We start from the raw sequence: 55,901 nt of genomic DNA on the forward strand, positions 1-55,901 counted from the left end.
GGGTTCGGGACAATAATGATCGTGGCGTCGATGACCTGATGGAAGAAATCGATCACCTGTTCGTTCATTCAACAGCTGACGCTAACGTGCAAAGCTGAGTAACAAAGTAGTATTGTAATCTGGTTATGGATATGAGCTGCGCTAATTGTGACACCGAGATCAAGGCGTACACGCTTCGGGTACACCCTGAGGGGTCCGACTCGACCGTCGACATCTCGTTCTGCTCGACCGACTGTCTCGAAACCTGGGTGTAAGCCGCTCCCCGCTTCCGGACCCCCATTTGCTCTGGTGGACAGACGAGATATGGCCTCAGGGATCTGGCAGATACATCCTCTGAGTCTTGCAAGTCGAGACTTGAAGCTCCAGTGAACTACCCTACTCGCTCACGGCTAACACCGTTCGCTCCTTGAGGGTAGGGCTTCCTGCTTCCACGACGCGCTTTGCAGACACAGGTGTATCCACAGGGAGCGCAGTCTCCACAGGCGTTGATTCGGAGTGTCCCACTCCTACATCGGTGAGGCCGCGAGAAAGGATATTCCATGCCGCGTTCGCGTCCCTGTCCGCCGTGAATCCACAGGCCGGACAGGAGTGTTCACGGACCCAGAGCGGTTTGTCTGTCGAGACACCGCAGGACGCACACTCTTTGGTCGTCCCTCGCGGGTTGACCGCCACGAAGTGCGTCCCCTCGCGTTTGCACTTGTATTCGAGCAACGAGAGGAACGTTCGCCACGCCGCCGACGCCGTGTTGCGGCTGTTCGATGGCGACTCCATCATCCCCTTCACGTTCAGGTCTTCGACCGCCACAAGGTCGTACTCCCGAGCGTAGTAGTTCGAGAGTTTGTGTAGGAAGTCCCGGCGCTTCCGTCGGAGGTCCGCGTGACACTCCGCAACGCGCCGTCGTTGCTTCTCGTAGTTGTTCGACCCGTGTTGCTTCCGCGAGAGCTTCCGTTGCTCGCGCTCCAAGCGTTCGCGCTCGTCGGACAGGTCGAGCGACCCGACCGCCGTGCCGTCGGTGTCGTGGGCGTACTTGAGAATCCCCACGTCGATGCCGACATACTTCTCGGGATTCTCAGGCGGCTCGGGCGGTTCACGGTCCATTTCGACGCCGAACGTGGCGAACCACTCGCCCGTCGGTTCTCGTTTTACCGTGACCTGTTTGAGGGTCGCGTCGTCGGGGATGGCACGGTGGAGCCGAATCGGTATGTCCGCGAGCTTCGAGAGTGACAGGACAGTCTGACCGCCCTTCTTGTCGAGCTTGAAGCCAGACTGACTGTACGTGAAACTGCGGAACTGCCGTGGCGGCTTCCACTTGAGTTGGCCGACGCCGTAGCCGTTCTCTTTGAGTTTGGAGAGGCCTTTGAGGTTGTCGAACAGCCGTTCCACGACGGTTTGGAGAACCTTCGAGTACACGTCGGAGAGGTCGTCCCACCACTCCTTGAGGTCAGGGAGTTCCGACCGCAGGGTGGTCATGGACGGCAGTTCGCCGTGTTCATCTTGGTACTCGTTGAGGCGGTAGAGCGTGTGGTTATACAGTTGCCGACAAATATCGCGGTGGTGGTCCAACTCCTCACGGTGAGCGTCGGACGGCTTGAGACGATACTTGTAGGCGTAGTACATGGCTCTCTACTCGCGTTGGTCCTCTACGTACTGTTTCAACACATCCAGCGACACCTGCCCCGTCGAGATGAGGCAGTACGAATCGTTCCAGAACGAGTCGCCCCACAGTTCGGTCTTGAGTTCGTCCGCGTATTCGTTGCGGATACGGCGGGCGGTCGCGCCCTTGACCGTGTTGATGAACTTCGCGAGGTCTGTGGTTGGTTTCGCTCGGAACAGGATGTGTACGTGGTCGTCCTCGCCGTCGAGATTCGTCAGTTCGACACCGTAGTTGTCCGTGAACCCGCTGATGACCCCGCGAATGAATTGGGTTCGCTCCTCGGTTAGCACTCCGCGCCGATACTTCGTGGTGAGTATCAGGTGGTAATGCAGGGAATACGTCGAGTGCGCTCCCGAGTCGAGGTCATACTCCATTGGGGTCACCTTATATTATAGTAACCCAATGTAAAAACGTTGCGACTACGTGGGCCTGTAGGCCAGTAACCGTATCGCTGTAAGAGCAGATGATGACGGCGCTGTATTCCCACCCTACTGCGTTCCTTGTCCGCTAACGCGGACTGCGGTACTCGTTGAGGGTGGGGGCTTAGCGCCTATATCAAGCTAAGCGTCGAGGGCGACCGACACGCCGGCGGCTTCCAGCTCGGATTCGAACGCCTCTGGATCGGTCTCAAGCGCCCCGAAGGTGTTGTAGTGGATCGGAACGACCAGCTCCGGATCCATCTCGATTGCAAGCGCGGCAGCCTCCGAGCGGTCCATCGTGAACGCCCCGCCGATCGGCGGGAGGAACACGTCGACGTCGAGGGCAGCGTGACCGTCGAGCACGTCTGTGTCACCGGGCCAGCAGACGCGGGTACCGTCGATCGACAGCAGATAGCCACAGCCGCGCCCCTCCGGATGGAACGGTGAGCCGTCGGGTCGGGTGTGCGGGCCGTTCGGTTCGTTGTAGGCCGGGAGCGTCCAGACCGGGACGCCCGCGACGACGAGGTCGGACTCGTCGTCGACGGTTCGCACGTCGTAGTCGAGATCGACCAGCCGCGGGAGGTCCCGACCCGAACCGCGCAGGTCCATCCCCTCGAAGGCGACGACCGTGGCGTCCTCATCCGCGACCCGGTCGATCCCGTCCGGATCGTAGTGATGGGCGTGGGTGACACAGACGACGTCGCCGTCTTCGGACCGGTAGTCACGGCTCGGCGGGTGGGCTACTCCCGGGGTGTCCGGTTCCCACTCGCCCGTGAGCACGCCGTAGCGACCGGGGTCGAGGTAGACGACCGTGCCGTCGGCCGCTTCGAGTCGTACCGTCGCGTATCCGAGCCACTCGATCGTAAGCCCGTCGTAGGTGACTGTCATGTGCGTTAGTCGGTCTCTCTCCGGGAAAAACCTCGCGTCGTGGTCCTCGGCCAGTCGATTTCCGGGCTACTGCTCGGCAGCCAGTCGCTCGACGCGTTCGAGCGTGTCGGCGTCGTCGGGACCTTTGTCCTCGCGCACGCCGAGAAACCGGGGGAACCGGAGCGCGTAGCCCGACTCGTAGGTGCTGGAAGTCTGAAGTTCCTCGTAACCGACCTCGAAGACGACCGCGGGTTCGAGATCGACTGCGACGCCGTCCTCGCTCCGCACGTGTGGTTCGAGGCGCTCGGTCAGGGATTCGAGCTGTTCGTCGGTGATGCCCGTCGCGACGTTGCCGACCGGCGCGTACCCGTCCGGCGTGCGGACCGAGACCTCGAACGTGCCGAGCAGCTCCGCGCGGCGGCCCTCGCCCCATTCTGCCCCGGTGACGACCAGGTCGAGCGTCTCCACGTCGGGCTTGCGCTTGCGCCAGTGTTTGCCCCGTCGACCCGGCGAGTACGTCGACTCGGGGTCCTTGAGCATGATCCCCTCGTGGCCCGACTGCAGCGCCTCGGCCTCGATGGCCTCGATCTCCTCGGCGTCCTCGGCGAGCCACCACTCCGAGACGCCCGCATCGAGCAGCGTTTCGAGGCGTTGCCGACGCTCCCGGAGCGGTGCGTCGAGCAGGTCTTCGACGGACTCCGCGTCGGATCCGGGTACGCCGGCGTGCAGGCAGTCGAACGCCTGCAGGCGCACCTCGACGTCCTCGCGGGCCTTCGCGACGTCGTGTTTCCGGCGGAACCGCCGTAGCACCTCCTGGAAGGGAAGGGGCTCGCCGTCCTCGTCGACAGCGACGACTTCGCCGTCGAGAATCGCCGGCACGTCCAGTTCGCGCTCGACGAAGGTGACGACCTCCGGAAGCGGCTCCGTCACCTCCTCCATGTTCCGCGAGAACAGCCGTACGTCGTCGCCGTCGTAATGCACCTGCACGCGAGCCCCGTCGTACTTGATTTCGACCGCGGCCGTCTCCCAGTCTTCCAGCGCGCCGGTGACCGTCCCGGTCTGGGCGAGCATCGCCTGGACCGGCCGGCCGATCTCCAGGCGCAACTCTCCGAGCCCGTCGGTGCCGTCCTCGCGTGCGACCTCGGCGACGAGCCCGTAGTCGTTGGTGACCTGTAGCGCTCGCTCGACCGCATCGACCGGCACGTCGAAGGCCTCGGAGACGGCGTCCCGGACCGTCCCGCCGCCGACGCCGATCCGCATCTCCCCGAGAACGAGCCGGGCGAGATACCGCGCTTCCGCCGGGCTCGACCGGTTGAACAGCCCGAACAGGAGGTCGCGCTTGGTGTCCTGGCTGCCGTCGCCTTCGGCCGCGGCCACGTCCCGGAGGGTGCTGTCCACCTCGGCGACGGTCAACCCGCCGTCGTCACCACCGGTGAACGCGCCGAGACCCTGCTGTCCACCGAACTCGTAGCTGGCGGCGACGGCCCCGATCTCGCCGCGATCGGCGAGCCTCGATTCGACGTCCTCGGCGGTGACGTTCTGCCCGGCTGCACGGGCGATCGCCTCGTAACACAGCGCGGGGCCGATATCGAGCGTCCGGGAGTCGTGTGCCGGGAACACCCGTCCCTGCAGAAAACGGACAACCGTCGGCAACTCCGACCCGGCGTCGGCCAGCAGCACGCTCACGCGCTCGGTAACTGCAGTGTCGGCGCTTTCGGCGTCGATCTCACCGGCCCGGTCGGCGAACGCAGCGAAGTCCATCGCCCGCGAGTTTCCCGCTCGCACACCTAATACTTCGGGATTCCTGCTGCCACGCCGCCCATCGCGAGGGATTGCGTGCTGCTGTCGCCGGACGCGCTCTGATTGTAGGTGAGCGTCGCCTCGACGGACACCTGGTAGCTGCCTGCGGGGTACGGACGATCGGTCTCGTTGCCGTCGTAGTCGAACCGCCGGTTGTCGTTCGTGTCCAGATGGGGGATCGCGACGACCTCGAGCTTCGCCCGGTCGGGCGGGCTGTCCACCGGAATGACGACGTTCCGGTGGGTCCCCGGCGGGAGGTATTCCGTCCGACCGAGCACGTCCCTGTCTCTCGTGTCCATGGAGACGACAACGAACCCACCGTCGGACATCGAGACGGATTCGATCGTGATCTGTTCGCCGTCCGTCGCCGGCTGGGCCCCGAAGTTGATCGACGCGACCGGCGACGACAGAAGCAGGAGGGCCACGTAGGCGATCGCGAGCATCACGGCCGCGTGTTTCGCCCCGTCTTTGAGCGTCCCCTCGCCGAGCTGGCCGGCGATGAATCCCGAGAACACTGCCTGGACCAGTGCTGTGTGGAAGAAGACCAGCGCGTAGGCGGCCTTGTCGACCTCGCCGAGCCGGGCGAACTGCTGGGCGTTGACGCCCAGGCGGTTCGGCCCCTCCGGCGTCTGGATCGATTCCGGCAGTGCCGGGATCAGCACTTCCTGGACGGCGATGATGATCACGAGAAAGACGAAAAACGAGATGTAGATGACGACCAGATAGGTGAACATCTGCTGGCGTCGCTGCCGTCGCATCCGGAGGTCCGAGCGGGCCTGCGTGGCGGCGATCCGCAGGACGGGACCGATCCTGCCGCTGGCGTGCATCGCGTTGGTCAGCAGTGTCACGATCCGTGCGATCGAGGTCGTCCGGACGCGCCGCCCGAACCGGACCAGTGCCGCCTGCACGTTGGCTCCCATCTCGACGTCGCTCCAGATCCGATCGACTTCGTCGCCGAGCGCATCCAGGTCGCTGTCCCGAACCCGGTCGAGGCTCTCGACGACGGACATCCCGGCCTCGTTGAGGCTCGCGAGCCGTTCGAGCAATTCGGGCGTCGCGGCTTCGATCCGGTCGATCCGTCGTTTGTACACTTCCCGGACGATGGCGAACGTCCCGAGCACGAACAGCCCGGCCTGGATGAGGATGTCATCGAGGACACGGACGCTGAGCCCTTCCGCGGCCAGCGCCTCGGGCATCCGGATCCCGATCCACAGAAGCGCCAGTGGGACAGTCACGTACAGCAAGCGCGTCGGATGCCACATGATCGTCTGTAGCGGCGTCCCGAGCACTCGCTTGAGGCGGCTCGCGCGATCGTAGTGCCGCAGTTGTGCCAGGTTCGACTGGACGACACCGCTCGTCCCACCGTCGGTACTCGTCGTCGGCGTCTCGGGAGCAGTCTTGCTCCGGGATTCGCCTGCCGTGCTCGTCTCGGGTGCGGTCGTACTCGTGTCGTCGGCTTCGAGCTTCGAGACGCCGCTCTCTCGGGCGATCCCGAGTTGCTCGAGCTTCTGCATCAGAAAGAGCATGAATCCGAGGTTAGCCAGCGGAATGATCAGGTACCCGATCATCCGGATGAACGGCAGCGTGTCGGTCGTCGTCAGCCCGAACACGAGCAGGATCGTCACCAGAAAGAGCATCCCCGCGACCAGCACCGTCACGTACGCCTCGGCGATCGTCGCCAGCAACTCGAGGACTTCCTTCTGGCGCTCTTCGGCCTCTTCCTGGTAGCGCTCGTACTGCGACTGGAGGAATCGCGGCAGGCTCTGGCCGCTCTGGAGGACGCTGGCGAGGTTCTCGGAGAAGGTCTTCCACTTCTCGCTCGGGGTCCGGTAGGCGACCCGTCTGATCGCCGAGATCACGTCCACGCTGAACAGGTCCATCTGCCGGACGCCGACTTTCACCTCGGCGGCCGCGTCGCCGTAGATCTCCTGATTGTTCCCCAGCGTCCGCATCACTGTCGGGAATGTCGTCCCGCCGCGGGAGAGCGCGTACATGAACGCGACCGTCCGCGGGAGTGCCTCGTTGATCCCGCGTCGGCGGACCTCGGCGTTGCTCTGGGGGATCTGCCAGCGGAGGACGTAGGTCAGCGTCGCCGCGAGCGAACCGACGGCGACGCCGCCGCCGACGGACAGCAGGTCCCGCTCCAGCGGCGAGAGCACGATCACCAGGTTCGGATCGCCGAGCGCCTCGCCCATCACGGAGGGGAGTTGCGCCAGCGTGGCCGCCACCGCAGGCAACACCGAGAGCGTCCCGGCGATGAGATAGACGCCGAGCGTCCCGCCGGCCACTCCGGCGACGAGCGTGTAGAGATACGTCCGTGAGGCGTAGATCCGGTAGGTCTGATCGACGTGTGCGGCTTCCAGCGACCGTTTTCGCGCCGGCGAGTCGACGACGAACCTGTCGAATCCCAGCCGCGACATCCGGGAGAGAAACCCGCTCCACCCGGTGCTGACGAACACGAACGAGCACAGCCCGACCAGGGCCGCGGCGAGCCCGAGTGGCAAAAGCTGGATCGGTTCCATATCACTCTCTCGTCGTGACGGCGTCGCTCGCGTGCACTTCGTCCATGACCACGTCCTTGTCGGCGTAATACCGGTTGACCCACGCGGTGAAGCGCCGGTAGTCGGTCACGCCTTCCTCCCAGAGATACGAGAGGACTGCCCGCCTGTCGTCGAGTTCGCTCAGGAGTTCCGAGCGGGACCAGCCGCGGTCGGCCTGGATCTCATCGAGCAGGTCGGAGTTGCGCTGTCGGAAGGAGTCCTCGGTTGCGTCCCAGGAGAACGTGTTGGAGTAGTCCAGTTCGCCGGTCCGCTGGTCGATCCCCTCGATTTCCGCGAGCGTCTTGATCCGGCGCACGCGCTGGCCGTCGTGGCGAGTCAGCACCTGTACACAGAGCAGGTCGAGACTGGCGACCATCGGCCGCGGGACGTTGATCGGCTCGTTTTCCAGGCGATTGATCACCGTCTGGACCGAATCGGCGTGCATCGTCGAGTAGGTCGTGTGTCCGGTGTTCATCGCCTGAAAGAGCGTGACGGCCTCCTGGCCACGGACCTCGCCGACGATGATGTACTCCGGCCGGTGGCGCAGCGCCGACCGCAGCAGGTCGTACATCGTGATGTCGTCCTCGTCGAACCGTTCGCGCGTCACCGAGGAGAGCCAGTTGTCGTGATACAGCGACAGCTCGCGCGTGTCCTCGATCGTCAGCACTTTCGATCGCGGCGGGACGAACATCGACATCGCGTTCATGCTCGTGGTCTTGCCCGCTGCAGTCCCACCCGCGAAAATCAGCGACTTGTTGGACTCGATGGCCAGCCACAGGAACGCGAGCATGTCCAGATCGACCGTCCCGAACTCCAGCAGATCGACCGGTGTGAACGGGTCTTCGGCGTACTTCCGGATGGTGAAAGCCGATCCGCGCGGCGTGACTTCCTCGCCCAGCGCGAGTTCGATCCGCGACCCGTCTGGCAGGGTCGTCGAGACGACCGGATCCGACACGGAGATGTGCCGCCCGGAGCGCTGGGCGAGCTGAATGACGAAGTTCCGGAGCTCCTGCTCGCCGAAGGTGACGTTGGTCTCGATGTCCGTGTACTCCTCGTGATACGCGAATATCGGCAGGTCGACCCCGTCACAGGAGATGTCCTCGATGGCTGGATCGCGCATCAGCGGGTCGATCTTGCCGTATCCCTGGAACTGCCGATAGAGGTAATAGAACAGCCGATAAAACGTCTCGGGCTCGATCACGACGCCGTACGCTTCGAGACGCGCTTCCAGCTCCTCCATCAGCGCCGTTTCGGGGTCTTCCTCGATGTCCTCGCGATACAGAAGCGGCGTCCGGATGTCTTCGAACAGCCGTTTGAGCAGGTCCCGCTCGAGTTCGTCCAGCGTCGGCTCGACGACGTGATAGCGGTGCTCGTTCTCCTCGGGGTCGTAGTTGATCGAGACGAACGCGTAGGGGGCGTTGAGCCAGTAGCGTTCGATTTCGTCCATGCCGGCCAGCCCGTCGAAGGTCGCGAGCGGATCGTGCTCGGTGGGATCGTAATCCTCGACGTCGATCGACGAGCCCGTGACGATCCGCACCGAGCGGGCCAGTCGTTCTTTCGCACCGCTCAGCAGTCCGCTCGATCCCCCGTTCTGTTCGCGTTCGGAGTCTGCCATGACTCGGGAGCGCCGCCCTCGTAGCGACTCTTGCCGGGGATTTAGCCCCCATACACTTAAATTCGATACCCCGAGTATCGCTCCTCGAAACGCGCGACGCTGGCAAGGGGTACCGTCACCGTCGCTCCGCACGAAGCACTGCGACCGCCAGCGCTCCCATGATGGCGGTGCCGATCGGGATCGGCACGCCGGCGAGGCCTCGATCGAGGAAGTACAGTACCGACGCGGACGCCGTCGCGACGGTCGCGGCCGCCAGCAGCCAGCCGATCACCCGAACTGGATCGACAGGACTGCGCTCGATCACCGTCTCTTCCCGCAGGTAGAACGCGAGACTGAACGCGAACGAACCCAGCAACGCGACCGCCCCGAGCGCCCACGCGAGACTGCCCAGTTGCATGTAACCGTCGTAGTGTCCGATCGCTCCGACGGGTGAGGCGACGAACAGGCCAGACGCGAACTGTGTGCCGGGATACTGGGCCGCCAGTGCGTTGGTGGCAGAGACGAGCTGGTCGCCGACCGCCAGCACGACCGGAAACCGGATCTGCAACTCGACGATCGAGAACCGAACGAACACGACGGTACTGTCCAGTGGGGCGTTCGGGTGATAGACCACGTTCCAGGGCAATACCATCGCGATCCACGCCGAGAGGACGGCGAACTCGCCGGCGTACTCCGAGCGGACCCAGGCCATTGTCAGAGTTGCCACGGGCCGGGGGCCTAATACTTCGGGATTAGCGTAGCTGATCGGAGTAACTCTCATTCCGATCGGGTGACCGGATCATCGCTCCCGGGCGAAATCTATGGATTTCTACGCTACTCCCTAACTGTGCGTTCGTGGCTGTTTTCGACACTCCGGGTGCCGAATTCCTCCCGAAACGTTACGATCGACAGTATACCGATGTCGCTCGCCGGTTGCGTTACGTTCTTCTGGCGCCGTACCGTAGATTCAGGCGAGTCAATGCGGCGGGAAGAGTTCACGACCCACGTCGACGCTGACGAACGAGTGCCCCGGCTGACCGTGCGCTTCGAGGGGGCCCCGGCGGTCCTTCGGGACCGACTAGCCGAGGATGGACAGGTCCCGGAGGCCTCCGACCTCGACGTCTCCTATCGACGGACACCGGCGGACGATCCCGGAGTCCTCGGCGTGTCCCACCGGCTTACCGGTGAGTTCGCCTTCGAGGCCCCGCTGGAGTCGTCGGACCTGCACTCGCTCGTCGCCGCCACGAGCCGCCGCGCGGAGGGCGATCGACACTACCGGCTCCGGATCGAACCCGGCGACGGCGACCCCGTCGTCTTCGAGAAAGACACGCTGCTGGTCTACGACGGCGACGGCAATCTCGACCGCGAGCACAGCCTCATTCCCGGCGGCGTCGAACTGTGAACCCGTCTTCTCTTTTGAGACTCATTCGACTGCCTCGACCAGCGCCGGCAACGCCGCTGTCACGTCTTCCCGGAGATCGTATTCTGCCCGGTCGCTGACCGGTGTCTCCTCCAGGTTGACGATCGCGAGCGTCGCTCCCGACCGCTGGGCGCGCGCAGGTAACCCGGCCGCCGGCTGGACCTGCAGCGACGAGCCGATCGCCAGGAAGAGATCGCTCTGCCCGGCCAGTTCGTGGGCCCGTATCGTCGGCTCGTCCGGCATCGACTCCCCGAAGAGGACGACCGCCGGCTTCAGGACGCCGCCGCAAGCTTCACACCGGGGCGGTAGTTCACCGTCTTCGGCTCGCTCGAACGCCGTCTCGGCCGGGATCCGACGGCCACACTCGACGCACTCGGCCTCGCGGTTCGTCCCGTGGAGTTCGATCACCGTCTCGGAGCCGGCGACTCCGTGCAGACCGTCGACGTTCTGGGTGACGGCGGCGTCGAGGTACCCCATTCCTTCCAGATCTGCGAGTGCCTCGTGGGCAGCGTTCGGTTCGATCTCACCGTCCCCGTAGAAGGTCTCCCGGAGGTCGATCCGGTCGCGCCAGAATCCCGCTGGATCGGCGTCGAACCGCCGGTAGTGGAAATCGCGCTGGTCGAACTGCTCCCAGATGCCGCCCTCGCCCCGAAACGAGGGGATGCCCGACGCGGTCGAGACGCCCGCGCCGGTCAGTGCGACGACCCGCTCCGCGTCGGCGACCTCGGCCGCCAGCGACTCGATCCGATCGTTCATGTCCAGACCTACGGTGTCGGATGAGTTGGCTCCTGCGGATCCGGAAGCGTCGATGTCGAGCTGGAACGGCAAACATGTCGGCCACACCTGCAGCAGGGCCGGGATTTAAGCGCGCGCCACTCCCCTGTGAGAGTGACATGCGATTGCACGAATACCAGGCCAAGGAGGTCTTCGCGGCGGCCGGGATCCCGACGCCGGACTCGCAACTGGCCGGGACCGTCGAGGCGGCCGTCGAGGCGGCCGAGTCGATCGGCTACCCGGTCGCGATCAAGGCACAGGTACACGTCGGCGGACGCGGCAAGGCCGGCGGGATCAAACTCGCCGATTCGAAAGCCGAAGCACGCGAGGCCGCCGACGCGATCCTCGGGATGGATCTGAAGGGGTATCGCGTCGAGCGCGTTCTCGTCGAGGAGGCGGTCGATTTCGTCGACGAGTTGTACGTCGGCGTGACGATGGACCGCGGGCGGGGCCGCCCCGTCGCGATGGTCTCGACACGTGGCGGCGTCAACATCGAGGACGTCGCCGCGGAGGAGCCCGACGCCATCGCCCGCGAGCACGTCGACCCGGCCTTCGGGATGCACCCCTTCCAGGCACGCAAGGCAGTCTACGAGGCCGGCGTCGATCGCGACGTGGCGGGCGAGGTCGCCTCGATCCTGCGGACGCTGTATCAGCTCTGGGACGAGCGGGACGGCAGCGACGTCGAGATCAACCCGCTGATGGTGACGAGCGCGGAGTCAGGGGACGGCGAGCGCGGGGTGATCGCCGCCGACGCCGTATTCAACGTCGACGAGGACGCCCTCTTTCGTCAGCCGGAACTCGCCGAGATGGAAGAGGAGGCCGGTAGCGGCGACGAACTCGAAGCCAAAGCCGACGAGTACGGTTTCGATTACGTCCGCCTGTCGGGCAACGTCGGCATCATCGGCAACGGCGCGGGGCTGGTGATGACGACGCTCGATCTCGTCGACTACTACGGTGGCGAACCGGCCAACTTCCTCGACGTGGGCGGCGGTGCCAAGGCCCAGCGGATCGCCAACGCGCTCGATATGGTCTTCTCCGACGACAACGTCGATTCGGTGGTGTTCAACATCTTCGGCGGGATCACCCGCGGCGACGAAGTCGCCAGTGGCATCAACCAGGCTCTCGAGGAGTTCGACGAGATCCCCAAGGAAGTAGTCGTCCGGCTGGCGGGCACGAACGCCGAGGAGGGCATGGAGATCCTCAACGAGGAGCTGGTCACCGTCGAGTACACGCTTGAGGACGCCGTCAAACGTGCCGTCGAATACGCACAGGAGGTGCAAGCACAATGAGTGTTCTCGTCGACGAAGACACGCGCGTCGTGGTACAGGGAATCACCGGCGGAGAGGGCCGGTTCCACACCGAGCAGATGCTCGAATACGGAACGAACGTCGTCGCCGGCGCGGTGCCGGGCAAAGGCGGCCAGGAGGTCGCCGGCGTCCCGGTCTACGACACCGTTCAGGGGGCCGTCCGCGAGGAGGACGCCGACGCCTCGGTCGTGTTCGTCCCGCCCGCGTTCGCGGCGGACGCGGCCTTCGAGGCGCTCGACGCCGACGGGCTGGACCTGGTCGTAACTATCACCGAGGGGATCCCGACCCAGGACATGAGCCGTGTCTATCGCAAACTCGAAGAGACCGACACGCACCTCGTCGGCCCGAACTGTCCGGGCATCATCACGCCGGGCGAGGCAAAGCTCGGGATCCTGCCCGGGAACATCTTCGCGTCGGGTAATGTCGGCGTTGTCTCCCGGTCCGGCACGCTCACCTACCAGGTCGTCGACAATCTCACCCAGCGCGGAATCGGCCAGACGACCGCGATCGGTATCGGCGGCGACCCGATCATCGGGACGGACTTCATCGACGCTCTTGAGTTGTTCGAGGCCGACCCAGAAACCCACGCCGTCGTCATGTGCGGCGAGATCGGGGGCGAAGACGAGGAGGAGGCCGCCCGCTACATCGGCGAGCACATGGACACGCCCGTCGCCGGCTTCATCGCCGGCCGCACGGCGCCGCCGGGCAAGCGGATGGGCCACGCCGGCGCGATCGTCTCCGGAAGTGGTACCGGCACTGCCGAATCGAAGATCACCGCGCTCGAAAACAACGGCGTCCCCGTCGGCGACACGCCGGAAGCCGTCGCCGACCACATCGAAGACCTGCTGTAGGGCGCAAGCCCCTGTCTCCGCCCGTTCGAGCAACCCGGCCTGATACGAACTTTGATACTAGCGAGCACACAACACGGACACGATGACTGATCCCGAGCCGATACGCGTGTTGCACGTCGACAGCGACGCCGACCTGCTGGAGGTGGTGGCCGAGCACCTCGAATCCGAAGCCCCGGCGCTGCGTGTCGAGGGCGCGACGACTCCGGAGGCAGCACTGGACCGACTCGGGCGGGACTCGATCGATTGTGTCGTCAGCGACCATCGCCCGGCCGGGATCGACGGGCTGGCACTGCTCGAGCGCGTCCGCGAGCGCGATCCGGAGATGCCCTTCGTTCTCTACACGAGCCACGGGAGCGAGGAGATCGCCAGCGAGGCCATCTCGGCGGGGGTCACCGAATACATGCAAAAGGAGACCGGCACCGATCAGTACGCCGTCCTCGCGAACACGATCGTCAATGCGGTCGAGCACGCCCGCGCGGAAGCCGCGCTCGGAGAGAGCGAACAGCGCTACCGGACGCTCGTCGAGCAGAGCCACGACGGGATCTTCATCTACCAGGACGGCGTCTTCGAGTTCGTCAACGAGCGCCTCTGTGCGATCACGGGCTACGAGGAGTCCGAGCTACTCGGCATGGGCGCGTTCGAACTCATCCATCCCGAGGATCGCGACCGCGTGCGGGAGATCGTCCGACGTCGACAGGCCGGCGAGAACGGGTCGAGCCGATACGAGGCGCGAATCGTCACTGCCGACGGAGAGACCCGGGAGTTGTCGCTCAACGTCCGGTCGATCACTTACGACGGCGAACCCGCGCAGATGGGGTCGGCCCGGGACGTCACCGACCGCTACCGCAGCGACGAACGCCTCGACGAGTTCGCCAGTGTCGTCGCACACGACCTCCGAAACCCGCTGAACGTGCTGGCCGGTCGACTGAATCTCGCCCGCGAGACTGGCGACGACGTCCACTTCGACGCGCTCGAACGGTCGATCGACACGATGGAGACGCTGCTCGAAGACATGCGCGAACTCGCCCGCGCCGGGCTGCCGGTCCGCGATCCCGTCGTCGTCGACGTCGCCGACGCGGCCCGCGCGGCACGGGAGGGTCTCGACGCCGAACTCGACCTGACGCTCGCCGACGACCTCCCGACGATCGAGGCCGACCGCGACCGCCTCGAAGACGCCTTCGCCGAGTGTTTCGAGAACGTCGCCGTCCACGCCGAGGACCGATCGGTCCGCGTCGAACCGGTAGCGGGCGGCTTCGCCGTCGTCGACGACGGTCCCGCCATTCCCGAAGGCGAACGCGACCGCGTCTTCGAAGCCGGGTACACGACTGATCCCGACCGGACCGGGTTCGGGCTGGCGATCGTCGAGTGGATCGCCGACGCACACGGCTGGTCGGTCGCGGCCGAAGAATCGTCGTCTGGCGGGACGCGGATCGTCGTCACGGACGTCGAGTGATCTACTCCCGGGCCCAGCCGGCAGCCCCGCTATCACCGTCGATACTGCGAGGCAACCTATACGTGCAGCCAGCCAATACGGACAGACGAATGATCGAGGCCCGCGACCTCCGCAAAGAGTACGGCGGCTTCCCGGCCGTCGAAGGGAGTACGTTTTCGGTCGAGTCCGGCGAGGTGTTCGGCATCATCGGCCCGAACGGGGCCGGCAAGACGACGACGCTGAAGATGCTCGCGGGACTGATCGAACCCACGAGCGGGAGTGTCTCGGTCGCCGGGTACGACGCCGGCGAGACCGAAATGCGACGCCGACTGGGGTTTCTCCCCGAGGAGTCGCCGCTGTACGAGGAGATGACTGCCGACACCTATCTTCGCTTCTTTGCCGACCTCTACGACGTGCCCGAGGACGTCGCGGCCCGGCGGATCGAGGAGACGCTCTCGGAACTCGATCTCCAACACCGGGATCGCCAGATCGGGGATATGTCCAAGGGCATGAAACGGAAAGTCGCGATCGCCCGGTCGCTGATCAACGATCCGGACGTGTTGATCTACGACGAGCCCGCGAGCGGGCTGGACCCGCTGACGACGAACTACATCATCGAGTTCACGAGCCAGCTGGCCGCGGAGGGCAAGACGATCGTCTTCAGCGCGCACAACCTCTTTCACGTCGAGTCGATCTGCGATCGCGTGGCCATCATGAACGGGGGTGAGATCGTCGCTCGCGGCGACCTCGACCAGCTACAGGCCGAGCACGGCGAGACGGTCTATCACGTCCACGCGACCGTCGAGGTGCCCGATAGCGTCGCCAGGAACGGCCAGTACGTCCGGACGGTCGAATCGATGGACGAGGTCGAGGCGACCCGGGAGGCCGCCAGCGAGGCCGGCGGCGAGATCGTCGACATCCGGACCGAAGAGTCCAGTCTCGAAGAGGTCTTCCTCAACGTAGCCGACGGCCACGACTCTCGATCGCGGTCCGATCGGGGGGCGGACGCCGAGTCGGGTTCGGAGGCCTGACCGTGCGACCGCGAAAGATCCTGCGGATCGGCCGCTGGGAGGTGACGAAAAACGCCGGCGGGATCGACCGCAAGACCGCTGCGGTCGTCGGTGCGACGCTGCTCGTGCTGGGCGCGGCCGTCCCGCTCGTGCTCGCACAGGGCGGCGTGACCCTCGACGAGGGCTTCTACCGGGTCGGCGTCGCGGAGGAGAGCCCGCTGTATCCGGTCGTCGAGGACGATCCGACCTTCGCGGTTCGCGATTCCGACGCGGAACTCGGTTCGGCGATCGACCTGCAGATCGACGGCACGCAGGTCGTCGCCAGCGACACCCAGAAGGGGCAGGCCGCGCTGGCGGAGTTGCGAGGCAGCGTCGACTCGTACAACGACCGCGTGATGGCCGGCGAGTCCAACCAGTCGGCCGCGTTCCCGGTCACGGTGACGCTCGAGTACGCCGAGCGCAACCGCACGATCGCCCCTGCGGACGGTGGTGACGGCACGACCGGCGATGGAGCAACTGGCGGCGGGGCCGGCGATCAGGGTGGCTCCGACGATGGAGGTGGCGATGGAACGACCGGCGACGGCGGTGACGGCTCCGACGGCGGGACAACCGGTGGCACCACTGACGGCGGTGCCGGCGGTGACGGGGCCACGGGCGGCGGCTCGAGTGGCGATATCGGCTCGATCGCCCGCGGTCTCACGGGCAGTGACGCGATGACCGGCACGCCGTCGGACATCTCGCCGCCGTTTCCCTTCCAGTCGCTGATCCTGGCGTTTCTGTTCGTCATCCCGCTGAACTTCGTCATCCAGGCCTACGGGTCGACGATGTTGAGCGAGCGACTCAACCGGCGGGGCGAACTCATGCTCGTCGCGCCGGTCAGCCGCTGGGACATCATCGCCGGGAAGACCTTGCCGTACTTCCTGGGGGCGATGGTCTTCGAGGGGGCGATCGCGGGTGCGATCATCGCCCTCGAACCCGGGTCCGGAAGCGGCGCGTACGCCCTTCTGGCGGTCGTGCCGCTGGTGTTGCTCTTCCTGGCCGCAACCTTCCTCGGGGCGATGTTCGCCAGGTCGTTCAAGGAACTCACCTTCGTTACTGTCTCGATCACGGTCGGGCTGACGACCTACGCGTTCGTGCCGGCGATCTTCACCGACGTGACGCCGATCGCGCTGGTCTCGCCGCTGACGATCGTCGTCCGTGACATCCAGGGCGTCGCGATCGAACCCCTGGAGATGGCGATCTCGACGGTGCCGCCGCTTTTCACCGCGACGCTGTTTTTCGTCCTCGGAGCGGGCCTGTACCGCGAAGAGGACATGTTCACCCAGCGGTCGATCCCGCTGAAGGTACTGGACTCGCTCGCCGGTCGGATCCGGCGACGGCGCAGCGTCGCGCTGGTCGTCGTGTTGCTCATGCCGCTGGTCATCCTCGCGGAACTGGTCGCCGTGGCTGCGGTCTATCCGATCTCGATGGCACTTCCCCGGGAACTGTGGCTCGGGCTGATACTGCTCGCGATCGTCGTGATCGAGGAGGTAGCCAAGAGCCTGCCGGCCTACGCGGGATTCGTCCACAACCGCTACGACCGGACGGTTCGGTCGGCACTGACCGTCGGTGCGCTGGCGGGACTCGGCTTCTTCGTCGCCGAGAAGGGGCTGCTGATCGTCCAGTTGCTGGGCGGGCTGCCGGAGGTCCAGCAGGCGGCGGTCGTCTCGGCCGGCCCGACCGCCGGGATCAGCCCGATGGTCGCGCTGGTGCTGTTGCTCGCACCGCTGGCGTTGCACGTCGTCACGGCGGCGACGTCGGCGGTCGGCATGCGATCCGGCCGTCAGGGCTACGCCGTCGGGCTCACTGCGGCGATCGCGATTCACTTCGTCTACAACTTCGCGGTGGTGATGCTCGTTGTTTGACGACGTTCGAGTCGCCATCGCGCGGCGCGACATCGCCAGTCTCTCCCGGGAGAAAACGATCGTCCTCGCGCTGGCGATCCAGATCTTTATCGCCGCCTTCTCGTCGTTTCTGGTCGTCGGGCTCACCTCGCTGTACGATCCCGGCAGCGTCGAATCCGGCGAACTCACCTTCGGGGTCTCCGGCGACGCCCGTGACGAGCTCGATGAGGCGGCACGGTCGGCCGGCGTCGGGACGGAACACTACCCGACGCGCGAAGCCGCGCTGGACGCCTTCCGGCGCGGGGAGGTGGTCGGCGTCTTCCACGCCGAATCGGTCGACCGGCGGACATCGGTGACGGTGACCGTCCCCGACAGCAGCGTGCAGTCGACGCTCGCGGTCGTGAAGGCCCAGGACGCGCTGGAAGCACTCGAACGCGACGAGCGCACGCGTCGGGCCACACACCTCGAGACCCAACCCGTCCCGCTCCCGCCGGAGGCCGACGCCAGTTCCTACTTCGGGTTCACCTACACGGTGCTCGTGCCGCTGCTGTTGTTCCTGCCGCCGTTCATCAGCGGCTCGGTCACCGTCGACGTCCTGACCGAGGAGATCGAACGCGGGACGCTGGAGTTGCTTCGCGTTGCGCCCGTCTCGCTGACGGACATCTTCGACGGGAAGGCGCTGGGGATGGCGATCCTGGCCCCCGCGCAGGCGCTGTTGTGGATCGCGCTGCTGGTCGTCAACGGGATCACCGTCACGAACGTCCTGCCCCTGCTGGCGCTGGTCTCGGCGGTCGCGCTGCTGGTCGTCGTGCTCGGTGCGGTGCTCGGACTCCTGCTGGCTCAGCGTCGACAGGCCCAGTTGCTGTACTCGATCATCGCGCTGGGACTGTTCGGCCTGGCCGCGCTTCTGCCCGAACACCCCGCGACCGTCGCCGCGAAGCTCGCAGTCGGCAGCGAGACGACCGTCTCGACCGCGACGGTCCTCGGGCTCTCGGTGCTCGCTGTCGTGCTGTACGCCGCTGCTCGCAGCTACGTGGGCACGATCGATCCCGAGCGGTACTAACGGTGATCACTCGCTTTCGACGGCTGCACCGACACCGCGCAGCGCGCCTGTCTTCAGCTCTCGTGCCTTCGCTTCGAGCTTCTCGGCGGTCTCGGCGACCGGTTCGTCGCCCTCGTGGCCCTCGGCGACGATGTCGACCAGCGCCGAGCCGACGATGACGCCGTCGGCACCGGCGCGGACGATCCGCTCGGCGTGCTCGCCGGTCTTGATCCCGAATCCCACCGCCTTCGGAACGTCCCAGTCGCTGATCCGATCGAGTGTCTGTGCGGTCTGGTCGCTCACGTCCTCGCGTGCGCCCGTCACGCCCGTCCGGGCCTGGACGTAGACGTACCCGGAGACGCGCTCGCGCATGCTCTCGAGCCGGTCGTCGGTCGTCGTCGGCGCGACGATGAAGATCAGATCCAGGCCGAACTCGTCGCAGGCCTCCCGGAGCGGGTCGGCCTCCTCGGCGGGCAGGTCGACGACGACGAATCCCTCGATCCCGACGTCGGCGGCGCGCTCGACGAACTTTCGGGGACCGCCCTCGCTACCCCCGTACTGGAAAATGAGATTGTAGTAGGTCATGCAGACGATCGGCACGTCCACGTCGACTTCCTCGACGAACTCGAAGTACCGCTCGGGCGTCATCCCCGCTTTCAGCGCCCGGACGATCGCGCTCTGGATGGTCGAACCCTCGGCGATCGGCTCGGAGAAGGGCAGACCGAGTTCGATCACGTCAGCGCCGCCGCGCTCCAGCGCCTCGACGTACTCCAGCGAGGCCTCGTAGGAGGGATCGCCGGCGGCGAGATACGGGACGAAGGCCGGCTCCTCGGAGTCGAAGACCGCGTCGAGACTCATTCGCGGTCACCCCGACTGCCGAGGCGTCCGGCACCCACCTGCTCGAAGACGCTCATATCGGGTGCGACGTCCAGATCTCGTTTTGCAGTCTCTTCGATGACGGTTTCGAGGTCCTTGTCGCCCCGTCCGGAGACGTTGACGATCGTGAGATCGCCCACTTCTTCGGGGTGTTCTTCGAGATAGCCGAAGGCGTGGGCCGTCTCCAGGGCGGGGATGATCCCCTCGTCCTGGGAGAGGCGGTGGAACGCCTCCAGCGCGGCGTCGTCGCCGACGTTGACCGGCGTCACCCGGCCCTCGTCGACGAGATGGGCCAGTTCGGGGCCGACGCCCGAGTAATCGAGCCCGGCCGAGACCGAGTGGGATTCCATGATCTGGCCGTCGCTGTCCTGCAGGAGCTTCGTCCGCGCGCCGTGCAGCACCCCCTCGTTTCCGGTCGACAGCGACGCCGAGTTGGGCGCGACGCCCTCCGCCTCGTCGACGGTGAGCGAAGAACCTCCCGCTTCCACTGCGAGCAGGTCGACATCCGTGTCCGAGACGAAGTGGGCGAACGCACCCATCGTGTTCGATCCGCCGCCCGCACACGCGACGACGGAGTCCGGCAGGCGGCCCGCTTTCTCCCGGATCTGCTCGCGGGCTTCCTCGGAAATCACCGACTGGAAGTCCCGGACCATCGACGGGAAGGGGTGCGGGCCGACGATCGAGCCGATCACGTAGTGGGTGTCCTCGACGTTGGTCGCCCAGTCGCGCATCGTCTCGGAGATCGCCTCCTTGAGCGTCCCGCGGCCGACGGTGACGGGATTGACCTCCGCGCCGTTGATCCGCATGCGGAAGACGTTCGGTCGCTGGCGGGCGATGTCGGTCTCGCCCATGTAGATCTCGCAGGGCATGTCCAGGTGTGCCGCCGCCATCGCCGTGGCGGTGCCGTGCTGGCCAGCGCCGGTCTCGGCGATGATCCGCTCTTTGCCCATGTACTTGGCGAGCAGGACCTGTCCGAGCGCGTTGTTGAGCTTGTGTGCCCCGCCGTGTAGCAGGTCCTCGCGTTTGAGATAGACCTCCGTGTCGTAGCGCTCGCTGAGTCGATCGGCCCGCTGCAGCGGGATGGGCCGACCGCCGAAGTCCGCCAGTCGCTCGCGGAACTCGTCCATGAAGCCGTCCTCGTTGTCGAGGACGTATCGCCGGTAGGCGTCCTCCAGTTCCTCGATCGCCGGCATCAACACCTCGGGGACGTACTGGCCCCCGTACTGTCCGAAACTCCCGTCAGCTGGTTCGTCCGTACTCATAGATTCGTTAGTCGCTCCGTGTTCTTCTGCACGTCGCCGTCCATGATCGCGGATCCGATCAGCAGCGCGTCCGCCCCTGCCGAACGCATCCGCGCGGCGTCCTCGGGCGTTGCGATCCCGCTTTCGGCAATGAGCGTGACGCCCTCGGACCCTCGTCCCGCGTCCCCGCTCGACTGGCCGTCACGGACCAGCCGCCGCGCTTCCGGCGCGACCCGCTCGAACGTCGAGAGGTCGACCTCCAGTTTCGCCAGATCGCGGTTGTTGACGCCGACGATCTCCGCACCGGCCGCGAGCGCCGCCTTGACCTCCGTCTCGGTGTGGGTCTCGACGAGTACCTGAAAGCCCCGGTCGCGTGCCGCCCCGATCAGTTCGTCGAGATCGTCGGTTCCCTCCTCCTGGAGAAAGCGCGCGATCAACAGGACGACGTCGGCTTCGACGACGTCCAGCTGCTCCTCGTAGAGCAGGAAGTCCTTCCGGAGGACGGGCACGTCGACGGCTGCCCGGACGCGTTCGAGCGCCTCGGGAGAGCCGCCGAAGTGCCCGGGCTCGGTCAGCACCGACAGCGCGGCCGCGCCGCCCTCGACCATCTGTTCGGCGAGCGCCACCGGATCGTCCGCCCGTTCGCCGTCGGTGGTCGGACTCGTCGGTTTGACCTCCGCGATCACGGGGACGCGCCCCTCGTCTTCGGCCCGATCGAACGCCGCCGGTAACGACCGGGCGTCGACCGAGAGCCGTTCGTCGCCGCCGCCACGGTCGCGAGCCGCCGCCAGGATCGACTCGACCGCCGGTGCGACTTCACCACTAGTCTCCATTACTGTACACTAACGTACAGGGTTGGTCATAAGGCTTGCGTGTTCGTCGCCGAAATCTACGGGAGATTACAGAAACCCGTTCCAGCAAGCGAGCCTACAGAAATGTATTTCAGATTATACTTATCCCGATGGCTACCCTTCGGACTAGTATGAGAGAGAACAGACGCGCATCGAGATACGGTGGAGTTGCACAGCACAGTCTCGGAGACGTACTCGCGGTTGCGGTCGGCGTGCCTGTCGTGGTGGCGGCTGTGCTGGTCGCGGTGAGCTATCCTGTGATCGCTGCGGCCGTCGCCACCGGCGCTGGCGTGGCTCTCGCCGTCAGTCGCCTCCGGGAACGGATCGGCGGTGGGTCGACTGTGTGTGGCGTCGACACGACCGGCGAGGGCGGGACCGATCCGGCGCTCGCCGGTACCGGCCGGCACAGTTCTTAGGAGGGTGGGATGATTAGGCCCGGCATGGCCGAGGACGAGACCGATCCGCTCTCTCCCGACGAGGCGTTCGCGGCCCTGGGCAACGAGACGCGCGTACGAATCCTCCGGGTCCTCGGCGAGGCCGGCGACCCGCTGTCGTTCTCGGCGTTGTACGACGAGATGGCGATGCGCGACTCCGGGCAGTTCAACTACCACCTGGAGAAACTCGTCGGCCACTTCGTCCGCAAGACCGACGCGGGATACGAACTCGACCGCGCGGGCCGGCGCGTCGTCGAGTCCATCCTCTCCGGGGCCGTGACGGACGACGCGTCCTTCGAGCGGACACCCATCGACGAGCGTTGTGACATCTGCGGCGAACCGGTCGAGGCGGCCTACAAAGACGGCGGGATCGAACTCTACTGCACGGAGTGCGACGGTCGGTACCAGCGCCGCAGACGGTCGGGCGGGAAGAGTGACGACGGCTACCTCGGTGCTCTCCCGCTCCCGCCGGCGGGCCTGCGTAATCGCTCTGCCGACGCCGTCTCGCGTGCCGCCTGGACGTGGACGAACCTCGAGATCATGGCGATGGCCAGCGGCATCTGCCCGCGCTGTTCGGCCCCCATCGAGAGCCAGCCAGATATCTGTGTGGACCACGACACTGAAACGGACACCTGTCCCTCCTGTGGGGGCTACTACGCCGTCAGTGTCGGTTTCGAGTGCACGAACTGCACCTTCTCCAGCGGCGGCGCGGGCGTGCTGGCGATGCTGTCGGACACCCGCTTCCTCGATTTTCTCACCGACCACGGCCACAATCCGATCGACCCCGACTCGACGCGGGCGGTCAGCGCCGTCGAAATGAACTACGAGGAGACGATCATCGACGAAGACCCCTTCGAGGCCGAGTTCACCTTCGAGAGCGACGGCGAGACGCTCACGCTCACCGTCGATGCGGACCTTTCTATCGTCGAGGCCGTCCGCGAGTAGCACCGGTGAGCCGAGACGCCGGAGACGCAACGGCGGGACGAACCGGAGAAGCGACCCTGTCGGGACAACGGCTTTTTGCGAGGCGGATTTACATTAAGATGGGTATGCAAGGGTCGTACTCGCTACCGACGGGTTCGGGGACAGCGAGCTCAGTTATCCCTACTACCGCCTCCAGGAGAGCGGCTGAAACGTCGATCTGGCGACGCCGGATGGAGAGTCCATCGTGGGTGAGTACGGCTACGAGTTCGACGCCGATCTGGCGATCGACGACCGCGATTACGGGGACACGCCGCTCGTCTTCGGTTCGGTCGAACGTCTCCGGCAGCGACCGGGCGTCGAAAGTGTACTATTTTGGCCTGGGCGGCCCATGATCGAGTATGGCTTCGTCTGACCCGCGCGACCGTCTGGTCCCGGTCGCTATCGGACTTGTCGTGCTTTTCGCCCCCGTGTTGATTCTCGCTCTCACGATCGAGGTTCTCGTTCTCACCGGCGATCTCGTCGTCGAGGATCTGACACTGCTGACGCTGCTCGAACTGTACCTCATCGATCTGGTCGCCTTTGCCGTTCTCGCATACGTCATCTACCGATTGGCGCTGTGGCTGGTTGCCCACCGCCATCTCGAACCGACCGACCAGTCCGACTCCGGGGACGAGCTCTGGGAACCCGGATTCACTGGCGACACCGACGACGAACAGGACGATCGATAGGACATCAAACAGGACGGGCCGACCTGTCCCGATTTCCCGCTCCGACCGCCACATCGGGCGGTCGATGCGGAAGGGACGTCCAGTATTATAGGCTGAACAGGCGCAATACCACACCGTTCACGGCGTGGATACGCGCCGTCACTCTGTGAAAGAGACCACCATTCAAACGCCGCCCTGAGTTTCCCACGCTGACGTTTCAGTGACAGGTTGCCGTATAGTAGAATGGGAATTGGTCGGAACGGAGCGGATTCCGATCCGTCCTGCGGAGGCGGCCTGTCCGCCCGCACTACCGAGGCAGTATCCGGAACCAGTCCGGTGAACGGCTGGTTCCTAGAATGAGCCAGCGCGGTGCCGGACTGCTTGCACGCACTACGCAAGTAACTCCAAGTCCGTCGAGGTCTGCCGGACTCCCCGAGGCAAAAATAACTCTGGGAGTCCAAATACGATGGAGGATAGGAGTACCGGGGGCTTGGCACTCCCAGCAGTCCTACCCGTCCCAGTCCGCGAACATCCCACCAGATTCGTACTGGCGGGATGTTCGGTGGGACTGTCAAACCTGAAACTCCCACCGCTCGGGATTCCCCCGCGTTCACGCGGAGGAGGATGTCAATTGAAGGCGCTCGCGACCAGCAGCGGGAAGACCAGCGTCGCCTCGGCCTCGACGAGCGTGTAGTTGGTTTCGTCTTCCTCTTTGATCTTGCCCCAGGAGACCGCCTCGCTGGGGGGCGCGCCGGACAGCGAGCCGTCCCCTTCCATCCCGGTCGAGATGTAGACGACGTAGTCAGCACCGCCGCGGAAGAGGTTCGTCATGATCGCGTGGTGTTTGGGCACGCCCGCGCCGACGGCGATCAGCCCAGTCTGGTCGGCCAGCAGTCCGTCCTCGATGAGGGCGTCGTAGTCGTCGAGGATCTCGATCCCGACCTCCGAGTCGTAGGCCTGCCGATAATAGTACAGGAAGTTCCCGACTTCGGCGTCGGTCAGCGCCGGGCAGTAGACGGGGACGTCGTTGTCCGCGGCCTGTTTGAGTACCGAGTCCTCGTCGTCCAGCGTCTCGCCAAGCTCGCGTGCGAACCCCGTCGGCGTCCGGATCTTCTCCTCGGCGAAGAAGTCGTCGAAGAAGTCATAGAGGTACTCCTCCAGCCAGACGTACCGGTCGGAGGGGACGAAGAGGTTGCCGAGGCGGTTGATCCCCTGTTCGCGAAGCTCGGCCTCGTCGGCTTCCCACTCGCCCATCTTGAACGGCTTTGCCGTCTTGATGACGTCCTCGGTCAGCGACCCGGAGGTCGTGATGACGACGTCGACGTACCCCTCGCGGATCAGGTAGGCGACGGCTTCGCGCAGCCCTGATGAGATGATGTTCGAGGTGAAGGTGAGATAGATCTCGGCGTCTTCCTCCTGCATGCGCTCGGCGATGTCGATCGCTTCGGCGAGCTGTGTCGCCTGAAAGCCCGTCGTCGCGTAGGAGTCCATCATCTCCTCGAAGTCGAACTCCCCGCGGAAGTCGTAGCCACGAACGTCCGGGGTGTCGAGTTCCTCGTCGCTTCCCGGTACGACGTTGTCGCGTGTCTCGTCGGCGTCCATGGAGGCGTCTACTCCAGGGAGCGGTTTGAATACCTCGAAATCGACTCGGCGGTGACACGGGAGCGTTGGCGGCGAAGACGGGCCCGCCTACTCGATCGCGCGTCGGGGGACGATGTGCGGGTCGCCGTCGGGGTCGTGGCGAACGGAGGCGTCGACGTCGAAGACGTCCGCGAGCAACTGCTCGGTGACGACCTCCTCGGGCGGCCCCCAGTCGTAGACCGCTCCGTCCTCGAGAGCGACGAGGTACTCCGCGAAACGCGTCGCCTGCTGGAGATCGTGGAGCACAACACACACCGTCACGTCCCGCTCGTCGTTCAGCGTCCGGATGACCTCCATGACGCGAAGCTGGTGGTGGAGGTCCAGATACGTCGTCGGCTCGTCCAGCAAGAGCACGTCCGTGTCCTGTGCGAGCGCCATCGCGATGAACGCGAGCTGTTTCTGTCCGCCGGACAGCTCCGCGAGCGCGGTCTCCCGGAGGTGATCGATGCCGGCGAGATCGATCGCGCGGTCGATCGCCGCGTAGTCGTCTTCAGAGAGCGGATCGAGAAAGCCGCGATGGGGATACCGGCCGTGGGTCACGAGATCGTCGACCGTCAACCCGCCCGGCGCGTCGTTCTCCTGGTCCAGCAGCCCGAGTTCGCGAGCGAGAGCCGGCACGGACCGCTCGTGGACGTCGCGGCCGTGCAACAGGACGGTCCCCGACTCCGGGGACAGCTCGGCCGACAATCCCTTCAGGAGCGTCGACTTGCCGGACCCGTTCGGGCCGACGAGTGCGGTGACTCTCCCGTCCGGGATGACGAGGTGTTCACAGTCGACGACGATCTCCTCGCCGTAGCCGAGTTCGATATCCGACGCCAGCAGTGCGGCGTCTTCGAGCGGCTCGGTGTCTGTCTCGTCTGTCGTCTGTGCTCTGTCCGTCGAGAGGAGTGGGATCTCTGGCATGGTCAAAACTCCGTGAACGAGTCAGTCCGGCGCAACAACAGCAGGAAGTACGGACCACCGAGCAAGCCGGTCACGACGCCGACCGGGATCTGGGTGCCGGGCAGTGCGAGCCGTGCGAAGACGTCGGCGACGACAACCAGCGCCGGGCCCGCGAACAGACAGCCGGCCATCAGCTGGCGGTAGTCGCTGCCGACGAACGTGCGGACGACGTGTGGCACGACGAGGCCGACGAACCCGACGAGACCGGCGACGGCGACGGCGGCCGACGCGGCGACGATGGCGAGCGCGGACAGTCCGAACCGCATATGCTCGACGCGCATCCCCAGCGACCGTGCCGCGCGCTCGCCCAGCAAGAGCACGTCGAGCTGGCGGGCGCTCACCAGCGCGGCGGGCACGACGAGCAGTGTCGGTACTGCCACGATCCGGGCTTCGGGCCAGCCGACGCCGGTCAGCGAGCCGGCCAGCCACGCGACGGCGGTTCGCATCACGCCGTTGCTGTCGATGAAGTAGAACAGCCCGGTCTGGAGGCTGTTGAAGATCGTCCCCACGACGACGCCGGCGAGCACCAGCCTGACCGGGGTGGTACCGCCGCGCCACGCGATGGCGTAGACCAGCAGGAACGCAGCGGTCCCGCCGACGACGGCGGCCAGCGGGAGCAGATACGCGCCCAGCGAGAACAACAGCGTGAACACGACGGCGACGCCCGCCCCGGAGGAGACCCCGAGGATGTACGGGCTCGCGAGTTCGTTTCTGGTGATCGCCTGGAAGACGGCACCGGACACCGCGAGGTTGAGCCCGACGAACCCGGCCACGAGGACGCGGGGCAACCGGCTGGTCCAGACGAGGATCGTCGCGTCCGATAGCGTCCCGAGATCGGCAGTCAGACCCAGCGCCGCTGCGCCGCGCTGCCCGAGGACGATCGTCGCGAGCACGTCGGGGTTCGTCCAGACGGCCCGGTCGAACAACGCACGGACCGCCGTCTCGAGAGACATCCCGTACGCGCCGTACCTGACCTGGACGAGGCCGGCGACGACCGTCAGCAGGACGCTCGCCCCGATGATGCTGGCGAGCGTGGCGTCGAGGTCGGGTGCGAGCGCGTCGTGAACGCGGCGGCGTCGTGACATGGATCAGGCGCTGTCGGAAGTGACGATCGAGGCCAGTTCGTCGCGGTCGAACAGTTCGCCCTCGAAGGCGTCGGGATAGAGTGCGGTCGCGAACCGCTCGGTCGTGAACAGGTGCTGGAGCGGCCCCATGTACAGCGGCCCGCCGCGGAACACGTCGCCGTTCTCGACGGCGGTGATCCGGCTGGCGGTCTCGTGGTTCTGCATGAACGAGACGACCGTCTCCTCGAACTCCGATCGGGTCTTGTCCTCGTGACCGCGGACCAGAAGCACGTCGGGATCGAGATCCAGCAGCGTCTCGTAGTCGATCTGCGACCGACTGCCCGTCGAGAGGGCGTCGACGTCGGAATTCGCGATCGCGTCGCGGACGTTCAGATCACGGAACGGCTTCTTGTTCGTCCCCTCGCCGCTGAGATAGTACGGCGAGAACGACGTCGGCTGGTCGTCACCGCCCCAGACGAGCGCGGCGCGCGGCCCGTCGGCGGGCACGTCCGCCTCGATCCGATCGATGAAGTCGTCGTGGAACGATTGAACCGCCTCGTAGCGGTCCTGTTCCTGCACGACCTGTGCCACCTTCTCGAAGGCCTCGTAGAGGGTGTAGTACTCGTAGTCGTGCCACGCGTCGGTGCGCCGGAAGATCGTATTCCCCAGGAACGGTCCGGCCCGCTCCGAGACGAACTCGACGTCCGAGTCGTCCATCTCGAAGACGTTCGTCAGCCAGTTCGGATCGATCAGGTGGAGATCGGCGTCGATCGAGAGGAACGTCTCGCGCGTCAGTCCGGCGTCGACGAGGTTGGTCAACTCGGACGTATCCACGTCGACGCCGTCGAGTTCGTCGTAGTGATCGGTGTGGTACCGGCCGGCGTTCCCGATGGCGGAGAGAGCGTCTCCGTGCCCGAGCGCGACCAGCATGTCGGCGTATCCCGACATGTAAACGGCGATGTCTTCGGGCACAGCGTCGAACGTGACCTCCCCGACGGGTGACATCGAGACGCTGTACGGCTCTGCGGTCTCTGTCGCTGACGGCGTCTCGTCGCCGTTGCCGCCGTCGCCGGGACTTGCACAGCCCGCGACTACGCCTGTCAACGCCGTCATACCGCCTGCTTTGATGAAACTTCGTCGCTGCATACTCGATTAGGCTGGCCTAAAAAATAAAAGGCCGTCGGTTTTTTCGGCAAGCCTAAAATCCTGTCTAATAACCCTGATGGATCACAGAGCGGGCAGCCCGGCCGTACGCGGCGGTCGGGGCGTGATACCGACATGGTCCGGTCGTTGCGTCGGGGCAACGGTTAGGTACGTTCCCGACCAGGTGGGGGATATGACGGACGCCGAGACGCTCGCCGAGCGCGTCAAAGCGGGCGACCTTCGACTGTACGAACTGGAAGCCCACGCCGACGCCGACACGGCAGCCGCGGCTCGCCGGCAACTGCTGGCCGAGGAAGTCGGAGCCGACCTGGAGACGGTCGGTGACTACTCGTTCCCCACCGACCGCGCCGACCCCAACATCGAGAACATGATCGGCGTGGCCCAGATCCCGATGGGGGTCGCCGGGCCGCTTCCCGTCGACGGCGAGGCCGCAGGTGGCTCCTTCTATCTCCCGCTGGCCACGACCGAGGGTGCCCTGGTCGCGAGCGTCAACCGTGGGGCGGATGCGATCCGGGCGGCGGGCGGCGCGAACGCGACCGTCCTGCAACGCGGGATGACCCGCGCGCCGGTGTTCGAGACGAGCGGCGTCCGGGAGGCCGCCGCGGTCGCCGACTGGATACGCGCCAGCCGCGACCGACTCGCGGCTGCGGCCGAAGCGACTACCAGCCACGGCGAGTTGCGCGAGGCGACTCCTTACGTCGTCGGCGACAGCGTCTTCGTCCGGTTCGTCTACGACACCAAAGACGCCATGGGAATGAACATGGCCACGATCGCGACCCGGGAAGCCGCCGAGGTGATCGAGGCCGAAACGCCGGTGTCGCTGGTGGCCGTTTCGGGCAACCTCTGCACCGACAAGAAACCGGCCGGGATCAACGCCATCGAGGGCCGCGGCCGGTCGGTCGCCGCCGACGCCGTCGTCCCGGCGGACGTGATCGAGGACCGCTTCGGGACGAGTCCCGACGCCATCGCCGAGGTTAACACCCGAAAGAACCTGATCGGTAGCGCAAAAGCCGCCAGCCTGGGGTTCAACGCTCACGCCGCCAACGTCGTCGGCGCGGCCTTCCTCGCGCTGGGTCAGGACGTCGCCCAGGTCGTCGAGGGCGCACACGCCATCACGAGCGTCGAAGTTCGCGATGCGGGCCTCTACGTTTCGGTGACGCTCCCGGCGCTGGCGGTCGGCACCGTCGGCGGCGGTACAGGACTCCCAACTCAGTCAGAAGCGCTCGAACTCCTCGGTCTCGCGGGCGGTGGCGACCCGCCGGGGACCAACGGCGACGCGCTTGCAGCGGTGCTCGCGGCGGGTGCGCTGGCCGGCGAACTCTCGCTGCTCGGCGCACTCGCAGGTCGCCATCTCGCGAGCGCCCACGCCGAACACGGCCGGTGACCCTGCACGTCCGACCCAGAAGCCGGTCACGCCCCGGACAGGCCGAAACTCTCCGTGGCCAGTATCGTGCCACCGAACGCCAGCCCGAGCACGCCGGCCACGAACGGGACGATCGACGGCGTGACCTGGAACGACAGTCCAAACGCGATCGCGCCGGCACCGGCGATCAGTTCCCCGAGCCCGCGGGTGCGCGCGTCGATCCGCAGGTGGCCGATCCCCACGGCGCTGAAGCCGGCACCGAACAGCCCCATGGCGGTGACGCCGAGATCGACCCCGGCGACGGTCAGCGGCCCGAACAGGCCGGCCGCGACGATGACGAGCCCGGCCAGGACGCCGACGAGCCCGCTCGCGACGTCGAGCCAGAGGCGCGCGCCGGTCATGTTTCGAGCTCGTCGGCGGGCTGCTCGTCGGACTCGAAGAGGCCGATGACGACCGCGAGTTGGTAGATCCCGCTGGCAAGCAGGGCGACGCTGGCCGTGACGACGAACAGCAGGCTGGCGTCACCGTACGGGGCGAGCAACGCGAGCACGAGCGCGGCCCCGGAGACGAGGTGCGCAGCGCCACGTCTCGGGACGCCCAGCGCGACGTTGTCGTACAGGCCTGCAACGCCGAACGCGAACGCGGCGAGCGCGAACGCGACGACTGCGAGCGTTCCGTCGAGCAGGTCGACCCGATCGGTCGCGGCCACGGCCAGCAGGGTCAGTCCGAACAGGAACCCGACCACGCCGGCACCGCTTCCGAGGACGAAGTCGCGCCCGTCCGCAGGGAGGGAAGACGCCATTACCGGTTGTTCACCCCCGACATATTTCAAGGTTGATGGACGGTGCCAACGAGTGGTTGCTCGGCTTTGCGGCGGACGGGGTCGGATGCAGTGGATAGAGTTCGAGGTGGACGGAGCCAGATGTGATGGATAGAGTTCGAGGTGGACGGAGCCAGATGTGATGGATAGAGTTCGAGGTGGACGGAGCCAGATGTGATGGATAGAGTTCGAGGTGGACGGGCCCGGATGTGATCAGCTCCCTCGTGACGCCTAGAGTCGTCGGTAGACACCGTTCGATTCCGTGATCTCGCCGGTTCGGCGCAGCTTTTCGAGCGCCCGGTCGACGTAGTCCTCGGCGACGCCCTGTTTCTGTGCGTACGCGACGATCGCGTCCCTGGTCGGTTCGGCGAGTTCGTCCAGTGCGTCCGTGACGACCGCCTTGCGACTGCGCGAGCCACCTGTTCCCTGTTCGGCGCGTTTTCCCGCCTGCTCCGCGGCTTCGGGGTCGACGCCCGACGATTCGAGATAGGTATCGTCGTCGATCCCCGCCTCGTCGAGTCGATCACCCATACTCGAGAAATCATCGAGGTCGTCGAACGCCTCGCCCATCTCCTGGCGCTCGGCCAGCATCGCCGCCCGGGCCTGTTTCGCGCGGTCAGGGTCGTCGGTCGTGACGAACTGCTTGAGCCGGTCGAACCGTTTCCGGGTGCCACACCGGGGACACTGGGTCGTCTCCGGCCGCCCTTCGACGACCCACAGCGCGCTGCACTTGCTGCACCCGACGACAGCGTACATATCCGGGCATACGTCCCGGACCACAAGAACGTGCCGACAGATCCGTCGGACACTGCCAACGCTTTTGCCACGCGACGGAGATATGTTGTGTGTGACGTTACTCCGCCCCGATCCCGAGCGCCATCTCCTCGATCGACCGATACGGGCGATTGACGTGTTCGGATCGCGGCGAGCAGCCCGATCCCGACAGCGACGCGACTTGATTCTGGGCAGGGGGTGGGTCTGACGTGGTCGCGACGCTCTACGTCCTGGCCGTCCCGGCGACCGTGGCGTGTCTGGGGATGGCCTGGGCGCTGGGAGCCAACAGTAACTCTCCGCCGTTCGCGCCGGCGATCGGTGCCAACGCCATCTCGACGATGCGCGCGGCGTTCGTCATCGGAATCCTCGCGGCGCTGGGTGCGGTCACGCAGGGCGGGGCGATCTCCGAGACGGTCGGGACAGAGTTGATTCGCGGGGTCTCGATTTCATCGCCGGCCGCGACCGCTGGGCTGTTGACTGCGGCGGCGTTCATGGCCTTCGGCGTCTACAGCGGCTATCCCGTGCCGGCGGCGTTCGCCACGACGGGGGCGATGGTCGGCGTCGGCCTCTCGCTCGGCGGCGACCCAGCCTTCGAGACCTACCGGCGACTCGGTCAGTTCTGGATCCTCGTCCCGCCGGTCTCGGGCGGGATCGCCTACGCGACTGCCACGCTGCTTCGCCGGGACGACATCCCGGAGACGATCGGTGTCCCGGTGCTGGCGGCAGTCGTGTCCGCGATCGTCGCAAACATTCAGCTCGGCGTGATCCCGTCTCCCCCCGGGGCGGATCAGAATTCGATCGCCGGGTTCGTCTCGATGCTCGCCGACCTTCCGGCGCTCAGTGGCGTCGGCCCGGTTCGGGTTCTCGTGACGATCGCGTTCGCGGTCCTGGGATTCGTCGCCATCCGCCGTCGGACCCAGGAATCGGTCGAGAAGGGGATCCGGACGTTTCTGCTCGTGCTGGGCAGCATCGTCGCGTTCTCCAGTGGCGGCAGCCAGGTCGGGCTCGCGACCGGTCCGCTCCAGGCACTGTTCGTCGACGAGCTCGGCCTGCCCGTGATCGTCCTGCTGTCGATCGGTGCCGTCGGGATCCTCGCCGGCGCGTGGATGGGCGCGCCGCGCCTGCTGCAGGCGACCTCCCGGGAGTACGCACAGCTCGGTGCCAGGCGGTCGATCGCGGCGCTGGTGCCCGGGTTTGTCATCGCACAGACCGCGATCGCGCTGGGGATCCCGATCTCCTTTAACAACATCATCATCTCGGGCGTGATCGGTGGCGGGCTCGCCGCCGGGTCCGCGGGGGTCTCGCGACGGAAGATCGGCGTGACGGTCGTCTTCTGGCTGCTCACGCTGTCGACGTCTGTCGTCGTCGGGTACGGGGTCTACGCCGCGTTCTCGGCGGTTCCCGGCATACAGTGATGCTACCATCGACGACGGAGCCAACACGCTATCGGACGACCGTCACCGTTACCGGAGCCTCGCCGACGACCGCGGTCGAGACCGTCCCGAGCAGCCGGCGGGCGAGCCGTCCTCGATCGCCACCGTGTCCGCCCATGACGACGTGATCGACGTCGTGTTCGTCGACGAATTCGAGGATCGTCTCGGCGGGGTCCCCGACTTCGACGACGGTCTCGACCGTCCGGTCGGACTCGGCTGACCCGTCCCGTGCTGTCGCGACGGCTTTCTGGGCACGCTCGCGTGCCGTCCGGACGCGTTCCTCGTCGGTCCCGAGCACGCCGGCCCCGAGGACGTTGCCTTCGCTCATCCCCTCGTCGAGCGGCGTCACGACGTTCAGTACGGTCACTCGGCAATCGAACGTTTCCAGCGCGTACGCCAGTGCGTCCTCGGCGAGCGGTGATCCGTCGAGCGCGACCAGCACGTGCGAAGGAGCCATGGGTTGTGGATGCACGCGCGGACGGATATGTCGTCCGGTGGGCCTGCTATCGGGGTCCCCATTCGGAACCCATCTCGGCGATCTCTGCGGCCTCCGAACGAATGTCCGAAAGGTGCCAGACGATGTCGGTCAGCGTGACGACGCCCAGCAGGTCGACGCCGTCCATGACCGGCACCTTCTTGACCCCCTCGGCAGCCATTCGGCGGGCGACGTGCTGGACCGTCTCGTCCGGAGACGCGGTGATGACGGCCCCGTGTGAGAGCTCATCCACGCGGATCTCCGAGAAGGAGCGGTCGGTGCGATAGCCCGCCCGCAAGGCGTCGGTCTCGGTGACGATGCCCGTCGGATTGTCCGTCTCGCTGGTGAGGACCACCGATCCGACGCCGTGTTCGAGCACCTTCCCGACAGCGACCCGGAGTGTCGCGTCTTCCGGACAGGTCACCACGTCAGTCGTCATCAGCTCACCCACGAGCATGAGCGGACGTACCGGGCCCGGAAACAAAAGCGCTAGCCGCCGGGCGAGCCGACGCTCGTTTCGTCGGCGACCCCTTCGTTCGGCGCGCTGAAGCTGTCACGCCCCCGTTGGCGCCGATACTCGACGATCGATTCCTGGAGGTCCTCGGCCAGTTCCTGGCGGAGTCGGTTGGCTTCGCCGAGATCGATGTCGACAGCCATGGCGTCGTCGCCGACGAGACTGTACGTTCCGGCGGTGTCGACGACGAGCGTCGCCAGGTCGCGGCGACGCTGGAAGACCGTCTCGGACGTGACCAGCGTCTGGATCCGATAGATCGGGACGATCGTGATCCGGCGCGACCAGAAACCGTTGCGCGTGATGACGTGCCCGTCTTCGAGGCGATAGCCGCGATGGCGCCACTTGAGATGGGCCGCGACTGGAACGAGCACGACGCCACCGAGGAGCACGTACCACGGGAACGAAAGCGGCGTCAGCCGGACGATCCCGTAGGCGATCGCGAGCAGGACCGCCAGCACGAGCGCGTAGCGGACGGCGTAGCGCTCCCGGGCGCGCCTGGGCGGCCGTTCGAACGAAAGCGCGTCGAAGTCCTCGATTCGGCCGGCGAGTTCGATCGCGTGGTCACGCTTCGCGATCGGGATCGCCGACTGTGAGCCCGTCGTCCCCTGACCCGTTCCAGCGTAGCCAGCCGTCTCTATCGAGAGGCTGGCATAGCCGAGCCGACGTGCGAGGACGTTCTCAGAGAGCGTGATCGTCTGGACCTTGTCCTTGGGGATCGAGCCGCTGAACCGTTGGAGCAATCCGCGCTCGTAGCGATATTCCTCGTCGCGGTCGGTGAGGACGAACCCGTAGTACCTGGCCATCGACAGTCCTCCACTGACCAGTGCCGAGGCGACGACGAGCCCGACAAGACCGAGTGCGACGATAGCAAGCGACGCGGTCGCCGTCGGCGCGAAGTCGGACAGCACCGACGGCCCGACGAACGACAGCGGGACGGCGATTAGCGACAGCAGCCGCAGATCCATCGAGACGATCCCCAGGATCACCAGCTCGCGGCCGTCGAGTTCGAACAGCGTCTCCCCCCGCTCGGTCGCCGCCGATTCGTCCCCAACGTGTTCGCCGTGCTCGCGGCGCTTGCGGCGACTGACTTCCTCCTGAACGTGTCGGGCAGATTCGAGATCGACGTATCTGAGCCGCGCTTCCGTCTGCCCGCCGCCGGCAGTTTCGAGACGTACCTCGGCGATCCCGAGCGCGCGCTGGAGCACGTTCTGGCGGATGTCGACGTTCTGGATCCGGCCGTAGGGAATCTCTCGCTCCCGACGCGAGAGCACGCCCGAATCGATGTCGAAGGTATCCTCGGTCAGCCGGTACTCGAAGCGCCGAAAGTAGGCGACCTGCCAGCCCAGCGACAGCCCGATCCCAACGACTAGAATCACGCCGAAGACGGCGAGCCCTTCCGCGCCGCCGACCGAGCCGGCCCCGGCGATGCCCGCGATCGCGATGCCGATGACGACCTGTAGACCGCTTTCGACCGCCCGGTAAGGGATGGAGAGTGGATCGAGTTGCATGCTCAGACGGCGTCCTCGCCTTCGGATTCGATCGCTAGTGCCTTCAGTCGCGTCTGCAGATCGGTCGACTCCCACGGCCGCAGTCCGGGGATCGTCACGTCGGCACCGCGCGAGCCGGCGGTGTAGACGACCAGCGACGAGAGGCCGGCGGCTCGCTCGATCGGGCCGCGACTGGTGTCGATGTGCTGGACGCGGACGTAGGGGACGACCGTCCTGACGCGCGTGATCACGCCCCTGTCGAGAAGCAGCGAGTCCTCGCGGACCTCGTACGACCAGGAGCGATACAGAAGCAGGGCGTGCCCGGCCCCGAGGACGGCGACGAGTACGAACACGGCCGGACCGATCCACGGCCACTCGGGCGCGAGTGCCAGTGTGGCGGCAGTCGCGATCCCGCCGAGGACGAGCGCGACGACGAGCGCCCGCCCGACCCACAGCCAGCGCACGCGCGGGTCGAGCGTGCGTACGTCGGTCGTGTACGCCCCGGGATCGTCTTCGATCGCGTCCTCGCTGTCGCCAGGTGTGTCCGCGCCGCTCGGCGGGTCTGTCGGCCGAGTCTCGTCGTCAGCGCTCCGGTCCGCGTCGAGAGATCGCTGCGGTGGCTCCTCGTCTCCGGGGGCGTCCGGAGGCGGGTCGGTGCTTGCCTCCTCACGTTCGTCGGCTGGCTCGTCGTCCATCGTCGGTCTTTGCGTCCGTCCGGGGCTTATAGGCTATGCTCGACACGCCGGATGCGATCCGCCGTGACCGATTCCCCGGGCGCGTACTGCACGAGCGGCTCGCTCGATGGCCAGTCGAAGCCCTCCGCCGAGAACAGCGTGTTCTCCCGGATCGTCAGCTCCGCCGGCGCGACCGCCCAGCGATCGTGTGCGATCGTCCCCTCGTAGAGCGCGCCGTCGCCGGCGACGAAAAACCGGTAGTTCTCGACCAGAAACGCCGCCAGCGAGCCGGGCTCGACCGGCTCTGCGGTCCCCTGGGGCTCGATCGTCGCGTCGAACGCCGCGGGCGCAATGCCGTCGTGGGTTCGATAACTCCGATACCGTATCCCGCCGTCCCGTTCGGTGACCCGCATCTCCGCACGGTAGTACGGCAGTTTGAACAGCCAGCGGGCAACGGCGACGCTCAGGCGGTCGTCAGCGTCGAGGTTGTAGAAGTACACGCCCGTCTCGTCGCCGTGGCGGGCGTAGGTCCGGAGGTTGAGTTCCGGGAACGACCGACCGATCGGCGAGAACCGCGGACGGATGTCCTCCATGACGAACCCGACGATGCTCAGCCACGCCCGTCCGTCCGGGCCGGTATCGACCGCCAGCCCCTCGGGGAGCGTCGGCTCGATCACGTCCGGCTCGACCGGCCAGTGTGCGAACAGCGCGTCGCGCCAGCGCATCGAGAGCAGGTGTCGCGAGCCATGCCCGACCGTGTTCGACATACCTCCCCTACGGGCTGGAGCGGCTTGTACGGCCGCTTGAGATCACTCGTGGCCGGACACGGGAACCGGCTCGTAGGGCGCTTCGAGATACGCCTGCTCGCTGGCGGAGAGATCGATCTCCAGGGCTTCGACGGCGTCTTCGAGGTGTTCGACGCTGGTCGTGCCGACGATGGGCGCGTCGACGGCGTCCTGGTGGAGCAGCCAGGCCAGCGCGATCTGGGCCATCGTCACGCCTTTCTCGGCGGCGATCTCGGCCACGCGCTCGTTGATCTCCCGACCGCCGCCATCGAAGTACGGATGTCCGCGCGCGTGGTCGTCGGTCTGTCCGCGCGTCGTCACGTCGAACTCGTCGTGCGGGCGGGCGAGATACCCGCGCGCCAGCGGACTCCAGGGGATGACGCCGATGCCCTCGCGCTCACACAGGGGCAGCATCTCGCGTTCTTCCTCCCGGTACAGCAGATTGTAGTGGTTCTGCATCGTCTGGAACCGCTCCAGTCCGAGTCGGTCGCTCTCGTGCAGCGCGTCGGCGAACTGGTAGGCCCACATCGAGGAGGCCCCGACGTGGCGGACCCGGCCGCGACGGACGGCATCGTCCAGGGCCCGAAGCGTCGTCTCGATCGGCGTCCCTTCGTCCCAGCGATGGATCTGGTAGAGGTCGACGGTGTCCATCCCGAGCCGGTCCAGCGAGTTCGACAGCTCCTGCTCGATCGTCTTGCGGGACAGCCCCTGGGAGTTGGGGTTGTCGTCGTCCATCTGGAAGTACACCTTCGTGGCGACGACCTGCTCGTCGCGGTCGTAGTCGGCGAGGACGTTCCCGAGGATCCGTTCGCTCTCCCCGCGGGAGTACATGTTGGCGGTATCGAAGAAGTTGATCCCCAGGTCGATCGCTCGCTCGATGATCTCGCGGCTCTTCTCGTCGTCGAGCACCCACTCGCGCCACTCTGGCGTCCCGAAGCTCATACAGCCCAGCGCGATGCGGCTGACCTCGATCCCGGTCGAACCCAGTGTCGTGTACTCCATACCCGATACGGGACCGGCAGCGCGAAAAAACTCTCGGGGGGTCGGATTTCCCAGGAACCGGATTGATCGGAGGTCCGAGGAGGGGCGGACTCTGCCGGCCCGCTGGACCGCATTCCGTCTCGGTCACGATCGCTCGGCCGATCCGACGAGCACTGCCCCCCGAACGGACGGGTCCGGGCGGAACTTTCGAACCGTCGCGTGGCATTCGAGCGCCGTCCCGTCTCGGACTCCACTCATCTCGATGACGGCGTCCGCGACGCGCTCGGTCACCTGGCGGTTCGCCGGCTGGTTCTCGCCCTCGACGCAGTGTAGCACGGCGACGCCATCGGTTTCGAGCATGCGCTCTTTGAGCGTCTCCAGGAACTCGAGATACGCGTCCCGGTCGAGGGCTTCCAGCACGTCTGCGGGGTCGACGACGAGATTCGCACCCGAGGGCAGGTCAGCGAGCAGCTCGGTCGCGTCTTCGAGCGGATCCGCACCGACGGTCCGCACTGCTGGGCTCCCGGTCGGCCCGCCGTCGGCAGACAGCGCCGCGCGGACGAGCCCCGCGGGCCGGTCGGTCGAGAGATACAACGTGCCACGCGTGGTCGTCAGCCGGTGCAGAAGCGTTTCCGCGTGGCCGTCCGGCTCGCCGACCACGGCCGCGATCGACCCGGGCACGAGTCCGCCGTCGAGGCGGCGATCGAGCGGCTCGACGCCGGTCGTCATCCGGGTGCCGGTCGGATCGATCGGCTCGGGCTCGTTCGGATCGACCGTGTGCAGTCGCTGTGCTGCCCTGTCGTATGCGGCGAGGGCGTCCTCGTCCGCCAGCGGGGTCGCCGACTCCGGCACCGTCGCGAGCACCGGGGCGTCGAGTCGCGTTTCGACCCCGTCCGGCGCGTCCGCTGTCATCGTCACGATCGCACCCGCGACGGGAACGCCCAGTCGATCCGCGAGTTCGACGGTCGTCTCGGCGTCCTCGAGACCCTGCCCGTCGTCGGTCGTGACGACCACGACCGCGTCGGCGGCGGTCAGCGGATCGGTGAGGTCCGGTCCCGTTCCGGACGGGCAGTCGATGAGGACCTGCGATCCGCCGTCGTCGAGATGTCCGAGCGTCCGCTGTACGTCGACCGACTCCGCCGGCTTCGGTCCGGGGAGGACGCTCACGCCCGGCAGTTCGGATATCGATTGTGCGACCGTTCCGGCGTCCGTGCCGTCGACGGACGCCAGCGTCGGTTCGCGGTCGACGCCAGCGGTCACGTGCAGGTCGGGCATCTGCCGGTCGGCGTCGATAGCGAGTGTCGGTGTCCCTGCGCGGGCGAACGCCCCGGCTAACCCGAGTGTCGTGGTCGTCTTTCCACAGCCACCTTTCGACCCGGCGATCGCGAGCATACTCGCGATGGCTGCGTCATCTGACTTGAATGTGCGTACGGAACGGGTCGACGTCGGCGGCCGACCCGACCGTCTCAAAACTCTTTCTGGACCAGCTGGAGCGCCTGTTCGCGGTCCTCCCAGGGGATGAACACCGACACCGACGTCGCGGAGGTGATGACGTCGTAGATGTCGATGTGTGCGTTCGCAATCGGGTCGATAATTCGCTTGACGGAATCGCTTTCGTTGGGGAACTCCCCGCCGGTGACCCGGACGACGGCGACGTCTTCTTCGACAGTCACCGACGAGAGGGTCTCGTCCTCGACGACCTCGTCGTGCAGCAGTGCTTCGGCCTCGTCGGCGTCCTCGTCGGCGACGTAGAACGTAATCGAATCCATCCCTGAGGAGTTGGCGTCGATGTTGATCCCGGCGTCACCCAGGCAGGAGGCGAGGTCGCCCAGGATACCGGGGCTGTTGCGGATCGCACGGCCGGCGATCGTGACACAGGCCAGTTTCGTCTCTTCGAGGTCGATCAGACTCTCGAACTGGCCCTCGATAGAGGTGCCGCCAGCCAGCAGGTCGTCGTGCTGGTAGTGGACGACCCGGACCGAGAGGTCGGCGTCCTTGTAGGACAGCGCCGAGGGGGCGACGACCTCCGCGCCGCGGAACGAGAGGCTCTGGAGTTCGTCGACGGTGATCTCGCTGACGTTGCGTGCGCCCTCGACGACGCGCGGATCGCCGGTCATGACGCCCTCGACGTCGGTGACGATGATCACCTCGTCGGCGTCCATGTACTTGCCGAGCATCACGGCCGTCGTGTCGCTGCCGCCGCGACCGAGCGTCGTGACGTTGCCCTGGTGGTCCTCTGCGAGAAAGCCCGTGATGACCGGAACGACGTCGCCGAGTTGCCCGGCCAGGGCGTGTGCCCGACGGGTCGTCTCCTCGATGTCGACCTCGCCGTGCTCGTCGGTGATGATCGGCCACTGGTCGCTGCCGGGCTCTAGAAAGATCGCTTCGACACCTCGGGCCGCAAGCGCCGCCTTGAGCATCCGGACGGACGTCCGCTCGCCCATCGAGACGATCTGTGCCTTGTCGCCCTCGTCGGCGTCGAACTCGATCTCGTCGAGGAGTTCGTCGGTCGTGTTCCCCATCGCCGAGGCGACCACGGCAATCTCGTGGCCCTGTTCGACCGCTTTGGCGATCGAATCCGCCGCTCGATTGATTCGCTCGCCGTTCCCGAGGCTGGTTCCGCCGAACTTCGTGACTACGCGCATGCTACCACCTGTGCCCTGTGTGCGTGACTCATTACCCCGCCATATCCCGCCGCGGGGAATAACTGTGTTCATTCGCGTCTGGCGGAATCAGATCTCGACCGCCACCGGCCTGTGGTATATGCTGACAGCCGACAGTATAAGTACGAGGCGACCAACGGCACAGACATGGAGGTTCGCGACGCCGTCGAGTCCGACGCCGGACGGCTGGCCGAGCTGACTGACGCTCCGGGCGACGTCATGCGCAACCTGATTCACGACCGCACGGTTCGTGTCGCGGAGAACGACGACGAGATCGTCGGCTTCGTGAGCTTCGATGCCCGCGAGCGGACCGTCCACGTCACCCAGATCGAGGGATCGTCCGAGGCCTGCACGCAACTGCTCGACGAGCCGATGGGCTTTGCCGCGGGCGAGAACATGGCCGTCGAACTGCTCGTACCCGAATCGAACGACACGGTTCGTCGAGCAGTCGAAGGGGCGGGCTTCGAGCGTGACGGCACCGGGCCGACTTTCGACGGCACGCCCACAGTCCGGTTCCGGTATGAACCGTCGTAGGTAGGCCGACGCGACCTGCCGCGGCCACTATCGCCGGAGTCGACCCAGCAGCTCGTAATCGTGATCGGGGGTGTACGCCCGGAACAGCAGGCTGTTGGTCAGCACCGAGACGCTGGAGAAGGCCATCGCCGCGGCCGCCAGCACTGGCTGGAGCAACCCGAGCGACGCCAGCGGGATCATCAGCGTGTTGTATCCCAGCGCCCACAGCAGGTTCTGCTTGATCTTCTGGAGCGTCGCGTCGGAGACGCGAATGGCTTTCAACACGTCCATCGGATCGTCGCGCATCAGCGTCACGTCGGCCGCTTCGATGGCCACGTCGGTCCCCGAGCCGATCGCCGTCCCGACGTACGCGACGGCGAGCGCCGGCGCGTCGTTGACGCCATCCCCGACCATCATCGCCTGTCGACCCTCCGCCTGGATCGCCTCGACGGCGTCCGATTTGTCCTCGGGCAGGACCTCCGCCCGAACGTTGTCGGCGTCGATCCCGACCTGCTCGGCGACCGCCCGCGCGGTCCGCTCGTTGTCGCCGGTGATCATCATCACGTCGATACCGCGCTTTCGAAGGGCGCTCACCGCGTCTTTCGCGCTCGGTTTGACCGTGTCGGCGTCGGCGACGACGCCGATGAGTTCTCCTTCCGCTCGCGGCTCGCCGCCGGCTTCTCGCGGGCCTTGCCCGCTCGAATGGTCCGCGGAGCTCCGCTCCGCGCCACTCGCCTCGCGGTTCTCGCTTCGCTCCGAACCGCGCAACGCGACCAGCATCGCGGTCTTGCCCTCGTTTTCGAGGCGTTCCATCGTGTCGGCGGCCGGCGCGGGGTCGATGCCGTTGTCGGCCAGCAGTTTCCGATTGCCGACCAGCACTTCGCGACCGTCGACGGTCGCTCGGATCCCGTGGCCCGGAACGTTCTCGAACTCGTCCGGCTCGTCGACCTCGATGCCGCGCTCGCGTGCGCCCTCGACGATCGCCTGTGCGAGGGGGTGTTCGCTGGCGCTCTCGGCGGTCGCCGCCAGCCGGAGCAACTCGTCTTCGTCGAGACGGTCGCGCGCCTGCAGGGCGCCACCGTCGGCCGCTGGTTCGTTCCCTTCACTGCTCGTGGCTGTCGGCTCGCCGCCGTCGGCGACCGCGTCGAACGCGATCACGTCGGTCAGTTCCATCTCGCCTTCGGTGAGCGTCCCGGTCTTGTCGAAGACGACCGTGTCGACGTCCTTGGCGCGCTCGAGGACGTCACCGCCCTTGAACAGGACGCCGTTTCTGGCACCGATCGCCGTGCCGACCATCGTCGCCGCGGGCGTCGCCAGCCCCAGCGCGCAGGGACAGGCGATCAGCACGGACGATGCGAACACGATGACGGCGAACTCGAAAATCGAGACGCCACCGCCGGCGACGCCCGGCCCGCCGGCGACCAGTCCCCACAGCGGCAGCGAGTCGACGAACCCGGCCAGCGCTTCGGGGAACAGGAACCAGACCGTCCCCCACAGCAAGGCGTTCGCGATGACCGCGGGCACGAAGTACGCCGAGATGCGGTCGGCCAGGTTCTGGATCTCCGGCTGGCGCGACTGGGCCTCCTTGACCGTCTGGACGATCTGCTGGAGCGCCGTGTCGGCCCCGACTTTCGTCGCCTGCACGGTGAGGACACCGTTCTCGTTGATCGTCGACCCGACGACCTCGTCGCCCTCGCTCTTCTCGACGGGGACGCTCTCGCCGGTGACCATCGACTCGTCGACGGCGCTCTGCCCGTCGACGACGACGCCGTCGGTCGGGACCCGCTCGCCCGGCCGGACCTTCATCAGATCGCCGACCTCGACGTCCTCCAGGGGGACCTCCCGTTCGGTCCCGTCGCCGGCAATGATCGTCGCCGTTTCGGCTTCCATCTCCAGCAACTTCCGCAGCGCGTCGCTGGCCTGCCCCTTCGAGCGGGCTTCGAGGTAGTTGCCCAGCGTGATGAACACCAGGATGAACGCCGCCGTGTCGAAGTAGAGACCGCCCGCGATCAGGCCCGTCAAGGCGGCGACAGAGTAGAGATACGCCGTCGAAGAGCCCAGCGCGATCAACACGTCCATGTTGGCCCGGCCGTTGGTCACGAGCGCCTTGTAGGAATTCTTGTAGAACTGCCAGCCGAGTGCGACCTGGACTGGCGTCGCCAGCAGGAACTCGACCCACCCGAACTCCACGCCGAGGACCGTCTCCGGAAAGACGCTTCCGCCCAGGAGGAACCGGTCGACCATGAACAGCAGGAACGGTGTCGACAGCGCCGCCCCAAACAGCGTGAGTCGCAACTGGCGGCTGATTTCGGCTTCCCGGGCGGCGTCGCGGGCGTCCGTGGACTCGTCGTCGACTTGCTCGCGCACGGGCTCGTAACCGGCTTCCTCGATCGCGTCGTACAGGTCCTCGCGGCTCGCCTCGGCCGGGTTGTAGGTCACCTGCGCCTCGTCGGTCGCGTAGTTGACCTCCGCACTGAGGACGCCCGGTGTCTCCTCCAGGGCGGTGGCGTTGGCCTGTGCGCAGTTGGCACAGGACATGTCGGCGATGCCGATCGTCATCGTCTCCGAGACCACACCGTAGCCGGCCTCCTCGATCGCGTCGTAGATCTCGGCAAGCGACACGCGCTCGGGATCGTAGGTCACCGACCCCTCGTCGGTCGCGAAGTTGACGTTCGCCGTTTCCACGCCCTCGAGCGATTCCAGGGCGTCCTGTACCGTGCCCGAACAGTTGGCACAGGACATCCCCGTGATGTCGAGGTGTGACGTTCGCGTACTCATTGGTGTCTGTACGTACGGGCCCCTCGCTTAGGCAGTTTGCTGCTTCGAGACCCCGCTTTCCAGGCCTGCTCTGCTTTCGATTCCAAAACTGCGCCTGTCCACTTCGAGCTGCCGGTACTACGCGCCCTGTTCGGGTTACCGGTACTACGCGCCCTGTTCGAGCTGCCGGTATCGGCTCTCGAAACGATCGAGACAGGACGGACAGCAGAAGTGATAGACGTCGCCGTCGATCCGGGTCGTTTCGCCTTCGGCATCGACCGTGTTTCCGCACTCGGCGCAGGTGAGTGCGAACTCCAGCCCGTCGATCGACGGCGTCCATTCGGCCTCCTCGATCAGCGTGACGCTGTAGGTGGCCGCCGTGCCGTCCAGCAGCGATTCGATCCACGTGCGGACGTTTCGGGCCTCCGCGCGGGCGTAGAACCAGATCTCGCCTTCGGCGGTGACGAACACGTGCTCGACCGGATCGGCTTCGCGTAACCGATTCCGGATCCGGTCGATCGCCTCCGTTTCGAGTCGAATCAACACCGGCACCCCGGCTCGCAACTCCGAGCGGTCGACGTCGATCGTGAAGTTCCGGATGATCCCCGCCTCCTGTAGCCGCGTGACGCGGTCGGAGACCGCCGGCCCGGACAGGCCGACTGCCTCGCCGATCTCGCTGTAGGGCCGACGGGCGTTCTCCGCGAGCAACGACAGGATCTCCAGGTCCGTCTCGTCCAGTTCGCGCATACGATCACGTATGCCCTTCGGACGGTAGTATCTGCCGCCCGTGACTTTCGATCCGTAACTGTCCGGAGCTTGTAGCCTTCGACTCCAAGCAGCAATCGAAAAAGACGGGCAACCCCTATATCCGAACGCAATGAGTCTGACACTCACCGTCGAGGGGATGAGCTGTGAACACTGCGAACAGGCGGTCGTCGAGGCGCTCGAAGCCGTCGAGGGCGTCACGGGAGCGTCGGCCGACCACGAAGCAGGCGTCGCCGAGATCGACGGCGCTGCCGACACCGCTGCGCTCGTCGATGCGGTCGAAGACGCCGGATACGAGGCCTCAGCGTAACGATCTACTTCTTGCTGTCCGTGCTCGACGGCCCTTTCTTACTCTTCGGTAGCCGCTGGACTGGGCCGATCAGCTGGACTGGGTCGGTCGACCGGAACAGGCAGCGACGCGAGCGCGAGGAGAACCGCGAGCGCGAACAGCGTGATCAGCACCGACTGTAGCAACACCAGCGTGAGCACGACGGCACCGACGATCAGCACCGCCGTCAGCAACCGCATCGCGTACACCGGGACAAAGAGCAACAGCGCCGCGGTGCCGGCGACGCCGCTCCCCGCGACGATCGATCGCGTGAGTACGTCGACGACGACGGACAGCGCTGGACCCTGAACGATCATGGCGTGCGACTCGCTAGCGTTTTATAATTATTATTAAGGGGGAATAAAGCTAACGGGCGACCGTTGCGCCGCGCAGGCGGTCGTCTGCCGGCAGTATCACTCCGACTGCTCGGTGTCCGGGAGCGCGTTCCGGACGCTCTCGCCCGGGTACCGTCGCAGGTCGTCGCCGCTCAGCTCCGCGTAGTAGCGCGATTTCGTCTCCTCGTCGCCGTCGGCCCAGTCGCTGCCCATGTACGCCAGCACGTCCGCGTCGTCCAGCGACAACACGCGCCCGTCGAGTCCGCCGCGGGTCACGTGGGCCGTCTCGACCTCGGCGAAGTAGTAGGTACAGTTCTCGAAGGTGAACGAATCCAGAACAGAACATTCGATGTTGCCGACTGCGTCCGCGAGCAATGGCACGTCGACGTGCTTGCCGGGAACGGTATCGAGATCGAGATACTCGAGCTTGTCGACATCTCGGCCACTGACCTGTCCCGCGACTGCGACCGCATCGATCATTCCGGTGGAGGGTGCCGCCAGTACGAACTCGCCGCTTTGCTCGATAATCTCGTGGGTGTGGGTCTTGTGGCTGACTGCCAGTTGATAGCGCAGCGGATTGTATCCGGCAAGCATCCACCACGACGCAGTCATGAGATTCGGCCCCGTCTCCGGGCTGTTGGTCACGACCAGCGAGACGACTTTCGGCTTGAACAGCGATTTCGAATCGTGTGCGGATATCTCCTCGAACGCTTCGGACCGATCGAGCGACTCCATATCCGGAGATGTGCGCGACCGAACCTAATCCTGTTGTCGTCGGCAACGGCCACGCTGTCCATGCCGTCGGTATTTAAATAGCTGTATATTCAATCCCAATCCGGATCCGAGGGATGGCCGTATCGACCCGTATGGATAGACGTCACGCGACCGACGACGGTGAGGAGGAGCCAGCGGCCGACTCCACGGAAGAGACGGGCCTCGATAGCAATCTCCGGCGACGGCTGCTCACCAGCACGGCGAGTGTGGGCGCACTCGCGACGGCGGGATGTCTCGGCATCCTCGGCGACGGCAGCGAGACCGGGCCGCGTCCCGGCGAGCCGACTCCCTACGACGGGACCGAGACCCCCGATGGGACGACGACGCCCGGCACCGTCGAGGCGTTCGATGTCGAGTTCCTCAAGGAGGAAACGACGCTCAGCATCGGCAGCGATACGGCGGTCCTCGACGCTGCTCTCGATGCAGATCTGGACATTCCATACCAGTGCCAGATCGGCGTCTGCGGGCAGTGCACCTCGAAGATCACGAACGACGGCGATCCGACCGAACTGGTCGAACACGACGGTAACCAGTACCTCAGCGACGCACAGATCGAGGCAGGGTACATGTTGACCTGCGTGGGCTATCCGCGCAGCGACTTCTCGCTCGAGACGGGCGTGAAAGACGAAGCCGACTCGTACAGTCCCGGCGGCGAGACCGAGACGCCACCCGAGACGACCACCACGCCCGGCGAGATCGAAACCCACAGCATCGAGTACGTTGAGCAGGGCGGGACGATCGACGTCGCGAGCGACGAGGCCCTGCTGGACGCTGGTCTGGACGAGGATTGGGACATGCCGTACCAGTGTCAGGTCGGCGTCTGCGGGCAGTGTACTTCCAAGGTCGACGGCGACGGATCGGAACTGGTCGAACACGACGGCAACCAGTACCTCAGCGACGAGCAGATTCAGGAAGGGTACGTGCTGACCTGCGTGGGCTATCCGCGCGACGACTTCTCGCTGACGACCGGCAAGAAAGACGAAGCCGACCAGATTTGAAAGCGCGGACCAACCAGGTCTGATCCACGACGGTTCTCGGCTTTTCGGTCGGGTCTGGCCCACTGTGGTCCTCCCGCGACTGATCGCTCTGCCCGGTGGGGTATATAAAAAGCTGTAAAATGAATATACACTGGTATCGCCGAGAGGGCCGGATATACCGGTATGAAGTGGTGCGTGCAATCAACGAATGCGATTCCACACACGGGCGTATCGTGGTCTGACTCTCGAGCGGAGGACAGGAGGGTATCGCGATGACGGCCGTGAGCCCGCTGTTGCCCAGCCAGTTCTGGAGCCTCTCGATCGGGGTGTACCTGTTCCTGGGTGGGCTCGCCGGCGGCGCGTACGTCACCGGCACCGTCGCGGACTTCCTGAGCGTCCGGGATCCGTCCCGGCGCGAGGGACACCTGGCGACTGCCCGCTGGGGGACGATCATGGGGCTGGTCGCGCTGGCGATCGGCGGCCCGATACTGCTCTTCCACCTCGGAGAGCCCCTGCACGTCATCATGATCTGGCTGTTCACGAACTTCGATTCGTGGATGACGATCGGTGTGTGGGTGATCGTCCTGTTCATGGTGCTTTCGGCCCTGCAGGCGCTGTGGCTCGGCTTCGGAGCCGATCGCGGGTTCGAGATCCCGATCACCGCTCTCGAACCGGTCACGGACATCATCGATACCGTCGCGGATCTGACCCGTCCTTCCGAGACGCTTCGACGCGGGATCAACGCCTTCGGTGCGGTCGTGGGCCTCCTGTTGATCGTCTACACCGCGCTGTTGCTCAGCGCCTCCTCAAATGTCGTCCCGATGTGGGACGCGACGTGGCTCCCGCCGCTGTTCCTGGCGAGCGGCCTCTCGATGGGAATCGCCGCGACCGTCGGCGTCACCGCGGTCACGAAAGGCGTCACCGACACGGGCGTCACGATGTTCAGTGTCGCCGACGACGTGATCATCGTCGCCGAGATGGTCGTCATCTACATGCTACTGGCGACGCTGGTCAACGGCAACACGACCGCCGTCGAGACCCAGCGATATCTGCTGACGGAAGGGAACCTGATCTTCTGGGGCGGCGTCGTCGCCCTCGGCCTGTTGTTGCCGCTTGCGATCTCCGTGGGGCTGCTCACGATCGAGTGGCGCTACGAGCTGCACGACAACCCGCGTCTGGAGCGGCTGGCGACCGCTGGCTACACGGCCAAGTTCGGATTCGTCATCTTCGGCGGGCTGATGCTTCGACTGACGATCATCTACGCGGCGCTGAACGTGCCGCTGTTCGGAGTGTGATTACAATGAGCGACAACTACGATCTAGACGACATCGAGGACCGGGCCGAGGAACGACTCTCACACGTCGAGTTCGACACCGAACTCGGCAAGCAGATGGCGCGGGACGCGCGCCGCGTCTCGAACGGCGAGCTCTCGCGAGCGGCCTTCGAGGAGAAGTACGTCGACGACGTCCGCCAGGAGTTCGGCGTCGATCTGCGATCGGACTCACAGGCCGACGCCGAAGCGACGCCGGGCGTCCCGCCGACCGAGAGCAAGGCGTCCCGCCGGGACATGCTCAAGGCGACGGGTGCGCTCGCGACGGGCGCGGTGGCAGCCGGCGCAGGAAGCAGCGTGGCCGGCGAGTTCGTCTCCGGCAGTACCGGCGGCACTGCGGCCGCCCAGGAAGGCGGCGACGTCCAGGTGGGGATGGTCATCGACACCGAGACCTGTATCAAGTGTCTCCGGTGTGTCCAGGGCTGTAAAGAGGAGAACAACACGCCCGAGGGGCACTTCTGGCAGGACGTATTCCGCTACCGGCGCGAGGACAAAGAGTACGAGAGCCCACCGAACACCGTCGAGGGGTGTGACCCAATACAGCGACCGTGCATGCACTGTGACGACGCACCCTGCATCGAGGTTTGTCCGAACAACTCCCGGTTCAAGACCGAGAACGGGCGCGTCCTGTGTGACTACGACACCTGTCTGGGCTGTGCCTACTGTGAGGTCGCCTGTCCGTACCACGTCAATGCCTTCGTCCACGACGGAGCACCCGACTACCTCGGCGACCCCGAGAGCAACGAGGACTACGACCCGATCCTCGACGACGTCACTGCGGAATTCGAGGATCAGAAGTACGACGATCAGGGGCGCTGGGTCGCGGGCACCCCGCCGGACGGCTCCTGCAGCAAGTGCACGTTCTGCTCCCACCGCGAGCTGGACGACGAGCTAGACGGTACGACGACTGCATGCGAGGAGGTCTGTCCCGTCGACGCGATCCAGTTCGGCGACATGAACGACCCCGAGAGTGCACCGCGGCAGTACCTCCGGGAGAAAGTCGGCGAACTCGAAGACGGGGAGGGCGACCCCGAGGAGTACCTCGAAGAGTACCCCGAGGACACGTTCGTGCTTCGCGAGAACGCCTCGGATCCGAACGTCATCTACGTCGGCGACGACCCCTCGGACGTCGAGGTGACGGCCGTCCCCGGGCCGACGACCAAAGAGGACCGTGGTCTCGAAGAGGTCGACCGTACGCTGCACTGATAGCGATCTTCGCCTGGGTCCGCCCTCTCCTCTGCCCGTTCGTGTGGTTTCTGATTTGTCGAGTGTCTATTGTTCACATAGACACACGGAATAATTGCATGATCAACCGCCGGGGTTCGAATCGTGCCACCGGCCGCCCGGGCAGCACTTATATACCCCTGTACGTTTCCAGACTAGGCTTTATGAGAGTTGGGCGGCACGTAACTGTTGTAATGACACCCGAGCGTTCAGATTCTGAATCAGACACAGGCGTTTCGCGACGGAAGTTCGTCGCCGGCGGGGCTGCCGGCTGGGCGTCCGTCGCACTCGCAGGTTGTAACGCGCTGAGTCCCGGTGACGGTACCGAGACCGAAGAGCCGACCGACACAGAGACAGAAACAGAGACAGAGACCGAGACGGAGACGCCGGAGCCGCAACCGGAAGAATTCGTGGTCACCGACGACATTCTCGCCGGTTCGGGTGGCGAGAACCCGTCCGGTGCCGGTGGGTTCGCCGACGCGTGCTCCTGGACCCGGACGTTTACCCACGGGATGGAGCCGGTGTTCAAGGTCGGCGTCTACGATCCGAGCGGCGAGCAACTCGGCAGCGACGAGATCTCCGTCGCGATCAACATCGAGGGCGGTCCGACCGCCGACCTGGGCTGGAGCCTGGACGACGACGAGGAAGCCGAGCCCGAATGGAGCGGTCCCGTCTGGACGAATATCCCCGAGGACTGGCCGACCGGCGAAACGACCTATACCGTCGAGGTCTCCGACAACGACGGCACCTTCACCAGCGTCGGCATCGCGTCGGGCGTGTTCGAGGTCGTCGAGTACGACGACCCCGGGAACAACTACGTCGTCACCGCCGAAACCTACCACACGAGTACGCTCGGTGACGCCGGTTCGAACAGTCAGTTCATCAGCAGCTGCAACCCGGACTACACCTTCGACTCGACCGGCTCGGTCGGCTTCGACATCGGTATCTGGCACGCGAACTCCGGCGAGATGGTGACCCCGAGCGACGAGGTCGTCGATTCTGCACAGGTCTACTTCCCCGAACTCGACGTGACGCTCCCACTCGAGTGGGGTGCTGACAGCGACGACTCGTGGTCGGAGGGAAGCCACGCCTGGAACACTGTCTGGAAGGCCGACGACATTTCGGACGACCTCAACGGCGAGTACACCTACGAGGTGCAGATCACCGGTGCCAGCGGCGACGAAGAGTTCAACGACGTCGGCGTCTACCTGGGTTCGGTCTACTTCGTCAACCCGAACGCCGAATCCGACGGCTCGTAAGTCTCCCTTCCGTTTCCCGGCGCGCTCGAAGTTCGATTTTTCTCTCTTTTTGACCGCTCAGGCTGAGCCGCGGCTCACCTAATTCGAGGCGGAGGCCCCACCCTCAAGGAGCGAGCGGAGCCATTGCCCCCGAGCGAAGTAGGGGAGGGTAGTTTACACTGCTGACTCTACAATCTCGAACTGATTCGGCACCACGGACTACCGAAGGTCTTTTCGAACGTATCGCTACCAGTATCACTCCGCTTCGACTTCGTCTTTGATGTTCTGGAAGTACGTCTCGATGTCGCCCTGGATGACCCGGCTCAGGAGCCGTGCCCCGAGTCGGGCGACCCCGCCCGTGTAGTACAGCTCCGCCGAATAGGAGAGGTCGGTCCCCTCCTCGTGCTCGTTCATCTCCATGGCGGCGAGCACGTCGAAGTCGCTGCCGGTCGTCGAGTCGAAGCCGTTGCCCTCCATGACGATCCAGTCGGGTTCGTTCATCTCGACGAGTTCGAACTCGCCGTCCAGCGAGACCGTCACGCGACTGATCCCGCGCGTGATCTCACAGGTGTAATGGCGCTCGGAGAGTCGTTCGACCGACTCCGCGCCCGGAATGCAATCCGCGAGGTTCTCGGCCTGGGAGATGAACCTCCAGAGGTCGTCCTTGCTCGTCTCGATCGTGACCGTGTCCGCGAACTCCAGGCGAGCCTCCTCCTCGTCGAAGCTCGACTCGCTTGCCATCTCCGAGGCGCTGGTCTCCGCCGTCTCTTGTTCGCTCGATACGTCCGTCTCCGGTTCGTTGATGTTGTCTGTCATGGTTGGTACGTTCCTTCCCAGGGTGTGAGCACGTCGCCGAGGATCTCGGTGCCGTGGACGAACAGCACGCCCAGCACGTTAATCGAGAAGACGGCGACGTACATCCGCGGGATCGTAAACAGCTGCCAGGAGTTCCAGATGACGTAGCCCAGCCCGGACTCGGCGGCCAGCATCTCGATGACCACCAGCAGCGCGAAGCCGACGCTGAAGCCCATGCTGAGCGAACTGAATATCTGCGGGCGTGCACCCGGCAGGATGACCTCTCGATACAGATCGAACGTGCCCGCGCCGTTGTCCAGTGCCGCCTCGATATGGACGTCCTCGATCGACCGGACACCGCCCATCGTGTTGATCGCGACCAGCAGGAACACCGCCAGCGCCATCGTCAGGATCCGCACGGTCTCGGTGAGGCCAAAGAGCGCGAACATCACCGGGAGGAGCGCGATCTTCGGGAGCGGGTACAGCACCGCCAGATGCGGGTTCACGAGCAGCCGCGCCCGATGGGACCACCCGGCGACGATACCGACGGCGATTCCTGCGCTCGCGCCGATCGCGGTCGCGAGGACGATCCGCCGGACGCTCGCCAAGGCGTGTGTCAGGAACTCGCCCTCGATATACAGCTCGGCGGCCAGCGGCAACGTCACCGACGGTGGCGGGAAAAAGCGTGGATCGACGATCGTGCCTGCCGCCAGCTCCCACGCGAGCGCGAGCACGACGAACGGGCCCAGTAGCGACGGGAGCTGTCCGACGACTCTGGAGCCCGTGAGACGCGTCATCGTCGTTCGACCGTGCGCTGGACCTCGTCACTCAACACGTCCCAGACGCGGGTCTGCAGCTCTTCGAGGCGAGCGATGTCGAGGTTCTCTCGGGTGCGCGGCCGGTCGAGATCGACGTCGACGATCTCCTTGATGTGACCCGGCCGCGCGCCCATGACGCCGAGTCGATCGCCGAGCTGGATCGCCTCTTCGATGTCGTGAGTGACGTAGACGACGGTCTTCTTCGATTCGCTCCACAGCGACAGCAACTCCTCCTGAAGGTAGCGCTTCGTCTGGGCGTCCAGGTCGCCGAAGGGCTCGTCCATCAGCAGCACCTGCGGGTCGTTCGCGAACGCACGGGCGATGCCGACCCGCTGGGCCATCCCGCCCGAGAGCTGGTGGGGGTAGGCGTTCTCGAACCCCGAGAGGTTGACCTTCTCGATGTACTCGCGGGCGATCTCGTAGCGTCGCTGCTTGCCGACACCGCGCATCTTCAGCCCGAACGCGACGTTATCGAGCACCGACTTCCAGGGGAAGATCCCCTTCTCCTGGAAGACCATGCTGGTCGTCGGTCGATCCCCGTCGGATTCGGTCCGGATGTCGATCTCGCCGGCGTCGGCTTCCAGCAGCCCGCTGACCAGCCGCAGAAACGTCGACTTGCCACAGCCGGAGGGGCCGAGCAGGCAGAAGAACTCGCTGTCGTAGACTTCCAGGTTCATCCCCGACAGCGCCTGCACGCCACCGTTCTGGCCCGCGTAGGCCTTCTCGACCCCGGAAGCACGGATGCGGACGGATCGCTCGTTGTCGGCACTCTGCCTGCCAGTGCCAGCGACCGCGTCGTCCGTCGACGTTCGTGGTGGCTCCATGGGTGGATCTCTCGGCTGGACTGTCGCCGCCTGCGGGCGTGCCGGTCGGTCGCTCATTCACAGAGCGATTCGGCCGGGAACCCCTCGGGTTCGTCGATCGTCTCCAGTTCGGAGTAGGGCTTGGGCGAGTTCTGTCCCCACTCGTTTATCGTCTCGACGGTGGGCTCGGGATCGTCGAGCCGCCCGACTTCGTCGAGCGCCTCCTCCAGTAGCGATTCGTCGACGATCGACGACTCCTCGGCCTGCTCCTCGACAGTGCCACGACAGTGATGGTAGGTCTGCTGGCTCATGATGCTTTCCCTGTTGAGGCGCCCGTTCTTGTGGGGCAACGACGGGATCGACATCTTGATCAGGTTCTTCGGGAGACCGAACTCGTCGCTGACGATCGATGCGACCTCGTCGCTGGGGAACCCGCCCAGCTCGTAGTACTCCCGGACGCCGAGCAGATACGCCTCCAGCCACCGACGCGCGACTTCCGGACGGTTCTGCATGAACGGCTCGCCGAACAGATAGACGCCGATCTGCATCCGCGGGGCGACCTCCGAGGCGTACAACAGCCGCTTGGCACCGGTCTCGTTGACCATTCCGAGCCCGAGCGGATCGGGGATGGCGGCGGCGTCGATCTCGCCCGCGGACATCGCGCTCGTCATGTTCGTATAGAGGATATTCTTCGTCTGGACGTCGTCCCAGGTCATGTCGTTACGCTGGAGCAGTCGCCCCCAGATGTACGAGTCGACGTTCCCCTCGCCGTGCAGCGCGATCGTGAAGTCCTCCGAGACGTCCGAGAGGGTCATCCCCTCCGTGTACTTTTCGGGACGGATCAGGACCTTGTTCGAGGAAGGTTGGCCGCGCCAGTACTGAGTCTGGTCGGCGACGACGTTGATCTCGACGTCCTGGGCGACGGAATTGAACAGGCTCGCGCCCACCGATCCCGTCGCCGTGTCGAGGTCGCCGCTGGCCAGTCGTGGCGTCGCCTGGGGCGCGCTCTGGATGCGCTCGATCTCGAGTTCGATGTCTCGCTCCTCGAAGTAACCGCGGTCTCTGGCGACCAGCACCTCCGATACGGCCGGGATCGTCAGCGTCCCGAACGTCACGGTATCCGGACCGGTGTTCGACTCGTCGCTTGACCCGAGCAGCCCGCCACAGCCGGCGACGCCGGCCGCTGCTGTGACGCTTGCTCCTGCCAGGAATCTTCGACGCGTGCTCGCCGTTCGCCCGTCCCGCCGGTCCGACTGTGTACTACCCGTCATAGCTGTCTGTTTTCGTACCATCCGTGAAACCTATGTGCTTCATATTCCAGTTTGTTTTATAGTTCGTTCGACGTCGCGCGTCGCGCCGTCATAGTACGACCGTCCGTCGGTTGTCCGCGTGCCAGGGGACGAGCCGGCGCTCGATCGCGCCCAGCCCGTAGGTGAAGGCGATTCCGAGGATGCCGCTAACGACCAGCCCGGCGTACAGCGCGGTGATGTCGTAGGACATCCAGGCGATCCACAGGAAGTTGCCGAGACCGCTGCTCCCGGCGACCAGCTCGACGGCTACGACGATCAAAAGCGAGGTGCTCAACCCGAGACGCAACCCGCTCAGCACCAGCGGCAGCGACCCTGGCAGCAGCACCTCCCGGAAGAGCCGGTAGGTCGAGGTCGCGCCGTTGTCCCTGGCGACGTCGACGTAGACGCTCTCGATCCCGCTGGCGCCGTCCATCGCGTTCCACAGCACGACGAAAAAGGTTCCGAGGCCGGCAGTGACGACCAGCGCGGTCTCGGTGCTCCCCAGCAGCAAGATCACCAGCGGCAACAGTGCGATCATCGGCAGCGGGAAGATCGCCGCCGCCAGCGGCGAGAGGACGGCCTTGATCTTCGGGTTCCAGCCCATTGCCAGCCCGACGACCGTTCCGAGCGCCGATCCGGCGATCGAGGCCGCGAGCGTCCGCTGGAGCGTGACGAGCACGTCCGATCGAAAGCCCTCCTGGGCCAGCAGCGACGCCGTCGTCCCGATGATCGTCGCCGGCGGCGGCAACAGCGAGGGGCTCACGAGGCCGAACACACCCACCGCTAGCTGCCACAGCGCGAGCGGGATGGCGAGCGAACATGCCTGATAGAACCGATCCATTCGTGTGCTGGGCCCGGGATCCGACTATTCGGTAATCTTGAACGCCATGTGCAGACCCGGGAGCGGTCGGACGGGGTGGTTGTCCAGATACGAGAGGTGTGGGATCAACTCGAAGTTCGGCTCGTCTTCCTGGACGTCGAAGAGGCTGGGGTAGACGTCGATGAAGTGCCAGCCGGGTTCGCCGGCCGCGCGCAGCACCGTCTCGTTGATCTTGGCCTCGAGGCCACAGATGTATCCCAGCGGCTTGTTGTCGTACAGGAAGTAGTAGGCGTTCTCGTAGATGGGCCAGCCGATACCGGAGAGCGCGATCTCGATCTCCGTTCCCGCGGGGCCGCTCGTCGGCGTTATCTCAGTGATCTCGGGCTGGAGCATGAAGCCGGTGACAGCGACCGACTCGCCGTCGATCATCGCGGTGATGGGGCGGGTCGCACCGCGGTCTTTCGGGATCTCGAATTCGATCTGGAAGGAGCCGTCCTCGTCGGTCTCGACGGAGGGGAGCACACCCGGAACCGGCTCGGGCGTGATCGGGATGTCCTTCACGCGATGCCCTTCGTGGGTGTGCCAGACCAGATCGACCTGCTGCTCTGGCGGGAACCCGCGACCAGAGATGACCGTGTCAGTGCCGGGCTGGCCGCTCTGGGGCGTAATTTCCAGTTCGGCCTCGGTCTCGCGGTCGGGCTCGGGCATGTGGGCCGCCAGGGGCGCCTC

The 55,901-nt window shown here is 65.8% G+C and carries 57 protein-coding genes (1 of these 57 running past the window's edge); 21 read left to right on the forward strand and 36 right to left on the reverse strand.

The genetic code is table 11. The features are described 5' to 3' along the window. Window positions 1-131 precede the first annotated feature (131 nt). The gene (locus tag OB916_RS04745; RefSeq protein ID WP_315908138.1) at window positions 132-254 is read left to right on the forward strand and encodes a hypothetical protein; all 123 of its coding nucleotides are present in this window, start codon (window positions 132-134) and stop codon (window positions 252-254) included. 121 nt (window positions 255-375) lie between these two features. On the opposite strand, the gene OB916_RS04750 is transcribed toward OB916_RS04745, so the two are convergent. From OB916_RS04750 to OB916_RS04780, 7 genes are all read right to left on the reverse strand, one after another. Continuing rightward, window positions 376-1,617 carry an RNA-guided endonuclease InsQ/TnpB family protein gene (locus OB916_RS04750; RefSeq protein WP_315908139.1) on the reverse strand — a complete coding sequence of 414 codons (1,242 nt, stop codon included), beginning with the start codon at window positions 1,615-1,617 and terminating at the stop codon, window positions 376-378. A 6-nt stretch (window positions 1,618-1,623) separates the two neighbouring features. Continuing rightward, on the reverse strand, window positions 1,624-2,028 hold the full coding sequence (gene tnpA / locus OB916_RS04755) for an IS200/IS605 family transposase (protein ID WP_315908140.1): 405 nt from the start codon (window positions 2,026-2,028) through the stop codon (window positions 1,624-1,626). Window positions 2,029-2,214: 186 nt separating this feature from the next. Beyond that, window positions 2,215-2,961: an MBL fold metallo-hydrolase gene (locus OB916_RS04760; RefSeq protein ID WP_315908141.1), complete on the reverse strand. Its 747-nt coding sequence runs from the start codon at window positions 2,959-2,961 to the stop codon at window positions 2,215-2,217. A gap of 66 nt (window positions 2,962-3,027) precedes the next feature. Then, a complete protein-coding gene (gene ligA, locus OB916_RS04765) occupies window positions 3,028-4,701 on the reverse strand; it encodes an ATP-dependent DNA ligase LigA (RefSeq protein ID WP_315908142.1) in 1,674 nt (557 codons plus the stop codon). A gap of 26 nt (window positions 4,702-4,727) precedes the next feature. After that, on the reverse strand, window positions 4,728-7,262 hold the full coding sequence (locus tag OB916_RS04770; protein WP_315908143.1) for a type II secretion system F family protein: 2,535 nt from the start codon (window positions 7,260-7,262) through the stop codon (window positions 4,728-4,730). A 1-nt stretch (window position 7,263) separates the two neighbouring features. Then, complete coding sequence (locus tag OB916_RS04775; protein ID WP_315908144.1) at window positions 7,264-8,895, reverse strand: type II/IV secretion system ATPase subunit; 1,632 nt, start codon at window positions 8,893-8,895, stop codon at window positions 7,264-7,266. Window positions 8,896-9,010: 115 nt separating this feature from the next. After that, window positions 9,011-9,586 carry a DUF7549 family protein gene (locus tag OB916_RS04780; protein WP_315908145.1) on the reverse strand — a complete coding sequence of 192 codons (576 nt, stop codon included), beginning with the start codon at window positions 9,584-9,586 and terminating at the stop codon, window positions 9,011-9,013. A 267-nt stretch (window positions 9,587-9,853) separates the two neighbouring features. On the opposite strand from OB916_RS04780, the gene OB916_RS04785 reads away from it, so the two are divergent. Next, complete coding sequence (locus tag OB916_RS04785; protein ID WP_315908146.1) at window positions 9,854-10,276, forward strand: DUF5793 family protein; 423 nt, start codon at window positions 9,854-9,856, stop codon at window positions 10,274-10,276. A 21-nt stretch (window positions 10,277-10,297) separates the two neighbouring features. Here OB916_RS04785 and OB916_RS04790 read toward each other — a convergent pair whose 3' ends face one another. Then, complete coding sequence (locus tag OB916_RS04790) at window positions 10,298-11,050, reverse strand: NAD-dependent deacylase (protein WP_315908147.1); 753 nt, start codon at window positions 11,048-11,050, stop codon at window positions 10,298-10,300. Between the two features lie 137 nt (window positions 11,051-11,187). Between OB916_RS04790 and sucC the strand changes: the two genes are divergently transcribed. The 6 genes from sucC to OB916_RS04820 all read left to right on the forward strand — a co-directional run bounded on the left by sucC (window position 11,188) and on the right by OB916_RS04820 (window position 18,614). Further along, window positions 11,188-12,357, forward strand: coding sequence for an ADP-forming succinate--CoA ligase subunit beta (gene sucC, locus OB916_RS04795; protein WP_315908148.1), 1,170 nt, complete (start codon window positions 11,188-11,190; stop codon window positions 12,355-12,357). Then, a complete protein-coding gene (sucD, locus tag OB916_RS04800) occupies window positions 12,354-13,226 on the forward strand; it encodes a succinate--CoA ligase subunit alpha (RefSeq protein WP_315908149.1) in 873 nt (290 codons plus the stop codon). The genes sucC and sucD overlap by 4 nt, the downstream gene beginning before the upstream one ends. A gap of 82 nt (window positions 13,227-13,308) precedes the next feature. Further along, window positions 13,309-14,679 (forward strand): PAS domain S-box protein, encoded by a 1,371-nt coding sequence (locus tag OB916_RS04805; RefSeq protein WP_315908150.1) that lies wholly within the window; start codon window positions 13,309-13,311, stop codon window positions 14,677-14,679. Between the two features lie 89 nt (window positions 14,680-14,768). Further along, a complete protein-coding gene (locus OB916_RS04810; RefSeq protein WP_315908151.1) occupies window positions 14,769-15,689 on the forward strand; it encodes an ABC transporter ATP-binding protein in 921 nt (306 codons plus the stop codon). A 2-nt stretch (window positions 15,690-15,691) separates the two neighbouring features. Continuing rightward, window positions 15,692-17,572: an ABC transporter permease subunit gene (locus OB916_RS04815; RefSeq protein WP_315908152.1), complete on the forward strand. Its 1,881-nt coding sequence runs from the start codon at window positions 15,692-15,694 to the stop codon at window positions 17,570-17,572. Next, a complete protein-coding gene (locus tag OB916_RS04820) occupies window positions 17,565-18,614 on the forward strand; it encodes an ABC transporter permease (RefSeq protein ID WP_315908153.1) in 1,050 nt (349 codons plus the stop codon). Before OB916_RS04815 ends, OB916_RS04820 begins: the two co-directional genes overlap by 8 nt. A 6-nt stretch (window positions 18,615-18,620) precedes the next feature. Here OB916_RS04820 and trpA read toward each other — a convergent pair whose 3' ends face one another. The 3 genes from trpA to trpC are packed head-to-tail and all read right to left on the reverse strand — an operon-like array spanning window position 18,621 to window position 21,543. Next, window positions 18,621-19,451, reverse strand: coding sequence for a tryptophan synthase subunit alpha (trpA, locus tag OB916_RS04825; RefSeq protein ID WP_315908154.1), 831 nt, complete (start codon window positions 19,449-19,451; stop codon window positions 18,621-18,623). Beyond that, a complete protein-coding gene (gene trpB / locus OB916_RS04830) occupies window positions 19,448-20,731 on the reverse strand; it encodes a tryptophan synthase subunit beta (RefSeq protein ID WP_315908155.1) in 1,284 nt (427 codons plus the stop codon). The genes trpA and trpB overlap by 4 nt, the downstream gene beginning before the upstream one ends. Next, the gene (gene trpC / locus OB916_RS04835; protein WP_315908156.1) at window positions 20,728-21,543 is read right to left on the reverse strand and encodes an indole-3-glycerol phosphate synthase; all 816 of its coding nucleotides are present in this window, start codon (window positions 21,541-21,543) and stop codon (window positions 20,728-20,730) included. The genes trpB and trpC overlap by 4 nt, the downstream gene beginning before the upstream one ends. A gap of 149 nt (window positions 21,544-21,692) precedes the next feature. Between trpC and OB916_RS04840 the strand changes: the two genes are divergently transcribed. The 4 genes from OB916_RS04840 (at window position 21,693) to OB916_RS04855 (ending at window position 23,647) form a co-directional block, all read left to right on the forward strand. After that, entirely contained in the window at window positions 21,693-21,977 is a 285-nt protein-coding gene (locus OB916_RS04840) for a hypothetical protein (protein ID WP_315908157.1), read from the forward strand. A 24-nt stretch (window positions 21,978-22,001) separates the two neighbouring features. Beyond that, window positions 22,002-22,940: a winged helix-turn-helix domain-containing protein gene (locus OB916_RS04845; protein ID WP_315908158.1), complete on the forward strand. Its 939-nt coding sequence runs from the start codon at window positions 22,002-22,004 to the stop codon at window positions 22,938-22,940. Window positions 22,941-23,163: 223 nt separating this feature from the next. Next, a complete protein-coding gene (locus OB916_RS04850) occupies window positions 23,164-23,331 on the forward strand; it encodes a hypothetical protein (RefSeq protein ID WP_315908159.1) in 168 nt (55 codons plus the stop codon). Then, entirely contained in the window at window positions 23,318-23,647 is a 330-nt protein-coding gene (locus OB916_RS04855) for a hypothetical protein (protein ID WP_315908160.1), read from the forward strand. The genes OB916_RS04850 and OB916_RS04855 overlap by 14 nt, the downstream gene beginning before the upstream one ends. A 606-nt stretch (window positions 23,648-24,253) precedes the next feature. Here the strand turns inward: OB916_RS04855 and OB916_RS04860 are convergent. From OB916_RS04860 to OB916_RS04875, 4 genes are all read right to left on the reverse strand, one after another. After that, on the reverse strand, window positions 24,254-25,228 hold the full coding sequence (locus tag OB916_RS04860; RefSeq protein ID WP_315908161.1) for a deoxyhypusine synthase: 975 nt from the start codon (window positions 25,226-25,228) through the stop codon (window positions 24,254-24,256). A gap of 87 nt (window positions 25,229-25,315) precedes the next feature. Further along, window positions 25,316-26,170, reverse strand: a complete 855-nt coding sequence (locus tag OB916_RS04865; RefSeq protein WP_315908162.1) for an ABC transporter ATP-binding protein — start codon at window positions 26,168-26,170, stop codon at window positions 25,316-25,318. A gap of 2 nt (window positions 26,171-26,172) precedes the next feature. Then, window positions 26,173-27,294, reverse strand: coding sequence for a FecCD family ABC transporter permease (locus tag OB916_RS04870; RefSeq protein WP_315908163.1), 1,122 nt, complete (start codon window positions 27,292-27,294; stop codon window positions 26,173-26,175). Between the two features lie 3 nt (window positions 27,295-27,297). Next, window positions 27,298-28,419 (reverse strand): ABC transporter substrate-binding protein, encoded by a 1,122-nt coding sequence (locus tag OB916_RS04875; protein WP_315908164.1) that lies wholly within the window; start codon window positions 28,417-28,419, stop codon window positions 27,298-27,300. 190 nt (window positions 28,420-28,609) lie between these two features. Between OB916_RS04875 and hmgA the strand changes: the two genes are divergently transcribed. Continuing rightward, the gene (gene hmgA, locus OB916_RS04880) at window positions 28,610-29,821 is read left to right on the forward strand and encodes a hydroxymethylglutaryl-CoA reductase (NADPH) (protein WP_315908165.1); all 1,212 of its coding nucleotides are present in this window, start codon (window positions 28,610-28,612) and stop codon (window positions 29,819-29,821) included. A gap of 26 nt (window positions 29,822-29,847) precedes the next feature. Here the strand turns inward: hmgA and OB916_RS04885 are convergent, their stop codons facing one another. From OB916_RS04885 to OB916_RS04895, 3 genes are all read right to left on the reverse strand, one after another. Further along, complete coding sequence (locus OB916_RS04885) at window positions 29,848-30,201, reverse strand: hypothetical protein (RefSeq protein ID WP_315908166.1); 354 nt, start codon at window positions 30,199-30,201, stop codon at window positions 29,848-29,850. Next, entirely contained in the window at window positions 30,198-30,602 is a 405-nt protein-coding gene (locus tag OB916_RS04890; protein ID WP_315908167.1) for a hypothetical protein, read from the reverse strand. Before OB916_RS04890 ends, OB916_RS04885 begins: the two co-directional genes overlap by 4 nt. Before the next feature lie 249 nt (window positions 30,603-30,851). After that, window positions 30,852-31,376, reverse strand: coding sequence for a DUF5817 domain-containing protein (locus tag OB916_RS04895; protein ID WP_315908168.1), 525 nt, complete (start codon window positions 31,374-31,376; stop codon window positions 30,852-30,854). A 91-nt stretch (window positions 31,377-31,467) separates the two neighbouring features. Here OB916_RS04895 and OB916_RS04900 point away from each other — a divergent pair, with 91 nt between their 5' ends. Together OB916_RS04900 and OB916_RS04905 are read left to right on the forward strand one after the other, a co-directional pair. Continuing rightward, window positions 31,468-31,602 (forward strand): hypothetical protein, encoded by a 135-nt coding sequence (locus OB916_RS04900; protein WP_315908169.1) that lies wholly within the window; start codon window positions 31,468-31,470, stop codon window positions 31,600-31,602. 55 nt (window positions 31,603-31,657) lie between these two features. Further along, window positions 31,658-32,809, forward strand: coding sequence for an inorganic phosphate transporter (locus OB916_RS04905; protein ID WP_315908336.1), 1,152 nt, complete (start codon window positions 31,658-31,660; stop codon window positions 32,807-32,809). A gap of 28 nt (window positions 32,810-32,837) precedes the next feature. Here the strand turns inward: OB916_RS04905 and OB916_RS04910 are convergent, their stop codons facing one another. From OB916_RS04910 to OB916_RS04945, 8 genes are all read right to left on the reverse strand, one after another. Further along, a complete protein-coding gene (locus OB916_RS04910; RefSeq protein WP_315908170.1) occupies window positions 32,838-33,284 on the reverse strand; it encodes a universal stress protein in 447 nt (148 codons plus the stop codon). A 46-nt stretch (window positions 33,285-33,330) separates the two neighbouring features. Then, window positions 33,331-33,759 (reverse strand): CBS domain-containing protein, encoded by a 429-nt coding sequence (locus OB916_RS04915; RefSeq protein ID WP_315908171.1) that lies wholly within the window; start codon window positions 33,757-33,759, stop codon window positions 33,331-33,333. Window positions 33,760-33,791: 32 nt separating this feature from the next. After that, window positions 33,792-35,324, reverse strand: coding sequence for a PH domain-containing protein (locus tag OB916_RS04920; RefSeq protein ID WP_315908172.1), 1,533 nt, complete (start codon window positions 35,322-35,324; stop codon window positions 33,792-33,794). Window positions 35,325-35,326: 2 nt separating this feature from the next. Then, on the reverse strand, window positions 35,327-35,821 hold the full coding sequence (locus OB916_RS04925) for a PH domain-containing protein (protein ID WP_390884031.1): 495 nt from the start codon (window positions 35,819-35,821) through the stop codon (window positions 35,327-35,329). A 203-nt stretch (window positions 35,822-36,024) separates the two neighbouring features. After that, window positions 36,025-36,744 (reverse strand): YqjF family protein, encoded by a 720-nt coding sequence (locus OB916_RS04930; RefSeq protein ID WP_315908174.1) that lies wholly within the window; start codon window positions 36,742-36,744, stop codon window positions 36,025-36,027. Window positions 36,745-36,786: 42 nt separating this feature from the next. Further along, window positions 36,787-37,764, reverse strand: a complete 978-nt coding sequence (locus tag OB916_RS04935; RefSeq protein WP_315908175.1) for an aldo/keto reductase — start codon at window positions 37,762-37,764, stop codon at window positions 36,787-36,789. Window positions 37,765-37,887: 123 nt separating this feature from the next. After that, window positions 37,888-39,135 (reverse strand): DUF7125 family protein, encoded by a 1,248-nt coding sequence (locus tag OB916_RS04940; protein WP_315908176.1) that lies wholly within the window; start codon window positions 39,133-39,135, stop codon window positions 37,888-37,890. Window positions 39,136-39,209: 74 nt separating this feature from the next. After that, entirely contained in the window at window positions 39,210-40,388 is a 1,179-nt protein-coding gene (locus OB916_RS04945) for an aspartate kinase (RefSeq protein ID WP_315908177.1), read from the reverse strand. Between the two features lie 165 nt (window positions 40,389-40,553). Between OB916_RS04945 and OB916_RS04950 the strand changes: the two genes are divergently transcribed. Beyond that, window positions 40,554-40,940: a hypothetical protein gene (locus tag OB916_RS04950; protein ID WP_315908178.1), complete on the forward strand. Its 387-nt coding sequence runs from the start codon at window positions 40,554-40,556 to the stop codon at window positions 40,938-40,940. Window positions 40,941-40,967: 27 nt separating this feature from the next. Here OB916_RS04950 and OB916_RS04955 read toward each other — a convergent pair whose 3' ends face one another. Beyond that, a complete protein-coding gene (locus tag OB916_RS04955) occupies window positions 40,968-43,697 on the reverse strand; it encodes a heavy metal translocating P-type ATPase (RefSeq protein ID WP_315908179.1) in 2,730 nt (909 codons plus the stop codon). Window positions 43,698-43,841: 144 nt separating this feature from the next. Beyond that, window positions 43,842-44,423 carry an AsnC family transcriptional regulator gene (locus tag OB916_RS04960; RefSeq protein ID WP_315908180.1) on the reverse strand — a complete coding sequence of 194 codons (582 nt, stop codon included), beginning with the start codon at window positions 44,421-44,423 and terminating at the stop codon, window positions 43,842-43,844. 130 nt (window positions 44,424-44,553) lie between these two features. On the opposite strand from OB916_RS04960, the gene OB916_RS04965 reads away from it, so the two are divergent. Then, window positions 44,554-44,751 (forward strand): heavy-metal-associated domain-containing protein, encoded by a 198-nt coding sequence (locus OB916_RS04965; RefSeq protein ID WP_315908181.1) that lies wholly within the window; start codon window positions 44,554-44,556, stop codon window positions 44,749-44,751. A gap of 38 nt (window positions 44,752-44,789) precedes the next feature. Here OB916_RS04965 and OB916_RS04970 read toward each other — a convergent pair whose 3' ends face one another. Beyond that, on the reverse strand, window positions 44,790-45,086 hold the full coding sequence (locus OB916_RS04970; RefSeq protein WP_315908182.1) for a hypothetical protein: 297 nt from the start codon (window positions 45,084-45,086) through the stop codon (window positions 44,790-44,792). 96 nt (window positions 45,087-45,182) lie between these two features. After that, window positions 45,183-45,839: a flavin reductase family protein gene (locus tag OB916_RS04975; RefSeq protein ID WP_315908183.1), complete on the reverse strand. Its 657-nt coding sequence runs from the start codon at window positions 45,837-45,839 to the stop codon at window positions 45,183-45,185. A gap of 131 nt (window positions 45,840-45,970) precedes the next feature. On the opposite strand from OB916_RS04975, the gene OB916_RS04980 reads away from it, so the two are divergent. The 4 genes from OB916_RS04980 (at window position 45,971) to OB916_RS04995 (ending at window position 50,668) form a co-directional block, all read left to right on the forward strand. After that, entirely contained in the window at window positions 45,971-46,876 is a 906-nt protein-coding gene (locus OB916_RS04980) for a 2Fe-2S iron-sulfur cluster-binding protein (RefSeq protein ID WP_315908184.1), read from the forward strand. Window positions 46,877-47,127: 251 nt separating this feature from the next. Continuing rightward, window positions 47,128-48,150, forward strand: coding sequence for an NrfD/PsrC family molybdoenzyme membrane anchor subunit (nrfD, locus tag OB916_RS04985; protein ID WP_315908185.1), 1,023 nt, complete (start codon window positions 47,128-47,130; stop codon window positions 48,148-48,150). Between the two features lie 5 nt (window positions 48,151-48,155). Further along, window positions 48,156-49,391: a 4Fe-4S ferredoxin N-terminal domain-containing protein gene (locus OB916_RS04990; RefSeq protein WP_315908186.1), complete on the forward strand. Its 1,236-nt coding sequence runs from the start codon at window positions 48,156-48,158 to the stop codon at window positions 49,389-49,391. Between the two features lie 212 nt (window positions 49,392-49,603). Beyond that, window positions 49,604-50,668 (forward strand): hypothetical protein, encoded by a 1,065-nt coding sequence (locus OB916_RS04995; RefSeq protein WP_315908187.1) that lies wholly within the window; start codon window positions 49,604-49,606, stop codon window positions 50,666-50,668. Between the two features lie 234 nt (window positions 50,669-50,902). Here OB916_RS04995 and OB916_RS05000 read toward each other — a convergent pair whose 3' ends face one another. The 6 genes from OB916_RS05000 to OB916_RS05025 all read right to left on the reverse strand — a co-directional run. Beyond that, the gene (locus OB916_RS05000) at window positions 50,903-51,463 is read right to left on the reverse strand and encodes a CoxG family protein (protein WP_315908188.1); all 561 of its coding nucleotides are present in this window, start codon (window positions 51,461-51,463) and stop codon (window positions 50,903-50,905) included. After that, window positions 51,460-52,239, reverse strand: coding sequence for an ABC transporter permease (locus tag OB916_RS05005; RefSeq protein ID WP_315908189.1), 780 nt, complete (start codon window positions 52,237-52,239; stop codon window positions 51,460-51,462). Before OB916_RS05005 ends, OB916_RS05000 begins: the two co-directional genes overlap by 4 nt. Continuing rightward, a complete protein-coding gene (locus tag OB916_RS05010) occupies window positions 52,236-53,084 on the reverse strand; it encodes an ABC transporter ATP-binding protein (RefSeq protein WP_315908190.1) in 849 nt (282 codons plus the stop codon). The genes OB916_RS05005 and OB916_RS05010 overlap by 4 nt, the downstream gene beginning before the upstream one ends. A gap of 53 nt (window positions 53,085-53,137) precedes the next feature. Beyond that, on the reverse strand, window positions 53,138-54,334 hold the full coding sequence (locus OB916_RS05015; protein WP_315908191.1) for an ABC transporter substrate-binding protein: 1,197 nt from the start codon (window positions 54,332-54,334) through the stop codon (window positions 53,138-53,140). Window positions 54,335-54,422: 88 nt separating this feature from the next. Beyond that, entirely contained in the window at window positions 54,423-55,193 is a 771-nt protein-coding gene (locus tag OB916_RS05020) for an ABC transporter permease (RefSeq protein ID WP_315908192.1), read from the reverse strand. Window positions 55,194-55,217: 24 nt separating this feature from the next. Next, window positions 55,218-55,901, reverse strand: the 3' portion of a protein-coding gene (locus OB916_RS05025) for a hypothetical protein (RefSeq protein WP_315908193.1). 750 nt of this gene lie beyond the right edge of the window; only the last 684 of its 1,434 coding nucleotides appear in the window; its start codon lies beyond the right edge, outside the window; it ends in the stop codon at window positions 55,218-55,220.

Origin of the sequence: Halapricum hydrolyticum (assembly GCF_025517535.1) — an archaeon.
Lineage (GTDB): Archaea > Halobacteriota > Halobacteria > Halobacteriales > Haloarculaceae > Halapricum > Halapricum hydrolyticum.

Bases quoted from the DNA above. Each gene is read 5' to 3' on its own strand.
- OB916_RS04745 (WP_315908138.1), top strand. From the start codon at position 132: ATGAGCTGCGCTAATTGTGACACCGAGATCAAGGCGTACACGCTTCGG.
- OB916_RS04750 (WP_315908139.1), bottom strand. From the start codon at position 1,617: ATGTACTACGCCTACAAGTATCGTCTCAAGCCGTCCGACGCTCACCGT.
- tnpA (WP_315908140.1), bottom strand. From the start codon at position 2,028: ATGGAGTATGACCTCGACTCGGGAGCGCACTCGACGTATTCCCTGCAT.
- OB916_RS04760 (WP_315908141.1), bottom strand. From the start codon at position 2,961: ATGACAGTCACCTACGACGGGCTTACGATCGAGTGGCTCGGATACGCG.
- ligA (WP_315908142.1), bottom strand. From the start codon at position 4,701: ATGGACTTCGCTGCGTTCGCCGACCGGGCCGGTGAGATCGACGCCGAA.
- OB916_RS04770 (WP_315908143.1), bottom strand. From the start codon at position 7,262: ATGGAACCGATCCAGCTTTTGCCACTCGGGCTCGCCGCGGCCCTGGTC.
- OB916_RS04775 (WP_315908144.1), bottom strand. From the start codon at position 8,895: ATGGCAGACTCCGAACGCGAACAGAACGGGGGATCGAGCGGACTGCTG.
- OB916_RS04780 (WP_315908145.1), bottom strand. From the start codon at position 9,586: ATGGCCTGGGTCCGCTCGGAGTACGCCGGCGAGTTCGCCGTCCTCTCG.
- OB916_RS04785 (WP_315908146.1), top strand. From the start codon at position 9,854: ATGCGGCGGGAAGAGTTCACGACCCACGTCGACGCTGACGAACGAGTG.
- OB916_RS04790 (WP_315908147.1), bottom strand. From the start codon at position 11,050: ATGAACGATCGGATCGAGTCGCTGGCGGCCGAGGTCGCCGACGCGGAG.
- sucC (WP_315908148.1), top strand. From the start codon at position 11,188: ATGCGATTGCACGAATACCAGGCCAAGGAGGTCTTCGCGGCGGCCGGG.
- sucD (WP_315908149.1), top strand. From the start codon at position 12,354: ATGAGTGTTCTCGTCGACGAAGACACGCGCGTCGTGGTACAGGGAATC.
- OB916_RS04805 (WP_315908150.1), top strand. From the start codon at position 13,309: ATGACTGATCCCGAGCCGATACGCGTGTTGCACGTCGACAGCGACGCC.
- OB916_RS04810 (WP_315908151.1), top strand. From the start codon at position 14,769: ATGATCGAGGCCCGCGACCTCCGCAAAGAGTACGGCGGCTTCCCGGCC.
- trpA (WP_315908154.1), bottom strand. From the start codon at position 19,451: ATGAGTCTCGACGCGGTCTTCGACTCCGAGGAGCCGGCCTTCGTCCCG.
- trpB (WP_315908155.1), bottom strand. From the start codon at position 20,731: ATGAGTACGGACGAACCAGCTGACGGGAGTTTCGGACAGTACGGGGGC.
- trpC (WP_315908156.1), bottom strand. From the start codon at position 21,543: ATGGAGACTAGTGGTGAAGTCGCACCGGCGGTCGAGTCGATCCTGGCG.
- OB916_RS04840 (WP_315908157.1), top strand. From the start codon at position 21,693: ATGAGAGAGAACAGACGCGCATCGAGATACGGTGGAGTTGCACAGCAC.
- OB916_RS04845 (WP_315908158.1), top strand. From the start codon at position 22,002: ATGGCCGAGGACGAGACCGATCCGCTCTCTCCCGACGAGGCGTTCGCG.
- OB916_RS04855 (WP_315908160.1), top strand. From the start codon at position 23,318: ATGGCTTCGTCTGACCCGCGCGACCGTCTGGTCCCGGTCGCTATCGGA.
- OB916_RS04860 (WP_315908161.1), bottom strand. From the start codon at position 25,228: ATGGACGCCGACGAGACACGCGACAACGTCGTACCGGGAAGCGACGAG.
- OB916_RS04865 (WP_315908162.1), bottom strand. From the start codon at position 26,170: ATGCCAGAGATCCCACTCCTCTCGACGGACAGAGCACAGACGACAGAC.
- OB916_RS04870 (WP_315908163.1), bottom strand. From the start codon at position 27,294: ATGTCACGACGCCGCCGCGTTCACGACGCGCTCGCACCCGACCTCGAC.
- OB916_RS04875 (WP_315908164.1), bottom strand. From the start codon at position 28,419: ATGCAGCGACGAAGTTTCATCAAAGCAGGCGGTATGACGGCGTTGACA.
- hmgA (WP_315908165.1), top strand. From the start codon at position 28,610: ATGACGGACGCCGAGACGCTCGCCGAGCGCGTCAAAGCGGGCGACCTT.
- OB916_RS04885 (WP_315908166.1), bottom strand. From the start codon at position 30,201: ATGACCGGCGCGCGCCTCTGGCTCGACGTCGCGAGCGGGCTCGTCGGC.
- OB916_RS04890 (WP_315908167.1), bottom strand. From the start codon at position 30,602: ATGGCGTCTTCCCTCCCTGCGGACGGGCGCGACTTCGTCCTCGGAAGC.
- OB916_RS04895 (WP_315908168.1), bottom strand. From the start codon at position 31,376: ATGTACGCTGTCGTCGGGTGCAGCAAGTGCAGCGCGCTGTGGGTCGTC.
- OB916_RS04905 (WP_315908336.1), top strand. From the start codon at position 31,658: ATGGCCTGGGCGCTGGGAGCCAACAGTAACTCTCCGCCGTTCGCGCCG.
- OB916_RS04910 (WP_315908170.1), bottom strand. From the start codon at position 33,284: ATGGCTCCTTCGCACGTGCTGGTCGCGCTCGACGGATCACCGCTCGCC.
- OB916_RS04915 (WP_315908171.1), bottom strand. From the start codon at position 33,759: ATGCTCGTGGGTGAGCTGATGACGACTGACGTGGTGACCTGTCCGGAA.
- OB916_RS04920 (WP_315908172.1), bottom strand. From the start codon at position 35,324: ATGCAACTCGATCCACTCTCCATCCCTTACCGGGCGGTCGAAAGCGGT.
- OB916_RS04930 (WP_315908174.1), bottom strand. From the start codon at position 36,744: ATGTCGAACACGGTCGGGCATGGCTCGCGACACCTGCTCTCGATGCGC.
- OB916_RS04935 (WP_315908175.1), bottom strand. From the start codon at position 37,764: ATGGAGTACACGACACTGGGTTCGACCGGGATCGAGGTCAGCCGCATC.
- OB916_RS04940 (WP_315908176.1), bottom strand. From the start codon at position 39,135: ATGCTCGCGATCGCCGGGTCGAAAGGTGGCTGTGGAAAGACGACCACG.
- OB916_RS04945 (WP_315908177.1), bottom strand. From the start codon at position 40,388: ATGCGCGTAGTCACGAAGTTCGGCGGAACCAGCCTCGGGAACGGCGAG.
- OB916_RS04950 (WP_315908178.1), top strand. From the start codon at position 40,554: ATGGAGGTTCGCGACGCCGTCGAGTCCGACGCCGGACGGCTGGCCGAG.
- OB916_RS04955 (WP_315908179.1), bottom strand. From the start codon at position 43,697: ATGAGTACGCGAACGTCACACCTCGACATCACGGGGATGTCCTGTGCC.
- OB916_RS04960 (WP_315908180.1), bottom strand. From the start codon at position 44,423: ATGCGCGAACTGGACGAGACGGACCTGGAGATCCTGTCGTTGCTCGCG.
- OB916_RS04965 (WP_315908181.1), top strand. From the start codon at position 44,554: ATGAGTCTGACACTCACCGTCGAGGGGATGAGCTGTGAACACTGCGAA.
- OB916_RS04970 (WP_315908182.1), bottom strand. From the start codon at position 45,086: ATGATCGTTCAGGGTCCAGCGCTGTCCGTCGTCGTCGACGTACTCACG.
- OB916_RS04975 (WP_315908183.1), bottom strand. From the start codon at position 45,839: ATGGAGTCGCTCGATCGGTCCGAAGCGTTCGAGGAGATATCCGCACAC.
- OB916_RS04980 (WP_315908184.1), top strand. From the start codon at position 45,971: ATGGATAGACGTCACGCGACCGACGACGGTGAGGAGGAGCCAGCGGCC.
- nrfD (WP_315908185.1), top strand. From the start codon at position 47,128: ATGACGGCCGTGAGCCCGCTGTTGCCCAGCCAGTTCTGGAGCCTCTCG.
- OB916_RS04990 (WP_315908186.1), top strand. From the start codon at position 48,156: ATGAGCGACAACTACGATCTAGACGACATCGAGGACCGGGCCGAGGAA.
- OB916_RS04995 (WP_315908187.1), top strand. From the start codon at position 49,604: ATGACACCCGAGCGTTCAGATTCTGAATCAGACACAGGCGTTTCGCGA.
- OB916_RS05000 (WP_315908188.1), bottom strand. From the start codon at position 51,463: ATGACAGACAACATCAACGAACCGGAGACGGACGTATCGAGCGAACAA.
- OB916_RS05005 (WP_315908189.1), bottom strand. From the start codon at position 52,239: ATGACGCGTCTCACGGGCTCCAGAGTCGTCGGACAGCTCCCGTCGCTA.
- OB916_RS05010 (WP_315908190.1), bottom strand. From the start codon at position 53,084: ATGGAGCCACCACGAACGTCGACGGACGACGCGGTCGCTGGCACTGGC.
- OB916_RS05015 (WP_315908191.1), bottom strand. From the start codon at position 54,334: ATGACGGGTAGTACACAGTCGGACCGGCGGGACGGGCGAACGGCGAGC.
- OB916_RS05020 (WP_315908192.1), bottom strand. From the start codon at position 55,193: ATGGATCGGTTCTATCAGGCATGTTCGCTCGCCATCCCGCTCGCGCTG.